The sequence below is a fragment of the Actinocorallia libanotica genome (assembly GCF_039525175.1).
Lineage (GTDB): Bacteria > Actinomycetota > Actinomycetes > Streptosporangiales > Streptosporangiaceae > Actinocorallia > Actinocorallia libanotica.
The window spans coordinates 55,489-111,807 of the sequence record NZ_BAAAHH010000016.1 but is presented as its reverse complement, the minus strand read 5'-3'; the positions used below and the strand labels follow the sequence as shown (position 1 = coordinate 111,807).

General features: G+C 72.3%; 53 protein-coding genes and 1 pseudogene (2 of these 54 cut by a window edge). 26 read left to right on the top strand and 28 right to left on the bottom strand.

Annotated elements, in window-relative coordinates; all coding sequences use genetic code 11:
- Together ispG and ABD140_RS20135 are read left to right on the top strand one after the other, a co-directional pair.
- Positions 1–262, top strand: the final stretch of a protein-coding gene (gene ispG, locus ABD140_RS20140; protein WP_344242431.1) for a flavodoxin-dependent (E)-4-hydroxy-3-methylbut-2-enyl-diphosphate synthase. 914 nt of this gene lie to the left of the window's left edge; 262 of the gene's 1,176 nt are visible here — the last part of the coding sequence; the start codon falls outside the window, past its left edge; it ends in the stop codon at positions 260–262.
- Positions 263–389: 127 nt separating this feature from the next.
- Complete coding sequence (locus ABD140_RS20135) at positions 390–1,232, top strand: GNAT family N-acetyltransferase (protein ID WP_344242492.1); 843 nt, start codon at positions 390–392, stop codon at positions 1,230–1,232.
- A 66-nt stretch (positions 1,233–1,298) separates the two neighbouring features.
- Here ABD140_RS20135 and ABD140_RS20130 read toward each other — a convergent pair whose 3' ends face one another.
- Together ABD140_RS20130 and ABD140_RS20125 are read right to left on the bottom strand one after the other, a co-directional pair.
- Positions 1,299–2,897 (bottom strand): alpha/beta hydrolase, encoded by a 1,599-nt coding sequence (locus tag ABD140_RS20130; RefSeq protein WP_344242430.1) that lies wholly within the window; start codon positions 2,895–2,897, stop codon positions 1,299–1,301.
- 115 nt (positions 2,898–3,012) lie between these two features.
- Positions 3,013–4,389, bottom strand: coding sequence for a PucR family transcriptional regulator (locus ABD140_RS20125; protein WP_344242429.1), 1,377 nt, complete (start codon positions 4,387–4,389; stop codon positions 3,013–3,015).
- Between the two features lie 80 nt (positions 4,390–4,469).
- On the opposite strand from ABD140_RS20125, the gene gabT reads away from it, so the two are divergent.
- Entirely contained in the window at positions 4,470–5,801 is a 1,332-nt protein-coding gene (gene gabT, locus ABD140_RS20120; protein ID WP_344242428.1) for a 4-aminobutyrate--2-oxoglutarate transaminase, read from the top strand.
- A gap of 465 nt (positions 5,802–6,266) precedes the next feature.
- On the opposite strand, the gene ABD140_RS20115 is transcribed toward gabT, so the two are convergent.
- On the bottom strand, positions 6,267–7,421 hold the full coding sequence (locus ABD140_RS20115; protein ID WP_344242427.1) for an extracellular solute-binding protein: 1,155 nt from the start codon (positions 7,419–7,421) through the stop codon (positions 6,267–6,269).
- Positions 7,422–7,620: 199 nt separating this feature from the next.
- Positions 7,621–7,908, bottom strand: coding sequence for a hypothetical protein (locus tag ABD140_RS20110; protein WP_344242426.1), 288 nt, complete (start codon positions 7,906–7,908; stop codon positions 7,621–7,623).
- Positions 7,909–8,201: 293 nt separating this feature from the next.
- Between ABD140_RS20110 and ABD140_RS20105 the strand changes: the two genes are divergently transcribed.
- The gene (locus ABD140_RS20105) at positions 8,202–9,539 is read left to right on the top strand and encodes a CoA transferase (protein WP_344242425.1); all 1,338 of its coding nucleotides are present in this window, start codon (positions 8,202–8,204) and stop codon (positions 9,537–9,539) included.
- Positions 9,540–9,632: 93 nt separating this feature from the next.
- Here ABD140_RS20105 and ABD140_RS20100 read toward each other — a convergent pair whose 3' ends face one another.
- Entirely contained in the window at positions 9,633–11,237 is a 1,605-nt protein-coding gene (locus ABD140_RS20100; RefSeq protein ID WP_344242424.1) for a PucR family transcriptional regulator, read from the bottom strand.
- Between the two features lie 87 nt (positions 11,238–11,324).
- On the opposite strand from ABD140_RS20100, the gene ABD140_RS20095 reads away from it, so the two are divergent.
- The 3 genes from ABD140_RS20095 (at position 11,325) to ABD140_RS20085 (ending at position 14,397) form a co-directional block, all read left to right on the top strand.
- A complete protein-coding gene (locus tag ABD140_RS20095; RefSeq protein WP_344242423.1) occupies positions 11,325–11,558 on the top strand; it encodes a 4a-hydroxytetrahydrobiopterin dehydratase in 234 nt (77 codons plus the stop codon).
- 68 nt (positions 11,559–11,626) lie between these two features.
- A complete protein-coding gene (locus tag ABD140_RS20090; protein WP_344242422.1) occupies positions 11,627–12,913 on the top strand; it encodes an aspartate aminotransferase family protein in 1,287 nt (428 codons plus the stop codon).
- Positions 12,910–14,397 carry a CoA-acylating methylmalonate-semialdehyde dehydrogenase gene (locus ABD140_RS20085; protein ID WP_344242421.1) on the top strand — a complete coding sequence of 496 codons (1,488 nt, stop codon included), beginning with the start codon at positions 12,910–12,912 and terminating at the stop codon, positions 14,395–14,397. Before ABD140_RS20090 ends, ABD140_RS20085 begins: the two co-directional genes overlap by 4 nt.
- Positions 14,398–14,402: 5 nt before the next feature.
- Here ABD140_RS20085 and ABD140_RS20080 read toward each other — a convergent pair whose 3' ends face one another.
- Complete coding sequence (locus ABD140_RS20080) at positions 14,403–14,819, bottom strand: ATP-binding protein (protein WP_344242491.1); 417 nt, start codon at positions 14,817–14,819, stop codon at positions 14,403–14,405.
- Between the two features lie 198 nt (positions 14,820–15,017).
- Between ABD140_RS20080 and ABD140_RS20075 the strand changes: the two genes are divergently transcribed.
- From ABD140_RS20075 to dnaK, 6 genes and pseudogenes are all read left to right on the top strand, one after another.
- Positions 15,018–15,860, top strand: a complete 843-nt coding sequence (locus tag ABD140_RS20075; protein WP_344242420.1) for a helix-turn-helix domain-containing protein — start codon at positions 15,018–15,020, stop codon at positions 15,858–15,860.
- A gap of 16 nt (positions 15,861–15,876) precedes the next feature.
- Positions 15,877–16,074 (top strand): DUF397 domain-containing protein, encoded by a 198-nt coding sequence (locus tag ABD140_RS20070; protein WP_344242419.1) that lies wholly within the window; start codon positions 15,877–15,879, stop codon positions 16,072–16,074.
- Positions 16,075–16,109: 35 nt separating this feature from the next.
- Positions 16,110–16,511: an NUDIX hydrolase gene (locus ABD140_RS20065; RefSeq protein ID WP_344242418.1), complete on the top strand. Its 402-nt coding sequence runs from the start codon at positions 16,110–16,112 to the stop codon at positions 16,509–16,511.
- Positions 16,512–16,595: 84 nt separating this feature from the next.
- Positions 16,596–17,087: a hypothetical protein gene (locus tag ABD140_RS20060; RefSeq protein ID WP_344242417.1), complete on the top strand. Its 492-nt coding sequence runs from the start codon at positions 16,596–16,598 to the stop codon at positions 17,085–17,087.
- A 129-nt stretch (positions 17,088–17,216) separates the two neighbouring features.
- Positions 17,217–19,160 (top strand): serine/threonine-protein kinase, encoded by a 1,944-nt coding sequence (locus ABD140_RS20055; RefSeq protein ID WP_344242416.1) that lies wholly within the window; start codon positions 17,217–17,219, stop codon positions 19,158–19,160.
- A 20-nt stretch (positions 19,161–19,180) separates the two neighbouring features.
- Positions 19,181–20,683: pseudogene (dnaK, locus tag ABD140_RS20050) on the top strand (molecular chaperone DnaK); the annotation flags it as partial.
- A gap of 43 nt (positions 20,684–20,726) precedes the next feature.
- Here dnaK and ABD140_RS20045 read toward each other — a convergent pair.
- The 6 genes from ABD140_RS20045 to ABD140_RS20020 form a co-directional block, all read right to left on the bottom strand.
- Complete coding sequence (locus tag ABD140_RS20045; RefSeq protein ID WP_344242415.1) at positions 20,727–21,659, bottom strand: aminoglycoside phosphotransferase family protein; 933 nt, start codon at positions 21,657–21,659, stop codon at positions 20,727–20,729.
- A gap of 90 nt (positions 21,660–21,749) precedes the next feature.
- A complete protein-coding gene (locus tag ABD140_RS20040) occupies positions 21,750–22,058 on the bottom strand; it encodes a helix-turn-helix domain-containing protein (RefSeq protein ID WP_344242414.1) in 309 nt (102 codons plus the stop codon).
- 44 nt (positions 22,059–22,102) lie between these two features.
- Positions 22,103–22,909, bottom strand: coding sequence for an MBL fold metallo-hydrolase (locus ABD140_RS20035; RefSeq protein WP_344242413.1), 807 nt, complete (start codon positions 22,907–22,909; stop codon positions 22,103–22,105).
- A 518-nt stretch (positions 22,910–23,427) separates the two neighbouring features.
- Complete coding sequence (locus tag ABD140_RS20030) at positions 23,428–24,087, bottom strand: maltokinase N-terminal cap-like domain-containing protein (RefSeq protein WP_344242412.1); 660 nt, start codon at positions 24,085–24,087, stop codon at positions 23,428–23,430.
- Between the two features lie 731 nt (positions 24,088–24,818).
- Positions 24,819–25,715, bottom strand: a complete 897-nt coding sequence (locus tag ABD140_RS20025) for a M23 family metallopeptidase (protein ID WP_344242411.1) — start codon at positions 25,713–25,715, stop codon at positions 24,819–24,821.
- A complete protein-coding gene (locus ABD140_RS20020; protein WP_344242410.1) occupies positions 25,712–26,263 on the bottom strand; it encodes an ArsR family transcriptional regulator in 552 nt (183 codons plus the stop codon). The genes ABD140_RS20025 and ABD140_RS20020 overlap by 4 nt, the downstream gene beginning before the upstream one ends.
- A gap of 157 nt (positions 26,264–26,420) precedes the next feature.
- Between ABD140_RS20020 and ABD140_RS20015 the strand changes: the two genes are divergently transcribed.
- Entirely contained in the window at positions 26,421–26,975 is a 555-nt protein-coding gene (locus ABD140_RS20015; protein ID WP_344242409.1) for a hypothetical protein, read from the top strand.
- Between the two features lie 102 nt (positions 26,976–27,077).
- Positions 27,078–27,236 (top strand): hypothetical protein, encoded by a 159-nt coding sequence (locus ABD140_RS20010; RefSeq protein WP_344242408.1) that lies wholly within the window; start codon positions 27,078–27,080, stop codon positions 27,234–27,236.
- Between the two features lie 201 nt (positions 27,237–27,437).
- On the opposite strand, the gene ABD140_RS20005 is transcribed toward ABD140_RS20010, so the two are convergent.
- Positions 27,438–27,851 carry an SRPBCC family protein gene (locus ABD140_RS20005; RefSeq protein ID WP_344242407.1) on the bottom strand — a complete coding sequence of 138 codons (414 nt, stop codon included), beginning with the start codon at positions 27,849–27,851 and terminating at the stop codon, positions 27,438–27,440.
- 205 nt (positions 27,852–28,056) lie between these two features.
- Complete coding sequence (locus ABD140_RS20000) at positions 28,057–29,532, bottom strand: MFS transporter (protein ID WP_344242406.1); 1,476 nt, start codon at positions 29,530–29,532, stop codon at positions 28,057–28,059.
- Positions 29,533–29,594: 62 nt separating this feature from the next.
- Here ABD140_RS20000 and ABD140_RS19995 point away from each other — a divergent pair, with 62 nt between their 5' ends.
- Together ABD140_RS19995 and ABD140_RS19990 are read left to right on the top strand one after the other, a co-directional pair.
- Positions 29,595–30,587 carry a helix-turn-helix transcriptional regulator gene (locus ABD140_RS19995; protein ID WP_344242405.1) on the top strand — a complete coding sequence of 331 codons (993 nt, stop codon included), beginning with the start codon at positions 29,595–29,597 and terminating at the stop codon, positions 30,585–30,587.
- Positions 30,588–30,691: 104 nt separating this feature from the next.
- Positions 30,692–31,648 carry a helix-turn-helix transcriptional regulator gene (locus ABD140_RS19990; protein WP_344242404.1) on the top strand — a complete coding sequence of 319 codons (957 nt, stop codon included), beginning with the start codon at positions 30,692–30,694 and terminating at the stop codon, positions 31,646–31,648.
- Here the strand turns inward: ABD140_RS19990 and ABD140_RS19985 are convergent.
- Positions 31,639–32,544 carry an SDR family oxidoreductase gene (locus ABD140_RS19985; protein ID WP_344242403.1) on the bottom strand — a complete coding sequence of 302 codons (906 nt, stop codon included), beginning with the start codon at positions 32,542–32,544 and terminating at the stop codon, positions 31,639–31,641. The two genes, ABD140_RS19990 and ABD140_RS19985, sit on opposite strands and share 10 nt — an antisense overlap.
- Positions 32,545–32,596: 52 nt before the next feature.
- Complete coding sequence (locus ABD140_RS19980; RefSeq protein WP_344242402.1) at positions 32,597–32,920, bottom strand: putative quinol monooxygenase; 324 nt, start codon at positions 32,918–32,920, stop codon at positions 32,597–32,599.
- A 154-nt stretch (positions 32,921–33,074) separates the two neighbouring features.
- On the opposite strand from ABD140_RS19980, the gene ABD140_RS19975 reads away from it, so the two are divergent.
- The gene (locus ABD140_RS19975; RefSeq protein ID WP_344242401.1) at positions 33,075–33,530 is read left to right on the top strand and encodes a hypothetical protein; all 456 of its coding nucleotides are present in this window, start codon (positions 33,075–33,077) and stop codon (positions 33,528–33,530) included.
- On the opposite strand, the gene ABD140_RS19970 is transcribed toward ABD140_RS19975, so the two are convergent.
- From ABD140_RS19970 to ABD140_RS19950, 5 genes are read right to left on the bottom strand one after another with little or no spacing between them, the layout of a single operon-like run.
- Positions 33,460–34,884: an ABC transporter ATP-binding protein gene (locus ABD140_RS19970; protein ID WP_344242400.1), complete on the bottom strand. Its 1,425-nt coding sequence runs from the start codon at positions 34,882–34,884 to the stop codon at positions 33,460–33,462. The two genes, ABD140_RS19975 and ABD140_RS19970, sit on opposite strands and share 71 nt — an antisense overlap.
- Positions 34,881–35,633: an ABC transporter permease gene (locus ABD140_RS19965; RefSeq protein ID WP_344242399.1), complete on the bottom strand. Its 753-nt coding sequence runs from the start codon at positions 35,631–35,633 to the stop codon at positions 34,881–34,883. Before ABD140_RS19965 ends, ABD140_RS19970 begins: the two co-directional genes overlap by 4 nt.
- Entirely contained in the window at positions 35,630–36,544 is a 915-nt protein-coding gene (locus tag ABD140_RS19960) for an ABC transporter permease (RefSeq protein WP_344242398.1), read from the bottom strand. Before ABD140_RS19960 ends, ABD140_RS19965 begins: the two co-directional genes overlap by 4 nt.
- Positions 36,541–38,073, bottom strand: a complete 1,533-nt coding sequence (locus ABD140_RS19955; RefSeq protein WP_344242397.1) for an ABC transporter substrate-binding protein — start codon at positions 38,071–38,073, stop codon at positions 36,541–36,543. Before ABD140_RS19955 ends, ABD140_RS19960 begins: the two co-directional genes overlap by 4 nt.
- Positions 38,074–39,264, bottom strand: a complete 1,191-nt coding sequence (locus tag ABD140_RS19950) for an MFS transporter (RefSeq protein ID WP_344242396.1) — start codon at positions 39,262–39,264, stop codon at positions 38,074–38,076.
- Positions 39,265–39,432: 168 nt separating this feature from the next.
- Here ABD140_RS19950 and ABD140_RS19945 point away from each other — a divergent pair, with 168 nt between their 5' ends.
- Positions 39,433–40,734 (top strand): cryptochrome/photolyase family protein, encoded by a 1,302-nt coding sequence (locus tag ABD140_RS19945; protein WP_344242395.1) that lies wholly within the window; start codon positions 39,433–39,435, stop codon positions 40,732–40,734.
- Positions 40,735–40,770: 36 nt separating this feature from the next.
- Here the strand turns inward: ABD140_RS19945 and ABD140_RS19940 are convergent, their stop codons facing one another.
- Positions 40,771–41,979 (bottom strand): alpha/beta hydrolase family protein, encoded by a 1,209-nt coding sequence (locus ABD140_RS19940; RefSeq protein WP_344242394.1) that lies wholly within the window; start codon positions 41,977–41,979, stop codon positions 40,771–40,773.
- An 89-nt stretch (positions 41,980–42,068) separates the two neighbouring features.
- Between ABD140_RS19940 and ABD140_RS19935 the strand changes: the two genes are divergently transcribed.
- From ABD140_RS19935 to ABD140_RS19905, 7 genes are all read left to right on the top strand, one after another.
- Entirely contained in the window at positions 42,069–43,205 is a 1,137-nt protein-coding gene (locus ABD140_RS19935; protein WP_344242393.1) for a GDSL-type esterase/lipase family protein, read from the top strand.
- Between the two features lie 105 nt (positions 43,206–43,310).
- Positions 43,311–44,252 (top strand): alpha/beta hydrolase, encoded by a 942-nt coding sequence (locus ABD140_RS19930; protein ID WP_344242392.1) that lies wholly within the window; start codon positions 43,311–43,313, stop codon positions 44,250–44,252.
- Between the two features lie 309 nt (positions 44,253–44,561).
- Positions 44,562–46,538 carry a serine/threonine-protein kinase gene (locus ABD140_RS19925; RefSeq protein WP_425544138.1) on the top strand — a complete coding sequence of 659 codons (1,977 nt, stop codon included), beginning with the start codon at positions 44,562–44,564 and terminating at the stop codon, positions 46,536–46,538.
- A 30-nt stretch (positions 46,539–46,568) separates the two neighbouring features.
- On the top strand, positions 46,569–47,495 hold the full coding sequence (locus tag ABD140_RS19920) for a protein phosphatase 2C domain-containing protein (protein WP_344242390.1): 927 nt from the start codon (positions 46,569–46,571) through the stop codon (positions 47,493–47,495).
- Positions 47,492–48,706: an FHA domain-containing protein gene (locus tag ABD140_RS19915; protein ID WP_344242389.1), complete on the top strand. Its 1,215-nt coding sequence runs from the start codon at positions 47,492–47,494 to the stop codon at positions 48,704–48,706. Before ABD140_RS19920 ends, ABD140_RS19915 begins: the two co-directional genes overlap by 4 nt.
- Positions 48,703–50,076, top strand: a complete 1,374-nt coding sequence (locus ABD140_RS19910; protein ID WP_344242388.1) for a hypothetical protein — start codon at positions 48,703–48,705, stop codon at positions 50,074–50,076. The genes ABD140_RS19915 and ABD140_RS19910 overlap by 4 nt, the downstream gene beginning before the upstream one ends.
- Positions 50,073–50,900 (top strand): glutamate ABC transporter substrate-binding protein, encoded by an 828-nt coding sequence (locus ABD140_RS19905; RefSeq protein WP_344242387.1) that lies wholly within the window; start codon positions 50,073–50,075, stop codon positions 50,898–50,900. Before ABD140_RS19910 ends, ABD140_RS19905 begins: the two co-directional genes overlap by 4 nt.
- A 5-nt stretch (positions 50,901–50,905) precedes the next feature.
- Here the strand turns inward: ABD140_RS19905 and ABD140_RS19900 are convergent, their stop codons facing one another.
- The 6 genes from ABD140_RS19900 to ABD140_RS19875 all read right to left on the bottom strand — a co-directional run.
- On the bottom strand, positions 50,906–51,493 hold the full coding sequence (locus ABD140_RS19900; protein ID WP_425544135.1) for a GTP-binding protein: 588 nt from the start codon (positions 51,491–51,493) through the stop codon (positions 50,906–50,908).
- Positions 51,474–51,863: a DUF742 domain-containing protein gene (locus ABD140_RS19895; protein WP_344242385.1), complete on the bottom strand. Its 390-nt coding sequence runs from the start codon at positions 51,861–51,863 to the stop codon at positions 51,474–51,476. Before ABD140_RS19895 ends, ABD140_RS19900 begins: the two co-directional genes overlap by 20 nt.
- Positions 51,860–52,267, bottom strand: coding sequence for a roadblock/LC7 domain-containing protein (locus tag ABD140_RS19890; RefSeq protein ID WP_344242384.1), 408 nt, complete (start codon positions 52,265–52,267; stop codon positions 51,860–51,862). The genes ABD140_RS19895 and ABD140_RS19890 overlap by 4 nt, the downstream gene beginning before the upstream one ends.
- A complete protein-coding gene (locus ABD140_RS19885) occupies positions 52,267–54,558 on the bottom strand; it encodes a sensor histidine kinase (RefSeq protein WP_344242383.1) in 2,292 nt (763 codons plus the stop codon). Before ABD140_RS19885 ends, ABD140_RS19890 begins: the two co-directional genes overlap by 1 nt.
- Before the next feature lie 212 nt (positions 54,559–54,770).
- A complete protein-coding gene (locus tag ABD140_RS19880) occupies positions 54,771–56,243 on the bottom strand; it encodes a prenyltransferase/squalene oxidase repeat-containing protein (protein ID WP_344242382.1) in 1,473 nt (490 codons plus the stop codon).
- A protein-coding gene (locus tag ABD140_RS19875) for a terpene synthase family protein (protein ID WP_344242381.1) crosses the window boundary here: on the bottom strand, positions 56,240–56,319 show its 3' end. It continues 763 nt past the right edge of the window; 80 of the gene's 843 nt are visible here — the last part of the coding sequence; the start codon falls outside the window, past its right edge; the stop codon is at positions 56,240–56,242. The genes ABD140_RS19880 and ABD140_RS19875 overlap by 4 nt, the downstream gene beginning before the upstream one ends.

Below are 56,319 nucleotides of genomic sequence, written 5' to 3'. Positions count from 1 at the left end.
CTTCCCCGTCCCGCTGCGCGTCGCGGTCATGGGCTGCGTCGTCAACGGCCCCGGCGAGGCCCGCGAGGCCGACCTCGGCGTGGCCTCCGGCAACGGCAAGGGCCAGATCTTCGTCAAGGGCGAGGTCATCAAGACCGTCCCCGAGGACCAGATCGTGGAGACCCTCATCGAGGAGGCCCTGCGCATCGCCGAGGAGATGGGCGTGGAGGTCGACCTCGACGACGACTCCGGCCCGGGCGTCCAGGTCGTCACGGCCTCCTGACCACGGCCACCCCTGGCACACCGGTTCCCTCGCCATGCGCAATAGGCTTGTCAGGGAGTGGGCGGCCCTGCCCCGCCCACGGGGCTCCGCCGGGCCGGCAGGCGAGGAGGGTGACGGATCCATGCGGATGCTGGGGTCGCTCCCGGTACGGGTCCTGGACGACCGGTACCGGGGTGAGGTCCTGGCCATCCTGGACGCCGCGCCGCTCAGCAACGTCTTCGTCAGCTCCCGCGTGCACCAGGCGGGGCTGGAGCCGGGCAGGCTCGGCGCGCAGATGTGGGGCTACTGGCGGGACGGCCGCCTGGAGTCGCTGTGCTACGCCGGCGCCAACCTCATCCCCGTCAACGCCGGGCCGGACGCCCTGCGCGCCTTCGCCGACCGCGCCCGCGTCCAGGGCCGCCGGTGCAGCTCCATCGTGGGCCCCGTGCACGCCGTCCGCGAGCTGTGGGGGATGCTGGAGCCCTACTGGGGCCCGGCCCGCGCGGTCCGCGCCCTGCAGCCGGTGATGGCCACGTCCCGGCCGAGCGAGTTCCCCGCCGACCCGTACGTGCGCCGCGTCCGCATGGCCGACTTCGACGTCGTCTACCCCGCCTGCGTGGCGATGTTCACCGAGGAGGTCGGTGTCTCCCCCAACGCCGGCGACGGCGGCGCGCTGTACCGGGCGCGGGTCGCCGAGCTGATCCGGGCGGGCCGCGCCTTCGCCCGCATCGAGGGCGGCCGGGTGCTCTTCAAGGCCGAGATCGGCGCGGTCACCCCGCACGCCTGCCAGATCCAGGGTGTCTGGGTGCACCCGGAGTCGCGCGGCCGCGGCCTGTCGGAGTTCGGCATGGCCTCCGTCGTCCAGGCCTCCCTGCGCGACGTGGCGCCCGCCGTCTCCCTCTACGTCAACGACTTCAACCTCCGCGCCCGCGCCGCCTACCGCCGCGTCGGCTTCACCGAGATCGACCAGTTCATGAGCGTCCTCTTCTAGCCCCGGCACGGCCGCGGCCCCGCGACGGGAGGTCGCGGGGCCGGGCTTCAGCGGGGCGGGGCGGGGTCAGCGGCCGAGGACGACCTCGTCGGCCGGGGTGGTGCGGGTACGGGCGTCGGCCGCGGGGGGCGTCGGCTCGGGGAGGGCGTCGACGTGGGTGATCTTCCTGGCGGGGAGGCGGCCGGTCAGGAGGTAGTTCTCGAAGTAGGCGTCGATGCGGGCGTTGCCGCGCTGGACGACGCCGTGGGTGAGGCCGCCGTCCTCGATCACGAGGTGGCCGCCGAGCCGCTTGCGCAGCTCCAGGCCGCCCGCGAGCGGGGTGGGCGCGTCATGGGTGGCCTGGAAGAGCAGGACCTTGGGCAGGCCGGAGCGCTTGCGGACGTCCACCGGCTTGCCGGCCTTGGCGGGCCAGTACAGGCAGGGGGCGTTGTACCAGGTGTTGTTCCAGGTGATGAAGGGGTACTTGGCGGAGGTGCGCTCGGCGTCCCGCTGCCAGGTCTTCCACCTGCGCGGCCACTGGACGTCGGTGCACTGCACGGCGTTGTAGACGGCGTAGCCACCGCTGGCCTCGTCGGCGGCGCCGAGGTTGACGTAGGCGTCGGCGATGCCGGTGTCGGATCCGGCCTTGCGCTCGGCCAGGGCGGTGGCGAGCAGCCCCCAGATCGAGCCGCTGGCGCGGTAGCCGGCGACGAGGAAGCTGTCCTCCAGCTCGGAGGGCCCGACCTTGGTCAGCTCGGCGGGCTTGGCGGGGTCGAGGGCGACGGAGACGGGCTTGGCGGCCAGCTCGGCGCGCGTCTTGTAGTAGAAGGCGCGCACCTCCTTGCGGGTCGCGCCGACCTTGTAGACGTCGTTGTGCTTGGCGACCCAGCCGAAGAAGATGTTCAGGGACCGGTCGAACGCCTTGTCCTGCTCGAGATTGGCGTCGTACCAGACCCGGCTGGGCGCGACGTTGGAGTCGAGCACCATGCGCCCGACCTTGCGCGGGAACAGCGTGGCGTAGACGCCGCCGAGGTAGGTGCCGTAGGACGCGCCGTAGAAGTCGAGCCTCCCGTCGTTCAGGCGCTGGCGGATGATCTCCATGTCGCGCGCGGAGTCGGTCGTCCTCATGTTCTTCAGGAGGCGGCCGTACTTCCTGCCGCAGGCCTTGGCGTAGGCCTTGGCCTCCTTCAGCAGGCGGGCGGTGTCCCTGCGGTTCGCCGGCCGCGGGTCGGGGCGGACGGGCTCGAACCGGTCGGCGACGCAGCTCATCGCGCCGCTGCCGCCGGTGCCGCGCGGGTCGAAGCCCACGATGTCGTAGGCGGCGCGGAGCTTGGCGGACGCCCGTCCCGCGACCGGGACGGCGTAGTCGGTGCCGGTTCCGCCGGGGCCGCCGGGGTTGACGACCAGGGTCCCGGTCTTCTTCGCCCCGGTGTGCTTGATCCGCGAGAGCGCCAGGGTGATCTTCTCGCCCCGGGGCCGGTCGTGGTCGAGCGGAACCTTGATCTTCGCGCACTGCAGGGTCGCGCCCTTGAGGGTCTCGTACAGCGCGGCGTAGTCGACCAGGTCCTTCCCGCACGAGCCCCACCTGATCGGGCGGTGCTGGGGCGCGGCGGACGCCTGGGCGGGCAGGACGAGGCCGGCGAGGACGAGCCCCGCGGCGGTGGACGCCCCGATCAGCTTCTTCATCGACTCCCCTAGTCAGCTAGCAGGTCAGGAAAAGCGGACAAGGGGCGATTCTCATGTCAAGTCAGCGTAAAACAGAAGATCTCTAACCGTACCTACGCAGAACCGTGATGGATCTTTAAAAAACGCCACGCCGTGTGAGCGTCAGAGCGATCCACAACTCCGCACGGCTACCGGCGTCCTCCAGATCGCGGTCGAGCAGCTGGGAGATCTTGCGCATCCGGTGGCGCAGGGTGTGCCGGTGCACCCCCAGCGCGCGGGCGGCCGGATCGCCCTGGCCGCCCGCCTCCAGATAGGCCAGCAGCGAGGCGCGGAGCACCTCGTCCAGCGGGGCGAGCAGCCGCTCGGCCATCTCCGCGGCGTCCGGCCCGTCCAGCAGCCCGAGCAGCCCCCGTACGGGCAGCTCGGCGTACCGGCGGACCCCCGAGACCGGCCGCGCCCGCTCGGCCTCGGCCAGCGAGCGCGGGACGTCGGCGAACCGCGCCGGATCCCCCACCCCCACCGGCCCGTACGGCTCCACCAGCGCGATGACCTGGTCGACCAGCGGCTCGGAGACGATCAGCGCGCAGCCGTCCGGGTGCGGCACCGCCAGGCAGCGCTCCCACAGCGGATCGTTCTCCAGCCCCTCGGTCGCCCGCTCCCCGCACAGCAGGACCCGCAGCGGGTCCGGCGGTTCGACGACCTCCCGGCCCAGCAGCATCGCGCCCAGCGCCGCCCGCAGCCGCGTGTCCCCGCGCGGCGTCTCGGATCCGAGGGTGAGCAGGGAGACCGCGGCGCCCACGACCGTGTGCGCGAAGGGCGTCAGCGGCCGTCCCGTCCCCACGGCCAGATAGCCGCGGGGCCGGCCCAGGCCGATCTGCTGGACCACGATCGGGCCGGGCAGCGCCAGGCTCGCCGCGCCGCCCCGCAGCCGCGGCAGTTCGGCGACGACCTCCGCCAGCCGCTCCTCCTCGGCGGACGGGGGCACCGCGTGCCGCGGCTCCCCGTCGGGACCGAGCAGCAGCGCCCAGCCCCGCAGCTCCCTGGCCAGCCGGGACACCAGCGCCTCGGAACCGCGCAGCGCGGCCCGGACCAGCTCCTGCTGCGCCTGGAAGGCACGGGTGACGTCCTCGTACCGGGCGGCGGCCAGCTTCCGGGAGACGGCCTCCCCGATCGCCACGAACGGGGTGGGCCGCGGCACCTCCAGCAGCGGCAGCCCCCGGCCCTCGGCGGCCGCGACCAGCTCCGGCGGCACCTCGGCGTGGCCGAGCCCGACCCCGAACCCCAGTCCCGCCACCCCGCACGCCGCCAGCCGCTCGACGTAGGGCGCGCACTCCCCGGGCACCGCCAGCCGCATCCCGGTCGTCAGCACCAGCTCGCCGCCCTCCAGGAAGGGCGTGGGGTCGGGCAGTTCGCTCACCGCCACCCAGCGGACCGGGACGTCCAGGGCCGCGCCGGTCAGCGGCCGCAGGCCGAGCCGGGGCAGGGCCACCACCGAGGCGAGGGTCGGCAACATGACACTGTGTCCTATCGAAGGCCGCGAACCGTCCAGGATGTCAGCGTCTCAGGCGGGGCCGTCCGGCCTATCGTCGGGGTATGAGCAGCTCGAACGGCGGCCCGTCCCTGCCGCAGGAACGCAAGATCGTCACCGAGATCCCCGGGCCGCGCTCCCGGGAGCTCCAGGAGCGCCGCAAGGCGGCGGTGGCCCCCGGCGTGGGCTCCACGCTGCCGGTCTACACCGTCGCGGCCGGGGGCGGGGTCATCGTCGACGTCGACGGCAACAGCCTCATCGACTTCGGCTCGGGCATCGCGGTCACCAACGTCGGCAACGCCCATCCGGAGGTCGTGCGCCGGGTGAGCGAGCAGGTGGCGGCCTTCACCCACACCTGCTTCATGGTCACGCCCTACGAGGCGTACGTGGCGGTGTGCGAGAGGCTGAACGCCCTGACGCCCGGCGACCACGAGAAGCGCACGATCCTGGTGAACTCCGGCGCGGAGGCCGTGGAGAACGCCGTGAAGATCGCGCGGTACGCCACCCGCCGCCCCGCCGTCGTGGTCTTCGACCACGGCTACCACGGGCGCACGCTGCTCACGATGACGCTGACCAGCAAGAACATGCCCTACAAGGAGGGTTTCGGCCCGTACGCCCCCGAGGTGTACCGGATGCCGATGGCCTACCCGTTCCGCTCCGAGCTGGACGGCCCGGCCACGGCCGCGGAGGCGATCGACCGGATCACCACCCAGATCGGCGTGCACAACGTGGCGGCGGTCGTGGTCGAGCCGATCCTGGGCGAGGGCGGCTTCATCGAGCCGTCGCCGGGCTTCCTGCCCGCGATCGACGCGTTCGCCAAGGAGAACGGCATCGTGTTCGTCGCCGACGAGATCCAGACGGGCTTCGGGCGCACGGGGCGGATGTTCGCCAGCGAGCACGAGGGCGTCGTGCCCGACCTCATCACCACCGCCAAGGGCGTCGCGGGCGGCCTGCCGCTGGCCGCCGTCACCGGCCGCGCCGAGCTGATGGACGCGGTGCACGGCGGCGGGCTCGGCGGCACCTACGGCGGCAACCCGCTCGCCTGCGAGGCGGCGCTGGCGGTCTTCGACGTGCTGGAGTCCGAGGACCTCCCCGGGCGGGCCCGGCGGATCGGCGAGGTCATGCTGCCCCGGCTGCGGGCGATGGCCGGGCGCCTCCCGCAGATCGGCGACGTGCGGGGACGTGGCGCGATGACCGCGGTCGAGCTGGTCGTGCCGGGGACGAAGACGCCCGATCCGGGCGCCGCGGCGGCGGTGGCGCGGGCCTGCCATGAGCGGGGGCTGCTGGTGCTCACCGCGGGCACCTACGGCAACGTCCTCCGCTTCCTCCCGCCTCTGGTGATTCCGGAGCACCTGTTGCTGGAGGGGCTGGATCTACTGGAAGAGGCGTTTCAGTAGCTAAGGGCGACTCGACGACTTTGCCAGGGTTTGGTGGCGACGTTTCCCGCTACTCAGACAACAGGGCATAGAAAGGAAGAGAACCGAGGAACGGTCCACCGAACAGCAGGGAGGTGAGCAATGAGCCGAAAGATCCCACTGGTCCCCGGCGCCGGCGCTCGCGCCCGCCTGTCGGGCGGCTCAGGGGTGTTCGCGTACGCCATGATCGGCGTACCCGCCCTGCCGTTCTCCCTTCGGGGACCGTTCACGGTTCCAGGTGGTGAGTAGAACCTCACTGGATACAGCGGGGCCCCGGGCTTTCGGGGGGTTGGCCCGGGGACCCCGCTCCCATGAAAGGACGCCGCGAGGGGCGCATGCCCGCACCGCGCGTCCGCGGGGCGGGCCTGACTGGGGGCGGTCGGGCCCGCCTTCGTCATGTCCGGGACGTGCCCGGCCGTCTCCGGGACGGGTCCGAGCCCGCGGCGGTCAGCCGAGCGAGGACCATGCCCGCGTCCAGTCCGACCAGCCGGCGCACTCGGGCTCCTTCTCGCAGTCGGCGTCCGGGGTCCTGGCGAACACCAGCCGGTCGATGTAGGCGCGGTCCCCCACGTGGTGGGCGGCGCAGAAGCCCGCCCGCAGCAGTCCGCAGGCGCGGCCGTCGGCCGGGGCGACGCCGCGCCACTCGGCCGTCTGCTTCTGCACCTCGGGGGTGCTCACCCAGTTCATCCACCGGTACATGCAGTTGGGGTTGCGGGCGCGGGAGCTGATCGCCCAGGCGGTGTACCAGCCGGTGACGCCCTCCTTCGGGGAGGCCACGGCGATGGGCCTGCCGCCGCGCGCCAGCACGTCCAGCTCGTACGTGCCGCCCATGCCGACCACGGCGTCCCCGACGGAGAACGCCTCGACCGCCTGGGTGGGGTCCTCCGTCACCCGCAGCACGTTCGGGCGCTGCTCCTGCAGCAGCTCGGTGACGGCCTCCAGCTGCTCGGCGGACAGCTCGTAGGGGTCGCGGATCTTCAGCGAGCGCTTGCGGTGCTTGAGGTAGAGCGCGGCGGACGCGATGGTGTGCGGGCTGTCCCGCCAGACGATGCGCTTGTGGTACGGCTTGCTCTCCCGCGGATCGAACACCGCGCCCCAGGAGGCGGGCTGCGCCTTGCCCGTCTCGAACAGCAGCAGATCCGCGCCCCAGGTCGCGGGCATCCCGTAGGAGGTGTCCTCGCGCTCCACCAGGCGGCGCAACCGCACGTCGAGGGACTTGTAGGAGTCGAGCAGCCTGGTGTTCACCGGGGCGAGCCGCCCGCCGTCCACCAGCCTGCCGAACGCCTCGGACGGCACCAGCGCCCCGTCGTAGAAGCCGCCCGCCATCCGGTCGTGGATCTCCTGGGCGGTGCCCGCGGTGCGGACCGTCACCTGGCAGCCGGTGCTCTCCTCGAACGGGGTCACCCAGTCCACGCCACGGTCCTCGAAGCCCTCCTCGGCGTAGCCCGGCAGGGTCAGCAGCTGCAGCGACCCCTCGGCCGCGCCGGCGGACCGCAGCGGCTCGGCCCTGCCCTCGGCCTTCTCCTCCGTGCTGCACGCCGACAGGACCAGACCCGTGCACAGGGCCGTACAGACCGCCAGTACCGCCCGAAGTCGCTTCATGAACGGGCAGCTTACTGACCTCGCGCGCCGACCGCCGTGGCCGTGCGCGGGGGCGGGGACGAGGGGAGGCCCCGGAAAGCGGCGGGGGTTGCCGGGCGGGCATTCTCACGGAGGAACGTGATGGAGGGTGAATGTCTCGCCTGTGCGCTTTCCGGGGCCTCGGGCCGCGGGCGGATGGGCCGGGCCGGGGAACAGCGGGTCACCTTGCAGGGTCACCCGGCCGTACCGCCAGCGGCACCCGCCGCACCGGTGGAGCGCCGAGCCGGAGGATGCTCGACGGGTCCCGGTACGCCGGGGGTCCGGACTGGATCTCCTCGATGTGTGCGATGAGCCTGGGCAGGTCGGCCGCCTCGACGAAGTCGCCGATGTCGCGCTCCCTGGGGGGAAGCGCCCACCAGCTGCCGGTCAGCCGGCCGTACCAGATGGTCCATTGGGGGTAGCGCCGGACGAGGAAGGAGACCTCGGTGGAGTGGTCCTCCGGCGTCATGTCGCTTCCCCCTTCGGTCATTCCCGAGTGTGTCCAGTGAAACAATTCGGGTCAAGGCCTGTAGAAATATTCCCAATTGCCCACATCTCCATGAAAACAGATGACGGAAGAAATGTCGGATACAAAACCCTTCCCCCGGGACCGTTCTCCACCGGGATTCGTCAGCGCCGCCGCGTCCCGGCCGTCCATGCGGCGCCACCACCCCGTCCCGGCCGTCCGGCGCCCCCGCGTCGTCCCTGCTCCGTGGCGCACGTCATATCGACGCGGCCGCGGGGTTGCGGTTGAGTGAAACCGTGGTGAAGCAGAGTCTCCTGTCCCTGCACGAAGCGGCGGGAATTCCTCCGGTCCCGGTAGAGATCCACGGAAAATCCGGCCTTCTTTCCTCGATCTACCGCGTCGACGTCCTCGCCGCCGCGAGCATCGGCGCGGCGAGCGGCGCCGCCGCGGCGTACTGGGAGCTGCGGGGCGGCCCGAAGGCCTCCGTCGAACTCGACCTCGGCCACGCCGAGTCGGCCTTCCTCTCCGAACGCTTCTTCAAGATCGCCGGCAACGAGCTGGAGCTGTGGGCCGACCTCTCCGGCGACTACCGCACCCGCGACGGCTGGGTCCGGCTGCACTGCAACTTCCCGGCCCACCGCGCCGCGGCGGTCCGCGCGCTCGGCGGGGCGCCCGACCGCGACGCGGTGACGGCGGCCTGCCTGGAGCGCGCCTCCCTGGAGGTCGAGGACGCGGTGCTCGCCGAGGGCGGGGCCGCCGCGGCGCTGCGCTCCCGGGACGAGTGGGCCGCCTTCCCGCACGGTCCGCTGGTCGGGCTGGAGAGCCTCGCCGACGGGCCCGCGGTCTCCAGCGGCGGCGCCGCCTCCCGGCCGCTGGAGGGTGTCCGGGTCCTGGACCTCACGCGCGTCATCGCCGGCCCCCTGGCCACCCGCACCCTGGCCGCGTACGGCGCCGACGTGCTGCGCGTCGGCGCGGCGCACGTGCCGGAGGTGCCCGGCCTGGTGCTGGACATGAGCTTCGGGAAACGCTCCTGCCACCTGGACCTGCGCACTGAGGCCGGACGCGCCGACCTGCGCGCCCTCGTCGCCACCGCCGACGTCCTGGTGCAGGGGTACCGGCCGGGGGCGCTGGCCGCGCTCGGGTTCGGGCCGGAGCGGCTGCACGAGCTCAACCCGTCGCTGGTGAGCGTGGACGTCTCGGCGTACGAGCCGGGCAGCCCCTGGTACGCGCGGCGCGGCTTCGACAGCCTGGTGCAGCTGGCCACGGGCCTGGCGCACGAGGCGATGCTGGACGCGGGCACCGGCCGCCCGGTCCCGCTGCCCGCCCAGGCGCTCGACCACGCCACCGGCTACCTCGCCGCGTTCGCCGCGGTCGCCGGGCTCATCCGCCGGGCCACCGACGGCGGCTCCTGGCACGCCCGGCTGTCCCTGGCGGGCACGGCCCGCTGGCTGGACTCCCTGGGTCGGCGGCGGCCCCCCGCCCCCACCACGCCGCCGGACGACCGGATCGCCGCCGTCGACAGCCCGCACGGGGTGCTCACCTTCATGCTGCCGCCGGGCCGGGTCTCCGGCTGGGAACCCCGCTGGGATTCACCGCCGCCGCTCGACGGCTCTTCGCCTCCCGGCTGGCTGTGAGACTTTTCCGCCAGGGTAATCACCGGCGGAAAAGGCAGTCCGGGGCACCACTATTTGACATTCCCGGTAAATGAAACCATTCAAAACGCGTTTTCAGCGGTGTTCGCGGCGTACCGAGCGCAGCGCGAGAAGGGCGACGTGCAGCGAGGTGCACGTCTCCGCGTCGTTCAGGTCCACGCTCAGGACGCGCTCGATCCGGTGCAGCCGGTCGTACAGGGCGGGGCGGGAGAGGTGGGCGTGCTGGGCGGCCGCCGCCTTGTTGCGGCCCCGGTCCAGGTAGACCGACAGCACGCCGGTGAGGTCCTCGCCGCGCTGGGCGTCGTGCGCCAGGAGCGGGCCGAGCTCGCGCTCCACGAACGTCTGGAGGCGGGCGTCGTCGCGCAGCAGGTGCAGCAGGCCGCGCAGCCGCAGATCGGGCAGGCGGTAGAAGAGCCGGTCGTCCCGGCCGTGCGCGGCCACGTCGGCGACCTGCTCGGCCTCCAGGAAGGAGCGGCGCACGTCCCGCAGGGAGTCCACGACGGAGCCCGCGGCCATCACGGGGCCCGGTGCGCCCGCCGAGACGCGCAGGCGGCGGGCCATGGCGGTGAGCGCGCGTTCGACGTCCGCGCGTTGCGGCAGGGCGGCCAGCACCCCCACCCGCGCCTGGGGGGTGCCCTCGTCCAGCAGGCCGACCAGCGCCGAGATGTCGGCTTCGCGGGCCGCGGCGGCGACGGCCTCGGCCAGCTCCACGGACGGCTCCTCCGTGCCGGGCGCGCGCACCACCACGCCGAGCAGCCTGCGCCCGGACAGCCGCACGCCCAGCGCGCGGGCGCGCGCCGCGGCCTCCTGCGGGTCGGAGTGGGCGCGGGCGAGGATGCCGCTGATCAGCGTCCCGTGCGCCTGGCGCTCCAGCGACGCCTCGTGCCGGTCCAGCAGGCGGCCCAGCGCCAGCGTCGTGGCCGCCCGTTCGATGAGGACGACCTCGTGCGGGGTCGGCGCGACGTCCAGCGGGATGATCAGGCGGCCCCAGTCCTCGCCGCGGGCGCCGACCGTCGTCACCAGCCAGCCGGACGTCTCGTCGTAGCCGGTGCGCCCGTCCGGGCGCACCGCGCGCGAGCGGCTCTCCCAGGAGCCGAGCAGCCGGGCGGGCTCGCTGCCCGCCGGGTCGGCGGCCAGCACCTGGTGGGCGAGGTTCTCCAGGACGGCGGGACGGCCGGTGAGGCGGGCGACCTGGCGCACCACCTCGGCGGGTGGCGCGCCCTCCACGCTGAGCTGGGTGAAGATCTCGTGCAGCCGTTCGGAGGCGCGCAGCTCGGCGAGCTGGGCGTCCAGGATGCGGGCGTGCACGGCCTCCGTCACGTCCACGAAGGGGATCTCGCGGCGCAGCACGACCAGCGGGAGGCCGAGCCCCTCCGCGGCGCGGACCAGCGTGCCGGGGAGCTCGCGGGCGTAGCGGCGGCCCAGCTCGACCATGAGGCCGCTGACGCCCACCCCCGCCAGGGCGGCGGCGTACGCGCGCAGTTCGGCGGCCTCCTCGGGGAAGGCGATCCCGGTGGTCAGCACCAGCTCGCCGCCGCGCAGCAGCGAGGCGATGTCGGCGATCTCCGCCACGTGCACCCAGCGGACCGGGGAGTCCAGCCGGTCCGCGCCGGCCACCACGCGGGGCAGACCCCGACGTACCGGCTCCAAGTCCAGCACTTCGCCCAGAGTAGGCAGCACGGACGCCATGCTATGACACTGTGTTCCAGGCCGCCGGCACCCTTCTGACAGGTTGTCGGAGCGGTCCGCGGGGGTAGGTCGTCCGGCATGGGACAGCAATGGGAGAACACCGGCCACGCCCTCGTCCGGGAGTTCGTCTTCGCGGACTTCGCCGGGGCCATGGCCTTCGTCAACCGCGTCGCGCAGGTCGCCGAGGAGCTGAACCACCACCCCGACATCACGATCCGCTGGAACAAGGTGACCCTGACCCTGTCCACGCACGCCTCCGGCGGGCTCACCGGCAGGGACTTCCAGCTGGCCGAGGCGCTGGACGCTCTGTAAGAAGGAGCGCGGCTTCTCCGACACTCTGCCCCTGTCCTTCCGCCGCCCGTCCGGAAAGTGTGGGTTGCATGTCGGAACTTCTCGCCCGCCACCGTGCCGTCATGCCGCAGTGGATGGCGCTCTACTACGCACAGCCCATCGAGATCACCGGAGGCAAGGACAACCGGGTCGTCGACGGCGCGGGGAACTCCTACCTCGACTTCTTCGCCGGCATCCTCACCAATATGATCGGCTACGACGTCGCCGAGGTGCGCGAGGCCGTCGAACGGCAGCTCGCCACCGGCGTCGTGCACACCTCGACCGTCTACCTGCTGCGCGGCCAGGTCGAGCTCGCCGAGAAGGTCGCCCGGCTGTCGGGCATCCCGGACGCCAAGGTCTTCTTCACCAACTCCGGCACCGAGGCCAACGAGGCGGCGCTGCTGCTGGCCACGTACGAGCGGCGCAGCAACCAGGTGCTGGCGATGCGCCAGAGCTATCACGGCAAGTCGTTCGGCGCGACGGCCGTCACCTCCAACCGGGCGTGGAAGAACAACGGGCTGTCCCCGTTCCACACCGTCTTCCTGCACGGCGCCGACAAGCACCTCCCCCAGTTCGCGGGCCTGTCGGACGCCGACTACATCAAGGTCTGCGTCGAGGACCTGCGCCACACCCTCGCCACCGCCACCGGAGGCGACGTCGCCGCGCTCATCGCCGAGCCGATCCAGGGCGTCGGCGGCTTCACCATGGCCCCCGACGGGCTGTTCGCCGCGTACAAAGAGGTGCTCGACGAGTACGGGATCCTCTTCATCTCCGACGAGGTCCAGACGGGCTGGGGACGCACCGGGCAGAGCTTCTTCGGCATCCAGAACCACGGCGTGACGCCCGACGCGATGACCTTCGCCAAGGGCCTCGGCAACGGATTCGCCATCGGGGGCGTCGTCGCGCGCGGCGACCTCATGGACGCCCCGCACGCCGTCGGGCTGTCGACCTTCGGCGGCAACCCCATCGCCATGGCCGCCGCCAACGCGACGCTGGACTACGTGCTCTCGCACGACCTCCAGGCCAACGCCGCCGAGCGGGGCGCGTTCATTCTCGCCGGGCTGCACGAGGCCGCCTCCCGCTTCCCGTTCGTCGGGGACGTGCGGGGGAAGGGGCTGATGTTCGCGCTGGAGCTCGTCGACCCCTCGACGGGGGCTCCCTCTCCCGAACTGGCCTCCCGCATGATGGAGGAGACCAGGAGCCGGGGGCTGCTCGCCGGGAAGGGCGGGCTGTACGGCAACGTCATGCGCATGGCTCCGCCGCTCACCCTCACCTCCGAAGAGGCCGCCGAAGGCCTGCAGATCCTCATCGACTCCCTGGAAGCGATCTCCTCATGACGCACGTGACGCATTGGATCAACGGCAAGCCCTGGACGGGAGCGGCCTCCCGGCGGGGGGACGTCTACAACCCGGCGACCGGTGCCGTCTCGGGGACCGTCGATTTCGCCTCCTCCACGGAGGTCGATGAGGCCGTCGCGGCGGCCAAGGCGGCGTTCCCGGAGTGGCGGGACACCTCGCTTTCGCGGCGGGCTCAGGTGCTGTTCAAGTTCCGGGAGCTGCTCGTCCGGGACGCTTCGGAGATCGCTCGGCTGATCTCGGCGGAGCACGGGAAGGTCGTCTCCGACGCTGCCGGAGAAGTCGCGCGGGGGCTGGAGGTCGTGGAGTTCGCCTGCGGGATCCCGCATCTGCTCAAGGGCGGATTCTCGGAGAACGTCTCCACGAAGGTGGACGCCTACTCGATCCTTCAGCCGCTGGGTGTCGTCGCGGGGATCACGCCGTTCAACTTCCCGGCGATGGTGCCGATGTGGATGTTCCCCGTGGCCATCGCCTGCGGGAACACGTTCGTGCTCAAGCCCTCGGAGAAGGACCCTTCGGCCTCGTTGAAGATCGCTGAGCTGTGGGCCGAGGCGGGACTGCCGGACGGGGTGTTCAACGTCGTGCACGGCGACAAGGTCGCGGTGGACGCGCTGCTGGAGCACCGGGACGTGAAGGCGGTGTCGTTCGTCGGGTCCACGCCGATCGCGCAGTACATCTACGAGACGGCGGCACGCAACGGCAAGCGCGTGCAGGCGCTCGGCGGGGCGAAGAACCACATGGTGGTGCTGCCGGACGCGGACCTGGATCTGGCCGCGGACGCCGCCGTCAACGCCGGATTCGGGTCGGCGGGCGAGCGGTGCATGGCGATCTCGGTGCTGGTGGCGGTCGAGCCCGTCGCGGACGCGCTCCTGGAGAAGATCCAGGAGCGGATGGCACGGCTCGTGACGGGGCCCGGCGACGATCCCGCGTCGGAGATGGGGCCTTTGGTGACCCGCGCGCACCGGGACAAGGTCGCCTCGTACCTGACGTCATCGGTGGAGCAGGGCGCGACCCTCGTCGTGGACGGGCGGGAAGGACTGCCGTCCGGTGACGGCTTCTGGCTGCGGCCCACCCTCATCGACAACGTCACGGCCGACATGGACTGCTACCGGGACGAGATCTTCGGTCCTGTGCTGTCGGTCGTGCGCGCCGGCTCGTTCGACGAGGCGATGGCGCTGCTCAACGCCAACCCGTACGGGAACGGCACCGCCATCTTCACCAACGACGGGGGTGCCGCCCGCCGCTTCCAGAACGAGGTGGAGGTCGGCATGGTCGGCGTCAACGTGCCGATCCCGGTGCCGATGGCCTACTACAGCTTCGGCGGCTGGAAGGCCAGCCTCTTCGGCGACAGCCACGCCCACGGCACCGAGGGCGTGCACTTCTACACCCGCACCAAGGCCGTGACGTCCCGCTGGCTCGACCCGTCCCACGGCGGCGTCAACCTGGGCTTCCCGACGAACGGCTGACCCGTTCATCCCCCGGCCTCCTCCGCCGCGGAGGAGGCCGTTCTCCTCTCCAGTTCGACCCACACCGTCGTACCGGTCGTCCTGCACACCGCTCCCCACCGCCGTGAAAGACCGTCGACGAGCAGCAGCCCCCGCCCGCTCTCGTCGGTCCCCTCCGCCTCCTTGACCCGCAGCCCCCGCCCTGGCCCCGAGTCGCCCACCTCGATCCGCACGACGTCCTCGCCCACCGAGACCGCCAGGCCGAACCCGCCCCCGTCTCCATGCGCGACGGCATTGGCCGCCAGCTCGGTGACGACGAGCGACGCCTCCCAGTCCTCGATCCCCTCCTGTTCGAGCAGCCCCCGCGCATACCGCCGCGCCGCCGTCACCGCCCACTCCTCCCCCTCGAACTCCACGATCCCCAGCACGACCAACGCCCCCATCACGCCTCCCGGCTCCTCGCTTCGGCTCCGCTCCCCCGGAGCGGCTCCCGTCAGAATGTCGACGGGAAGGTGTCATCGCTCTCCTCTCCAGGACCGCCGCCGGATATCCCTTCTGGAAATTTCCGCTCTCGCTGATTTCCACCGCCGCCCCGAACGGGCGACAGCACAATGGAGCCACGCGATCACAGGGAGCACGCGATGGCAGAAACCCCGCAGAACGAACGGGCCCGGCGTCTGGGCGTGGAACTCCGCGCCATCCGCAGGGAGCAGGACCTCACGATCGCCACCGCCGCCAAGAAGGTGAAACGCTCCCTCGCCTCCCTGAGCCGCATCGAGAACGGTCAGGTCCACCTCCCGGAACGGGACCTGATGGCACTTCTCGCGCTCTACGGGGTGACGGACTCCATTCGCTGCTCCCAACTCTTCGGACTCTGCAGGGAAGCCGAATCCGGCTGGTGGGAAAAGTACAGAGATGGGCAGAGCTCCTTCGAGACCATCAGCTTCGAGGCCAACGCCAGCAAGATCTACACCTACGAGCAGATGGTCGTTCCCGGCCTGTTCCAGACCCGCGACTACATCGCAGCCCTGTTCAGAACGCTGAGGCCCCCACTCGGCACAACGGCCTTCCACCGAGCCGTGAAGATCCGGATGAACCGGCAACTGGTGCTCTGCCCTCCGAACCCCACCCCGATCCACGCCCTCATGTCCGAGGCCGCCCTCCACAACAGAGTGGGAGACGACGAGACCATGCGCGCCCAACTCACCCGACTGCTCGCCATCTGCGATCTGGAGCACGTCAAACTCCAGGTACTCCCCTTCAGCAGAGGCGCTCAGGCGGCAACGGCCAGCTCCTTCCTCATGTTCGACCTCCCCCAGATGGGCGACGTCCGCCTCGTCTATGTGGACCTCATTCGGGCCCACTGCCTCCACGACGAATCCGACGTCAACGCATATAGCCTGGCATTTGAGCACCTAGCTTTGGCGGCGCTTCCGGAAGCCGATTCACGAGACCTCATCCAGACGACGGCATCCAGCCACTAAGCCGAGGAGACCCGGAATGCCTTTCCCCACCCCACCGACCCTCGTTTGGCGCAAGAGCTCCCGCTCCGGCTCAGACCCCACCAGCAACTGCGTCGAACTGGCCGCCGCCCCTCACACTGTCGCCGTCCGCGACTCCAAGCACCCCGACGGCCCCGTCCTCCGCCTGGCCCCCGCCGGATTCCGCTGCCTCCTCCGAGGCCTCCGGAGCGCCTGAGCACGACGACCCGGGCGGTCCCCTAGGCTGCGGGCATGGACGACGTCGTCGACAAGATCGCTTGGATCCACCTGGAGCAGGGCAGGATCCTCGGCGCCCGCTCCCGCGGCAAGGACGCCTACTACCTCCCCGGCGGCAAGCGCGAACCCGGCGAGAGCGACCTCGACACCCTCGTCCGGGAGATCGACGAGGAGCTCTCCCTCACCCTCGACCCCGCCACCGCCGCCCACCTGGGCACCTTCGAGGCCCAGGCCCACGGCCGCCCCGACGGCGTCACCGTCCGCATGACCTGCTACACCGCCGACCACCAGGGCACTCCCACTCCCCGCAACGAGATCGAGGAGGTCGTCTGGCTCACCTACGCCGACCGCCCCCGCGTCTCCCCCGTCAACCAGCTCATCTTCGACCACCTCCACCGAACCGGCCTGCTCCACTGACCCGGCCGAATCGGAGCGCCCTGCCACCGGCGAAGCCGTAGACAAACCTCGAATAACGCGACTTTCCCGCCATAAGATCGCGGGATGATGCTGCGGATCGCGGGTGCCGTGCTGGCCGTCGGGTTGTGCGTCACCGGATGCGGAGCCACCCCCATGGACGGCGGGTCAGTGCGACGGCTGACGGATCAGGGTGTCGATCCCGACCTCATCTACCGCCTCGACCTGCCCGGTTTCACCGCCATGGAGCACTCGGCCGAACCCACCGGCGACGGCGGCTTCCGCATGACGTACGTGTCGGATTCCGACCCGGCCGTCCGTGCGGAGTTCCGCGCCCACCCGACCGAGTTCACCGAAGAGCTGTGCACCTCGACCCCGATCCCCCACTCCGACGGCACCCTCCCCACCGAGTGCCCCTCCGACAAGGGCTGGCACCGGTCGAGCGGCGGGTTCCACGAGTACATCCTCATGGTGAGGCACGGCCATATCAGGCTGAGCGCCCCGCTCGGCGTCCTCGAAAGCATGCCCTCCTACCTCGGAGACCTCGACCACCGCTGGGGCCCCGCGTCACAGCCCTGACCGCCCCGCGTTCCGTCCTTTCGGGCGCCGGGCGCGAAGGTGCCGGTCGTCCGCCTTCGACGCGGGCGCGGTGACGTCGGCGGCGTACCATTCGAGTGGCGTGCCGCCTGTCCATGGAATGAGGCGCCGGTGTTGCACAGCGGTCTGGTGATCGGAGGCCGGTACCAGCTGCGGGAGATCCTCGGCAGAGGCGCGATGGGGCAGGTCTGGCGCGGTCTCGACCGCCGGCTCGGCCGCGAGGTCGCGGTGAAGTTCCTGATCCACCTGCAGGCCTCGCCGGACCTGGTCGAACGCTTCGAGAACGAGGCGCGTATCGGCGCGTCCTTCCAGCACCCGGGGATGACGGTCGTCCACGACCTCGGCGCGGAGCGGGGGATCCTCTTTCTGGTCATGGAGCTCCTGCCCGGTACCGACCTGGCCGAGGTGGTCTCGCGGAACCGGCAGGGCCTTCCGCTGCCGCGGGTGTGCGATCTGATCGGACAGCTCGCGGCCGTGCTGGAGGTCGCCCACCGGGCGGGGGTCGTCCACCGCGACATCAAACCCGCCAATCTGGTCGTGCTGCCCGACGGGCGGCTCAAGCTCTGCGACTTCGGTATCGCCAGGCTGGTCGACGGGAACAGCGGAACCGGCCGGATCGGGACTCCCGCCTACATGGCGCCGGAGCAGTTCCAGGGCCTCGTCGATCCCGGGACGGATCTGTACGCGGTCGGCTGTCTGGCCTATGAGCTGCTGACCGGTCGGACGCCGTTCCGCGGATCGCTCCCGGAACTGATGCGGCAGCACCTCGATGTGCCGCCCCGGCCGCCGGAGGAACTGCGTCACGACATTCCGCCTGAGATGAGCCGCCTGGTCATGAGCCTTCTGGCGAAGTCGTCTGCGGATCGTCCGAAGGCTCCGGAACTGCTGCGGCGTATCGACGAACTCGCCTCCGGTTCCTCCTCCACCCGTGTGGAGGAGCCGGTGTGGGATCCGGGGGTCCGGCAGCGGCTCGCCGTCAGGCTGTGGGGTGAGAAGTCCTATGTCCGGGCGTTGGAAGTCGCCCAGGAGAATGTCGCGGGGCTCTCCTTGCTCCACGGCGGGGACCACGAGCGGACTCTGCGCGCCCTCCTGTTCGTCTCCCGCATTCTGCGGTCCATGGAGCGTCCCCGAGACGCGGCAGAGGTCCTGGTCCGCGTCGCGGAATCACGAGAACGCGCTCTGGGCCCGGAGCATCCCGATGTCCTGGACGTCCGGCACGACCTCGCCGAGATGTGGACGCTCGCACGGCACTACCGGCGGGCGGCCGCCGAGGCCGAGAAAGTCGCGGACGTCCGTGCTCGCCTACTGGGCCCCTCCTCCCTTCCCGCGCTGCGAAGCCGCTGCCTCGCTGCTGTCGCCCTGGCCCGTTCGGGTGACGACCGGGCTCTGGAGGAACTGCCGGATGTGGGAGAGGCGCTGAAGGACGTCGTAGGCACGGATCACCAGCTGTTCCGCTCCTCCCTTGAGGCGATGGAGGAACTGGTGGGTGCGCGGTGTGACCACTACGCGGTCGCGTTCGAGGCGTCAGGCGAAATTCCGCTCCTGATCGGTCTGCTGGATCTCGCGGCGCTTTGCGAGACTTTCCCCGGTCCCGGCTCGGAGACGACCTGGCACGCCCGCTACCGGCTGGCCAGGTGCCTGGAACGGGCCGGGCGGAGCGCGGAAGCTCTCACCAAGGCGGAGGAGGCCGTCGACGGCCTCATCGCCTTGGACCGTGCGGACACCCCCACCGCTCTGGACGCCTTGGAGATGGCCGGACGGCTCCTCTGGGAGTCGAAGCGGCGCGCCGAGGCCGTGAACATCGCGCGTTTCGTGGCCCATGGCCGTACCCGTGCCCTGGGCGGGAGCCACCGCTCCACCATGAACGCGCACCGCCGTCTGGCCGAGGTCCTCCTGGCCACGCATCACCTGGACGAAGCACGCGAGGTCGCCGCGCGGCTGGTGGCCGACAGGACCTCCGTTCCCGGCGGAGGCTCTTGTGAAGCCGAGGCCGACCGGGCGCTCCTGGCGGATATCGAAGCACGTCTGGCCCGCCACCGCGGGCAGGCCACCTGAGCAGGACCGGGAGGAGGCGCATGGCACGCGCGATCGGTATCGATCTGGGGACGACCAAGGCGATGGCCGCGGTGCTGGAGGACGGCGAGCCCACCGTCGTCGCCGACGCCGAAGGCGTGTCGACCACACCGTCCATCGTCGCGTTCGAGGAGAACGGCCGACCGGTGGTCGGCGGGGTGGCTTTCGACCGGGCGAAGACGACCGCTCAACCCGTGATTCCCGCGGTCCTGTGGCGTATGGGCGTCGCTGGCCGGCCGATCCACGTCGGCGCGAAGACCTATGCGCCGCAGCAGATCAGTGCGTTCGTGCTGCAGAAGCTCAAGCGCGATGCCGAGGCCCACCTGGGCGAGCCGGTCACCGACGTGGTGATCGCCGCCCCCGCCCGCTTCAACGACCATCAGCGGCAGGCTGTCGAAGAGGCCGCCCGGATCGCCGGAATGAACGTCCTTCGCATCATCAGCGCGTCCTCGGCAGCCGGTCTGGCCCACCACCTGGCGACCCGGGACGAGGCCACCGTCCTCGTCTTCGACCTCGGCGGCGGCACACTCGACATCTCTGTTCTTGAGATGTGCGACGGCGTGGTCGAGGTGAAGGCCGTGGCGGGCGGCACCCTCCTGGGCGGAGACGACTGGGATGACAGAATCGTCGACCGACTCATCGCCGGATTCCGCAACAAGCACGGCATCGACCCGACCACGGACGACATGGCGCTACGACGCCTCCGCGAGGCCGCCGAACGAGCGAAGATCGAACTGTCCGGCTCCACCGAGACGAAGATCGTGCTCCGCTACCTTCACGGAGGTCCCGCGGGGCTCTTCCATCTGGAGGAGACGTTGACCCGCGCACGGTTCCAGGAGCTGACGGCCGACCTGCTCGAACGCTGCAAGGAGCCGTTCCGGCAGGTCCTCGAAGACGCCTGGATCAGCGTCGGCGACATCGACCGCGTGATCCTGGCCGGCGGCTCGACCCGCATGCCCGCGATCGTCGCGCTCGTCAGGGAGCTGTCGGGCAAAGAGCCCGAACGGATTCCCGAGGAGAGCATCGCCGTCGGCGCCGCGTTGCAGGCCGGCGTGCTCAAGGGCGAGGTCAAGGACGTCCTGCCGCTCGACGTGACACCGCTGTCCCTGGGCATCGAGACCGAGGGTGGCGCCTTCACCAAGGTCGTCGAGCGCAACACCATGATCCCGACCAGGCACTCGGAGACCTTCTCCACGCACGAGGACGGCCAGAGCACCTTCGACGTATGCGTCTACCAGGGAGAGCGCGAGATCGCGGCGTACAACGAGAAGCTGGGCGCCTTCCAGCTGACCGGCCTGCCCCCGGCGCCGCGCGGCGTCCCGCAGATCGAGGTCACCTTCGACATCGACGCCAACGGAATCGTGAACGTCTCGGCGAAGGACCTCGGCACCGGCAAGGAGCAGTCGATGGTCATCTCCGGCGGCTCCGCGCTGCCCAAGGACGACATCGAGCGCATGACGCGCGAGGCCGAGCAGTACGCCGAGGAGGACCGCCGGAACAAGGAGTAGGCCGAGAGAGCACCGGCGGGTGGCCCGGCGGGATCGTGGCCTAGGGGTGTTCGGTGAGCAGCTCCGCCAGGTGGTCGGCGAAAGCGACGAGCCCGTCCAGCCGAGGGCCGCTTCGAGCCCTGCGGAAGCCGTGGCGGCGGCCCCAGAAGGCGGCTTGGACGGCGTGGAACCGGGACCAGCGTTGGACGCGGTCGCGGTCGACTTCTGCGGCTTCGGCGAAGACGTCCAGGATGCGGTGGACGGCTTTGCGCAGGTCGTCTGCTTTCAGGAGGGACAGGGCGCGGGACTTGAGCAGGGTTCCGCCGTCGTAGGCGGGGTCTCCCGCGTAGCCCTTGGGGTCGACGGCCAGCCAAGGTTCGCGGGTGGCGCGCAGGATGTTCCCGGCGTGGAGGTCGCCGTGAATGAGGGTGTCCTGCTGGACGCCGCCCAGCTCGCGGGCGGTCGCCGCGGCGGCGTCCACCACGTGGGGCGGCAGGGCGTGCGGCAGCTCCTCGGCGTCCTCGCGTAGCCGCTTCTCCCAAGCCTCGGCCCGGTCCTTCAGGCGGGGCAGGGCCGGTGGGGCGGGGACGGCCAGGCGGCGGCTGATCCGGCCCGCGATCGCCGCGATCTCGTCTTCGTCCTCGAGTTCGGCCAGAGTGGACGTCCGGGCCCGTTCGAGCAGCATCGCGAACCGTGCGTCGTCTCGTTCGTGCAGCAGGACCGCGCCACGGCCGACCCACGCCGCGAAGGCGTCCGGCTCGTGAACGTTGCCGGGATGCGGAAACGACACCTTCAGCACGGCGGCGTCGCCGGACCGCCGCCGAACCGGGACGATCAACCCCACGCCCCCGTGCATCGCCTTTCCGTCCGGCGTGCACTCCCAGCGGCCCAGCAGGTCTTCCACGATCCCGGGCAGTTCGCCGAGCCACACCGCTCCGGGCTCGCCCTCACGCGCGACGGTGCCCTGCGCGAACACCTCCGGTATCTCGATCATCCAGGCACCTTACGTACCGCCCTCCACCGAACCGCGCCTTCGGCCCGGGCGTCGCCGTGGTCCTCGACGAGCGAACATCGTCTCTCACCGTCAAGCGGTCAGCAGATCCACCCGGTCGCCGCCCTTGAACCCGGCACCGAGATCGATCCCGGCCCCCATGGCCTCCGGACAAGCCGCAAAAATCGACATCTTGATGTCGTTCAGCGCGGCCGTTTCGATCGCGGACGCCCGGTGCTGGCTGACGCCCATACGCCCGGCCACCTGCTCCTGCGTGTATCCCAGACGCTTGCGCAGTTCACCGAGCCGCAATCCCGCTCTCAGCCGAGCCGACCGCCGCTTGGCCCCGGCCGGCTCGAAGGGGCCGAGGAACTCCGCCAGAGGATCGGGCTCCCTCGTCATGACGTCGTCCTCTCCTCGATCCACACGTCGGACTGCTCGATCGCTCAAGCCCCTTCCACGGCTTCATCCGCCGGACGGGGCTCACCCACGGTGAAGGCGGTGCCGGGGGCGGCGTAGCCGAGGGGGCCGTCGAAGCGGGTCGCGGCGCGCGACAACGCCTGCCGAGGGGTGAGGAAAGGGCCTACATGGGTGACGATCAGGTGTCTCGCCCTGGCGGCGCGGGCGGTGTCACCGGCGTCTTCAGGGGTGTGGTGGACCTGCTCCTCCGTGGTGGGAGGACGATCGCTCTCGGCCTCGCACAGGAGGGCGTCGCAGTCCTCGGCCAGGCTCGTCAGGGCGGGGCAGGGTGCGGTGTCACCGGAGTAGACCAGGGAGCGGCCCGCGGATTCGACGCGCAGGGCGAAGGCGGGCATGCCGTGCCGCACCGATCGGCTGGTCAGGGTGAGGGCACCGACCTGTGCCTCGTGGCCGTCGTGGAGCTCCTCGACGGCGAAGGCCGACTCGACGGGGCTGCGGGCCGCGGTGTTGGTGAGGAAGTGGGCGAGCCGGTCGGCGATGCCCGGCGGACCGTACAGAGGGATCGGCGCGGCGAGGCTGATGTCGGCGTAGAGGGCGCCGTAGTAGGCGGTCAGGAGGTCGGCACTGTGGTCGGCGTGCAGGTGCGAGATCCATATCGCGTCCAGCCCGTCCAACTCGACGTACCGACGCAGCTGGGCCAGCGTGCCGCTGCCCGCGTCCACCCACACCCGGACGCCTCCGCCGGACACCAGGTAACCGGAGCACGGATTGTCGGCACTCGCATAGGGCGTCGCGGAGCCCAACACCGTGAGACGGAGGAGATCATCGCTCATCCGTGCACCCTAGAAGACTCCCTCCGCCACGTCACCGCACCCGTGACAGATCAACCTCAACCCCACCGACGGAAAGCCCGCCATCCTTCCAGGTGTCGCCATGCTCCTACGCGGGAGCACCTCCGTACGGTCGTACGTGGACTCAACCGGACCAATGGGAAGGCCGCCGCTCTTCCAAGCGTCGCCGTGCCCCTACGCGGAAGTACCTTCACACGGTCGTACACGAACTCAACTGGACCAGTGGAAGGCCGCCGTCGTTCCAGGCGCCGCCGCGCCCCTACGCGAGAGCACCTCCGCACGGTCGTACACGAACTCAACCGGACCGATGGGAAGGCCGCTGCCCTTCCAGGCGCCGCCGTGCCCCTACGTGGGAGCACCTTCGTACGGTCTCGTACGCGGACTCGATCGGACCGGTGAAAGGCCGCCGTCGTTCCAGGTGTCGCCGTGCCCCTGTGCGGAAGCACTTTCGCACGGTCGTACGCGGATTCGACTGGACCGGTGGGAAGGCCACCGTCGTTCTAGTCGCGGGGAACGGAGTTCAGGACGGCGAACAGTCCTCGTGTGCGGGTGCCGTCCGGCAGGCGCCAGGAGCCGGCGACGTGGCCGGTCCCTTCGGGGAGGGCCGGCGTGTTGTCGGGGGCGGAGTGCAGGATCCGGTGCAGGCGGAGGGCCGCGCCGTGCGGTGCGGGCAGCTCGGTGCACTCGTGGTCGTCGGTGGCGGCACCGGTGAAGGCCGTGGAGGTGAGGCCGTCACCGGTGTAGGAGCGGGTGACTTCTCGGTCGGGGATGTCGCTGATGTTCTGGTCCTGGGCCTGGATTCGGCCCTCGATCAGGGCCGCCAGCTGGGCGACCAGCACCGGGTCGTGGCAGCCGTCGTAGGCCCAGCGCCGTCCCAGCACCCCGTGTTCCATGGTGCCGACGAGGGCGTGCTCCGCCCCGTCGAGCGGCGCGCCGCGATAGGTGAGCGGCACCAGGTAGGTCGTGGGATCGGCACCGGAGGCGTCGGTGACCACCATGAACTCGATCCCGACCTCGCCCTGCGGGTCGTCCAGCCGGAAACCGCCGGCCTTGACCAGCTCCGGTTCCCCCGCGCCGCGGTACCACGGCCGGGAGGGCAGCCAGGAGCTGAGCAGTTCCAGCTTGCTCGGCTTGAGGGTGGTGTCGTGGATGACGGCCATGCCGGGGATTCTCTTCCATTGAGCGGACGCGACCTTCGCATCTTCTCACCGCGGGCAGAGCCGCCTTCGGACGAGGGCTGCGAGACGAGCCCGCCAATGATGGGGCCCGCGCCGGCCGAGAGTCCGCACAGGGATCACGCCCAGCGGGTCCCCTGCGGCACGAGGCCGCTGCAGTCCCCAGGTGGCGTTCCCCTCAGCGTCCGTGCGCCGGTACCGGCGGGATCCGCGCGCCAGTACCAGCAGGTCCGCACGCCGTTCCCGCCGACCGGCGAGCCGACCTGAGGCGCCTCCAGGCCGAGGGACCTGAGACCCACTCATCGCCGGGCCAGCCTACGGACCTGTCCTCTCACACCTCACGACGGCCGTAAGACGACATGCCGGGCAGGCCGAGGGACCTGGGACCCATCTCATCACCGGGCCGACCTACGGACGTACCCGCCCACTCGTCACGACGGCCGTAGGGCGACATGCCGGGCAGGCCTAGGGACCTGAGGCCCACTCGTCACCGGGCCAGCCTGCGGACGTGTTCTCCCACACCTCACGACGGCCGTAAGGCGACATGCCGGGCGGGCCGAGGGACCTGTGACCCGCTCGCCGCCGCGACCCGGCGTGGAGGTCGTGGAGGGGTGAGGAATGTGCGGCCGCCGACGCGCGGGAAACAGGATCTCCTCAAGGGGGCCGCGGGCGGGCGCGGCGGTGGATCGCGATCGACGCCGCGGCGAGACCTGTCTTCAAGGGCTCATCGAGCTGTCCGCGGCGATCTGGACGGCCGGTCGGGCCTGGAAGACCTGGGCGTTGGCGGGGAGGTCCGGTTCGCCTTCGCCCGGTTTCGGGAGGCCGTAGTGGGGGGCCACGGCGTCGCCGCGCACCGCGACGCCCTCCCAGCGGAAGGGGATGCCGGCGGCTTCCTGCGGGCCGGGGCGGTCCATGAGCTGGAAGTGCAGGTGCGGTTCGGAGGTGTTGCCGGTGTTGCCGACCTCGCCGAGTATCCGTCCGGCCTCGACCCGGTCGCCCGGCCTTACGCGCAGAGAGCCGCGTCGCAGGTGGGCGTAGGCCGCGTACACGCCGCCGCCGTGGTCGATGATCACGCGGTTGCCGAAGATGAGGCGCCAGCCGCCCGCCTGGCGGACGATGCCTTCGAGCAGCATGTACACAAAGCCGGTCCAGGTGTTGCGGGCCAGGTGGTCGCGTTGGCCGTCGGCCGCGGCCACCACCGTGCCGTCGGCGACGGCGTGGACGGGGGCTCCGAAGGCGGGGAAGGTGTCGGGGGCGGCGGGAAGGCCCCAGCCGAAGCGGGGTTTCGGGTGCTCGCCGGTCGCCGGGAGGACGTTCCGCGGGATGAGGACGTCGATGGCGTAGGTCTGGCCGTAGCCGCGGGTGCCGTGGGCGGGGACCTTCGATCCGGGGCTGTTGAGGGCCAGCCACGTTCCGGACACGGGCGCGGCCACGGTCACGGGGGCGCGGGCGCGGTCCCAGGGCGGGCGCACGTAGGCGAGGGCGAGGAAGACCAGGAAGATCCAGTACCACCAACCGGGGATGTCCAGGAGCAGGAGCGCCGTGACGCCCGCGAGGAATGCCTTGAGGAGGACGTCGCTCCGGCGGGCCACCGATCGGCGTATGCCGTTCATCTCCGTCCTCCCGTGATCGTCGTCAGGAGCGGGACCACGCGTTCGGCGGGGACCTCGTGGTGGCCGCCGTCGCGGACGCGCAGCCAGCCCGCCGACACCAGCTGGCGCAGATGGTGGTAGATCTGCCCGGACGTTCCCATCCCCTCCAGCCCGGCCAGCTCACGGGCGGTGCCGCGGCCGCGCAGCACCTCGCGCAGCAGGCGCAGCCGCACGGGATGGCCGAGGGCCGCGAACACGTCCGCCAGGGGCTCCCACTCGTCGTCGAGGAGGTCGTCGGTGCCCGCCCCGAGCTGCCAGCCGGCCGTGCGCCCGTCGGGCAGCACCACATCACCGACGATCATCACCGCGCCCGGAGCGGGCACCCGTTCGCGCAACCCCTCCAGAGCCCAGAAGACATCCGCGGGCACGGCCGGCTCCGCCGCCCGCCCTCCCTCCGCCACCCGACCGCGCCGCCCCTGCGCGGCGAGCAGCCCGGCGAGCGCCTCCTCCACCGCACTCAGCCGCTCCTCCACCGTCTGCTCAGATTCAGAACCCTTCCCATCACCCATGGAACGAGATTACGTAATTTCGATATCATTGACAACCGCACCACACGAGGGATGCCCCATGCGCTCGCGACCGCGCGTTCCCGCACCTGGCGCACCGGCTCCTGACGCGGCGGACGAACTTGTAAGGTCGCCGGAGGATCACGGCGAGGAGGTCGGCATGGGTGGCAGAGCGACCGGTGCCGCACTCGCCCTGGCGATGACCGTTCTGACCTGTGGATGTGCGGGATTCCCGCTGGAGACGCATTCGCCGCCTTCCGCCTCCTCGGCACCGTCGACGACTCCGGTCCGGCAGCCGTCGGAGGCCGAGGTCCAGAATTTCGAGCAGGATCTCGAAGAGGGCGAACCCGGCCAGGCGCTGACCCTCCTCGTCAGCGAGACGACCGAGAAAAGGGTGCTGGACGCCTACCGGAGGAGCCCCGGCGCCGACACCTCCCCCGGCCTGCGGCTCGGCGGCATGTTCTACGGCAAGGTCTTCGGGGAGAACGCCGCCGCCGACCGCTACTACCTACTCGCGGGCATCTCTGGAGAGAACGGACGCCTCGCCGTGCAGGGAAGCCATCTGTGGACCAGGACCGGCGGGAACGCCTGGAAGTACGCAGGTGTGCAGCGGCGAGACCGGCTCTGCATCCCGCGGACCGTCTACGACGTCTGGGACCTCAAGACCACCATGCCGCACGGCAGCGCTCGCGACCCGCACTGTCCGGACTCGTGAACACGACCGCCCCACCGGCCCGTGATGCTCCGCGCCCACCGAAGTGCGGCTGACCGGCGCCCCGATGACCCGACCTTCGACGCAACGGAGAACCGGAACGCCATGACCGCCCGGAGCACTCTCTCCGAGACCGCCGACGGCATCGCCGCCGTTCGTGACGTCGAACTCGCCGCCTTCCCCACCGCCGAGGCCCTGATGCCGGACGACTCCTGCCCTGTCCCCGGCGGCGTCATCGCCTACCCCTCGGCGTTCGGCGTCTGACCTCTCCCCCGAACCGGCGGCACGACGCCCTCGCACCAGTGCCGCAGCCCGCGCCGGACGGCGCGGGCTGCGGCACTGGTGAATCGGGTATCGGCACAGACGAACGGGGCCGGGAGCCCGAGCGGTTCGGGCCGCGATGCAGGCGGACCCGGATCGGGCGTCGACTCAGAGGCGGCCGGGAGCGGTCCCGGGGCGGGGGCGTCAGCGGGTGAGGAAGGCGGCGAGGCCGTCGAGGAGCATGTTGCTGCCCTGCTCGGCCTGGTCGCGCTCTTCGGCGGTGTCGAAGGTCTGGGAGAGGGTGACCTTCGTGCTCCCGCCGTCGGCGGCCAGGTCCAGGCGCATGAGGACGGGCTCGTCGCGGCCGGGCACGTCCATGCCCATCACCAGGTGCTCGTTCTCCGCGACCTCGGTGTAGGAGCCGGTCAGGGGGACGCGGGCGCCGCCGGGGATGACCATCACCGAGCTCCAGGAGCCGCCGGGGCGGACGTCCATGACGACCTCCTCGGCGCCGGCCCACTTGCCGTAGTCCTCCGCGACGGTCCAGGCACCCCAGACCTCGCCGGCGGGGGCGTTCAGGGTGCGGGTGATCGCGTACTCGAAACCGGTGGCGGCCATGGTGACTCTCCTTGAAGAAGGCCCCTGGGGGGCGGATCGACTACGTTCAAGTTATAGTCAAAATTCATGACAGTCAAGGATCATGACTAAATTTCCCCACTGCGGCCGGTGCGAGAAGGGACAGCGGGCCCTCCTATTCGAGGACCCGCTCGGCGCCCTCGATCCGTGGACCGCCGTCCGGACGGCGGCTGGGGCTGGTTGCGGGTCACGCGTCGGGTGTGGCCGCGGTGCGAGGAAGCAGCAGCATCAGGGCGGCGGCCAGGAGATAGAGCACGATCCCGGCCGGCAGTACGGACGCGAAGGCGTCGCCGAAGCCCCGCGGCCCGGCCGCTTCGGCGGTGTGGTCGTCCAGGGAGGCGAAGAAGAGGGTCCCCAAGGCCGCGACGCCGGCGGCGCCGCCGATCTGGTTCACCGTCGAGAGCACGCCGCCGGCCGCGCCGGCGTCCTTGCCCGGGACGCCGGCGAGGACGACGTTGACCAGGATCGGCGCCGCCAGGCCCAGCCCGAGGCCGCCGACGAACAGTGCCAGGGCGAGCATCCAGTACCCGGGGTTCTGACCGTCGCGGACGATGAACCACAGCAGTGCCTGCGAGGCGGCCGAGGTCAGCGATCCGCTGACCAGCAGCGCCCGGCCCGCTCTGGCGGCCATGGCGACGCCGAGGCCGGAGGTGGCGATGGACCCGATCGCGTAGGGGAGGATCACCAGGCCGGTCTGCCAGGCGGTGCGTCCGGTACCCGCCTGCAGGTAGATCGACAGCGTCAGGAAGAACGCGCCGATGGCGCCGAAGAAGAACACCGAGGACAGCAGTCCCGCGCCGAAGCCGCGCACCCGCAGCAGCGCCGGGTCGAGCACGGGCCGCCCGCCTCGCCCCACCACCGAGCGCTCGTAGGCCAGGAACCCGCACAGCACCGGCGCTCCGGCCGCCATGAGCGCGAAGCCCCACCACGGCCAGCCCCAGTCGCGGCCCTGGACCAGGGGCAGCAGCACCAGGATCACGCCCAGCGTCAGCAGCGCCGCCCCCGCGATGTCCGGCGCCGTCCGGTGCCGGCTCGTGGACTCCGGAAGGAAGCGGGATCCGAGCACGAGCGCCGCGGCCGCGATCGGCACGTTCACCCAGAAGACGGCCCGCCAGCCCAGCCCGAACAGGTCGGCGTCGACCAGGAGCCCGCCCAGCAGGGGCCCGGCCACCGCGGCCAGGCCCTGGACGGCCCCGTACGCGCCGAACGCCTTGGCCGTCCCCGCGGGGTCGAACGAGGAGCGGATGATCCCGAACACCTGCGGGACCATCAGGCCGCCGGCCAGGCCCTGCAGGACGCGCATGCCGATCAGCGTCGAGGGGCCCGTCGCCAGGGCGCACGCCGCGGACGCGACGGCGAAGGCGGCCAGGCCGGCCAGGAAGATCCGGCGGCGGCCGTGGTCGTCGCCGATCCTCCCGCCGATGACCAGTCCCGAACCCAGCGCGAGGACGTACCCGGCCAGCATCCACTGCAGCTGCGCCTCGCTCGCGTGGAGCTCGGCCGCGATCGCCGGTGCGGCGACCGTGACGATCGTGGCGTCCAGCAGGTCCATGAACGAGGCGAACAGCACCACGAGCAGGACGATCCCGGCGGCTCCGCCGGTCAGCGGACCTGGTCGGGGAGCCCCGTGGGAGGCGGTGTGGGAAGCGGTGTCTGCACTCATGCGCCACACCGTGGCAGCGGTAGCGGACACCGGATGGCCGCCATCCGGCCGATGATGGATCCATGGCCACCACGTCCTCGCGCCTGCTCCGGTTGCTCTCCCTGCTCGGGGCCCGCCCGAACCGGTCGGGTCGCGACCTGGCCGACAGGCTCGGTGTCAGCACCCGCACCCTGCGCCGTGACGTGGAGAGCCTGCGCGAGCTGGGCTACCCGGTCCAGGCCCTCAAGGGCCCCGACGGCGGCTACCGGCTCGGCTCCGGCGGCCGCCTCCCCCCGCTGCTGATCGACGACGAGCAGGCCGTCGCCATCGCCGTCGCCCTCCAGACCGCGCCGACCAGCGTGGCCGGCATCGACGACGCCGTCGCCCGCGCCCTGACCGGCATCAAGCAGGTCATGCCCGCCCGCCTTCGCGCCGAGGTCGACGCGATGCGCCTGACCGCCATCCGCAACCCCTGGGAGTTCTCCGCGTCGCCCATCGCCCCGAGCACCCTCAAGGCCGTCGGCTACGCCGTCCGCAACGGGCACCTGCTGCGCTTCGACTACCTCACCCCCGACGGCCGCCGCCCCCACCCGAACGACCCCGACTTCACACCGCCGCTACGGGTCGAGCCCCACCACCTCGTCATGTGGGCCGGGCGCTGGTACCTCGTCGCCTACGCCCCGGCCGCCGAAGCCTGGGGCGTCTACCGGGTGGACCGCATCCACGCCCACGCTCCCACCGGGACCCTGTTCCGGCGCCGCGAGCTCCGCGAACCCGACGTGGCCCGGTACGTGATGACCAGCCATGACAGAGGGGACACCCCGGCCCCGTGGCCGTGCCTCGGCACCGTCCTGATGGAGCTGCCCCCCGACGTCGTCGCCCGATGGGCGCCCGGCGGTTCCGTCATCGAGTACGTCACCCCCACGCAGACGCGCATCACCCTCGGCGCATGGTCCTGGGCCGGGGTCGCCGGCCTGCTCGCCACCTTCGACGCCGACATCACCGTCATCGAGCCGGACGAGCTGAAAGACGCCTGCCGCACCCTCGCCCGGCGCTACCGGCACGCCGGCGAGTAGACGCGAGGCAGCCCCACGGCTCCACGACCACGACCCACCGCGGCGTTCCGGGGCTTGAGCACTGACCCGAAGGCGGTGTCCCCGGAAGCGTTTAGGTTGGAGAGGTGCGTGCCGCCCGTCTGATCTCTCTGGTGTTGCTGCTGCAGTCGCGCGGGTCGATGACGGCCGCCGAGCTCGCCGGGGAACTGGAGGTCTCCGAGCGGACGGTGTACCGGGACATGCTGGCACTGGCCGAGGCGGGGATCCCGGTGTACGCGGAGCAGGGCCGGCACGGCGGGTACCGGCTCGTCGGCGGGTTCCGTACGCGGTTGACGGGGATGACGCGGGACGAGGCCGAGGCGCTGTTCCTGGCGGGGCTGGACGGTCCCGCCGATCAGATGGGGCTCGCCGATGTGGTGGCCTCGACGCGGCTGAAGTTGCTCGCGGCGCTGCCCGAGCCGCTTCGGCAGGCGCCGGAGCGGACCGGACGGAGGTTCCATCTGGACGTCCCCGGCTGGTGGACCGACGCCGAGGCGCCGCCGCTGCTGGTGGAGCTGGCCCGTGCCGTCCGGACGGACCGGGAGATCGAGATCGGATACCGGGAACGCACGCGGAGGGTGCGGCCGTACGGGCTCGTCCTCAAGGGCGGCATCTGGTACCTGGTGGCGGCCGTGCGGGAGCAGTTCCGGACCTACCGGGTGGACCGCATCGTCTCCTTGCGGGAGACGGGAGAGGCGTTCGTCCGGGACGAGGCGTTCGACCTGGCACGGCAGTGGGCGGAGTCGTCGGCGGGTTTCGTCGCCTCCATGTTCCGCGGCGAGGTCACCGTCCGGCTCAGCCCGGACGGGATGCGGGCGCTGCGCCGCGTCACCGAGCCGCCCGCCCTGGAGCGGGCCCGCGCGGCGGCCGGGGAGCCCGACGGGCAGGGGTGGGTCGTCACCGTCCTGCCCGTCGAGAACCTGGACGTGGCCTTCGACCAGCTGCTCCGCCTCGGGCCGGAGGCGGAGGTGCTGGAGCCGCCGGAGCTGCGCGCCCGCCTGCGGAAAGCGGCCGAACGGCTGGTGGCGCTGTATCAGCGGTAGCCGGTGACGTCCGCGGGCCTGCCCGCGTCCTGGACCTCCACGATGTACCGCCACGCGTCCGGACGGCTGCCGTCCACGTCGGTGAAGCCGTACACCTGCGCGAGCCCGCCGCTGGACAGCGACTGCCCGTTCCACCTCGCCCGTTCCGGGTCGGTCGCCAGCGCCGCCACCGCACGCCCCACGAACAGCGGGGTCTCGGAGATGGCGAAGTGCGGCTCCTTCTCCAGCGCGTCGCGCCAGTTCTCCTCGGTGACGCCGAAGTGCTCCAGCATGAGCTCCGACCGCAGCCAGCCGGGCGTCAGCGACACCGCGGTCGCCCCGAACGGCGCCAGCTCCCGGGCCTGGGCGTACCCGAGCCGGTTCACCGACACCTTCGCCAGGTCGTAGAACAGGGAGATGCGGTAGTGGTCGGCGTTGTACTCGGCCGTCCCGTCGGTCATCTCCACCACCAGCCCGCCGGGCCTGCGGACGAGCAGCGGCAGCGCGTAGTGGCTGGTGATGATGTGGGTGTCGACCGCCAGCCGCAGGATGCGCATCCCGTCGTCCAGGGAGTGCTCCCACACCTTGGCGTTCCAGTCGGTCAGCAGCTCACCTCCCCAGATGTCGTTCACCAGGACGTCGAGCCGACCCTGCTCGGCGTCGATCCGCTCGACCAGCGCCCGCACCTGCTCGCGTTCCAGGTGGTCCACCACGACCGGGATCCCGCGTCCGCCCGCGGCGGTGACGAGCTCCGCCGTCTCCTCGACCGTCTCCGGCCGGTCCATCTCCGACCGCCTGCCGCCGCCGCTCCGCCCCGTCACGTAGACGGTCGCGCCGGCCTCTCCCAGCGCGACGGCCACGCCGCGCCCCGCGCCGCGGGTGGCTCCCGCCACCAGCGCGATGATCTGTTCGCTCATGACTCCACCCTCCCCGCGAAACCTGCCAGGGAGTGTCAGCCTTCGGCGACGGTCAGTCGAGGCCGAGCTCGCCCATCCTGCTCCACCCGTCCGCGCCCTCGATCGTGGTGCTGACGATCTGGGGCGCCCGCCGGACGAGGGGGCGCATCGTCTCCATGGCCGCGCGGAAGTGGTCGGAGTTCACGTGGGCCGCGCCCGCGTCGTCCTGGAACGCCTCGACCAGCACATAGGTGTCCGGGTCCTCGACGCTGCGCGACCACTCGAACCACAGGTTGCCGGGCTCGGCGCGGGTGGCGCGGGTGAACTCCTCGACATGGGACGGCCACGCGTCGGCGTGTTCGGGCTTCACGGGGAACTTCACGACGATAAAGATCATGCGCTCAGCTTACGGCGGGAACCCGCAGGTGGCGGCCCCCCTGTGGACGAGCGGCCGGGCGCACCCCCGGCCGCCTCCTTCCCGCGACCTCCCGGAGATCTGAGCCTGATATGACAGGTTCTGCACTAAATGTCTTTTTCAATGAGGAGAGAGCGTGCGGCGGTTCGCGGCCGATGTCGACTGGTGGGTGCTCCCGCCGCTGGCCCTGGTGTGGCTGCCGGTGGTGACGGACTCCCCGTGGAGCTGGCACTCGGTCGTGTGGCCGCTGGCCTCCTTCGCGGTGATCCTGTTCTTCCGCTGGTCGCGGTCCCGGCCCGCCGCCCGCAACGCCTCCTCCTGGGCGGTGGCGGCGCTGCTCACCACCGAGGCCGTCCAGGCCGCGGCCGGGATCGTCGCGGGCCTGCTGTCGGCGGTCGGCGGCCTCCCCTCCCGGTTCGACCTGCCCTGGGGCCTGGTGTGGGCGACCGGCGGGGTCCGCGGCGAGGACGTCGGCTACCGGGTCGGGAACGGCTTCACCCTCACCCCGTTCCTGATCGCCCTCACCGTGGGGATCCTGCGGTTCTCGTTCGCGTCCCGGCGCCGGGCGGCCTCCCCCGGGAGCGCTCACTGAGCAGGACGCCGTCCTCCAGGACGCGGACGCGGGTCGCGGCGCGGGCGACCACGGCGGGATCGTGGGTGATCAGGACCAGGGCCTGGGGCCCCGCGGTGAGCAGGTCAAGGATCTCCGCCCGGGTCAGCGGGTCCAGGGCCGAGGTGACCTCGTCGCAGATGAGGACGTCGGGACGGGCCAGCAGTGCGCGGGCGAGGGCGGCACGCTGCAGCTCCCCGCCGGAGAGGGTGCGGGCGGGGCGGCGGGCCGTCGCGGCGTCCAGGCCCATCGAGGCCAGCAGCTCCGACGCCTCGGCCGCGGCCGCTGCCGACGCCAGTCCCCGCAGCCGAACGGCGGTGCGGGCGACCTGGTCGAGAGCGGAACGGCCGGAGACGAAGGTCGCGCGGGGATCCTGGAAGGCGTACTGGATGCGCGCCAGCTCACGCCGGCTCCTGCGCGCCGGCAGGACGCGCCCCTCCAGAGTGAGCACGCCGCCGCTTGGCACGTGCAGCCCGGCCAGGCAGCGGGCGAGTGTCGTCTTGCCGCTGCCCGAGCGTCCCACGACGGCCAGGCGGTCGCCCCCGCGCAGTTCGAGGTCCACGCCGCGCAGCACGGGACGGCCGTGGCCGGCGGTGAGTCCGCGGGCCTCCAGGAGAACGCCCCCCGGCGGACCCGGCGAAGCGGCCCGCACCGGACGGGCGGCCGCGACGAGCGCGCGGGCGTAGGGGCTGCGCGGCGCGGTCAGCACGTCGGGACCGGCCTCCACGACGCGGCCGGAGCGCAGCACGACGACGTGGTCGGCGAGCCGGCGGACCAGGTCCAGGTCGTGGGAGAGCAGCACCTTGGTGACGGGGAGCGCCGCGAGGGCGGCGGCGAGCTCGTCGCGGGTGCGGGGGTCCTGGCCGGTGGTCGGCTCGTCGGCGACCAGGACCGAGGGCGCCGCCAGGAGGATCTGCGCCAGGGCCAGCCGCTGCTGCTGCCCGCCGGAGAGCTGGTGGGGGAAGCGCCGCAGGAACTCCCCGTCTTCCGGCAGGCTGGCGCCGCCCAGCGCCGCGCGCACGTTCGTCCCGTGCAGCCGTGCCAGCTCCCGCAGCACGGAGCCGATCCGCCGGACGGGGTTGAGCACCGACGACGGGTGCTGCGGCAGGTAGGCGACGGCCCCGCGCGGCGGCGGCCGGCGCCCCGCCATGCGCACCTCGCCGGACAGGCGCGCTCCGTGCGGGAGTTCCCCGAGCAGGGCCAGCCCGGTGGTCGTCTTGCCGCTGCCGGACTCCCCCACCAGCGCCACGGTCTCCCCCGCGGCCGCCGTGAAGCCCACCCCGTCCACCAGGGCGCGCGTCCCGAGCGTGATCCGCAGCTCCGTCACTTCGATCATGGTCTCCTCAGCGCCCGGTCGAAGGCGAGGTTCAGCCCCACCGACAGCATGATGATCATCAGGGCGGGGGCGAGCACCGCCCACGGGTTGAGCAGCAGGCCCGCGCGGTTGCGCTCGATCATCACCGCCCAGTCCGCGGCGTCCGGGGAGACGCCGACGCCCAGGAAGCTCGCGGCGGCCGCCAGGTAGAGGGTGCCGGTCAGGCGGGTTCCGGCGTCGGCGGCGAGCGTGCGTGCCACCGAGCCGCCCACGTAGCGGACGGTCGTGCGCCACCAGCTCTCCCCCTGCAGCCGCAGCGCCTCCACGACGGGCCCGTGCGCGGCCTCCAGCGCGGCGGCGCGCACCAGCCGCGCGATGTCGGGCAGGTGGACGAGCATGACGATCCACACCAGTCCCCCGCCGGGGAACAGCGTCGCGAGCAGGAGCAGCAGGAACAGTGACGGCACGGCCGGGAGCAGGTCGAGCGGGCGCATCAGCAGCTCGTCGGCGAGGCGCCGCCGCGCCGTCGCCGCCGTCAGCCCCCACAGGACGCCGATCAGGTATGCGCCCGCCGTCGCCAGCACCATGACGGCCACCAGTTCCCGCCCGCCGAGGAGCACCTGCTGCCAGACGTCGCGGCCCGCAAAGTCCGTGCCCAGCCAGCCCGTCTCCGGGTCGTAGGAGACGCCGTGCAGCACGTCTCCGGACGACGCCAGCCACGGTCCGCACAGCGCCACGAGCAGCGGGACGGCGTACAGCGCTCTTCTCATGCGCGTGGAGCCAATCGGAACGCGACCAGATCGGCCGCCAGGTTGACCAGCACCGTCGTCGCCGCGAACAGCACGGCGAGCCCTTGCAGGACGGGCAGGTCGCGGTCGGCCACCGCGTCGACGAGCAGCGTCCCCAGGCCGGGGATCACGAAGACCGCCTCGGCGATGACGACGCCGCCCAGCAGCCAGTCGACGGTGCGGGCGAGCTGCTGGACGGCCGGTGTGACGGCGTTGGGCAGCACGTGGACGTACCGCACCCGCCGTTCGGGCACGCCCAGCCGCACGGCCTGCGCCGCGTACCCCGAGGCGAGCGCGCCGATCATCCCGGCCCGCACCAGCCGGCTCAGCGAGCACAGCGGCCGCGCCGCCAGCACCGCCACCGGCAGCACCAGCGCCGCCGGGGTAAGGCCGCCCAGCGCCGTCACCGGCAGCAGCCCGCCGAACACCACGATCAGGACGACGGCCAGCGCGAACTCCGGCACCGCGTAGAGCGCCACTCCCACAGCCGTCAGCGCCCGGTCGAAACGACCGCCTTCGCGCAGCGCCGCCGCCACGCCCGCCCACACCGACAGCGGCACCAGCACCGCCAGGGTCGCCGAGGCGAGCACGGCCGTCGGCCCCAGCGCGTCGAGGACGAGGCCGAGCACCGGACGACCCGACACCAGCGACTCCCCGAAGTCGCCGCGCGGCAGCCCGCCCGCCCATGCGGCGAAGCGGGTGAGCAGCGGCCGGTCGAGGCCGAGGGACTCCCGGATCCGTGCGATCCGCTCCGGATCGGGGTCGTCCCCGGCGAGCACCACGGCCGCGTCCCCCGGCAGCACTTCGGCGAGCAGGAAGACCGCCGAGGCGACGGCCGCCACCTGCACCGGCGCGAGCAGCAGCCGCCGCCGGACGTACCCGGCCGGTCTCACGCCAGCTTGACCTTGTCGAACCGCGCCCAGTCCATGGTGTTGGCGGGCGCCGCCGACACGCCTTGGACCCGCGGGGACGTGGCGACGATCCAGTCCGCGAATCCCCACACCAGCAGCCCGCCCTCGGCGTGCAGCGTCCGCTGCATCTCCAGGTACGCGCCTTCCCGGTCGGCGGCCCGGGGCGCCGAGACCGCCTTCTCGTACAGCGCGTCGAACTCCGGCCGCCGCCATCCGGTCGCGTTGGTGGTGGAGGAGGTGAGGAGCCGCTGCGCGATGTGCGTCTCGATCGGCATCGCCCCCGACCGGAAGCTCGCCAGCGTGCCCTTGGTGAGGATGTCGGACCAGTAGGTGTCCTTGTCGCCCGTCCTGATCTCGGCCTTCAGCCCGGCCGCGCGCAGCTGCCCGGCGAAGACCGTCGCGGCCTCGACGAATCCCGCCGCCACCGGGGCCGTGGTCAGCTCGACGGCCAGCCCCTCGGCCCCCGCCTTCCTGATCAGCGCCCTGGCGCGGTCCAGGTCGTGCCCGCGCTGGGGGATCTCGGCGGCGTAGTGCTCGTATCCCCGGCCGAACAGGTCGTTGCCGACCTGGCCCGCGCCGGGCAGGACGGTGTCGACGAGTCCCTGCCGGTCGGTGAGCAGGAACATCGCCTCCCGCAGGTCCCGGTCGTCGAACGGCGGCCGGTCCACCTTCATGGCGAAGGCCTGCATCGCGCTGTTCGGCGACTTCACGAACGTCGCACGGGAGGCGTACTGGCGGGCCGTGACGGGCGACAGGTCGTGGGCGTACTCGACCTGCCCGCCCAGGAGCGCGTTCATCCGGGCGGTCTCCTCGTTGGCGATGAGGAACTCCAGCTCGTCGATGAACGGCGCCCCGTCCCAGTACTCGGCGTTCCGCCTGAGCAGCACCGACCGCCCCGGCTTCCAGGAGGTGAACGAGAACGGCCCCGATCCGACGGGCTCGGCGAAGTCGGTGTGCCCTTCGGGGATGACGTAGGTGCCGAACGCCGCCAGCACGTTCGGGAACTCTGCGAACGGCCGCTTCAAGGCGAACTCGACGGTCCGCTCGTCGACGGCCCTGCTGTTGGGAAGGTCGATCAGGGCGAGGCTGGACCTGGCGCGGAACGTCTTAGCGGGGTCGAGGATCCGCGCGTAGCTGGCCAGCACGTCGGCGGCGCGCACGGCCCTCCCGTCGTGGAACACCGCCTCCCGCAGGTGGATCCGCCACGTCCGGAGGTCGGACGACGGCTCCCACCGCTCGGCCAGCCGCGGCTGCGGCGAGACGTCCGAGCCGAGGTCGGCGAGCTTGTCGAACATCGCCTTGGCGCGCGCCGCCTCGTTGAACAGGTTCGCCAGGTGGGGGTCGAGCGTCTCGGTCGCCCCGCCTCCCGCGAAGGCGGCCCGCAGCCGTCCGCCCGACGACGCGGACGAGGGGGACGACGTGCCGCAGCCGGTCAGCAGCGCGGCTCCGGCGGCCAGGCCGAGGCCGAGCAGGCCGCGGCGGCTCAGGGGGTGGTCCAGGGGGTGGCTCATCTAGCCTTCCTTGGGTTCGAGGGATGCGCGCGGCGCGGGGGCGCCGCCGCCGAGCAGGGCGGTCGCGGCGGCGCAGGCCAGGCCGATCGCGGCGCACAGCACCGCCCCGCCCGCGCCGGCCCAGCCGATGAGGGCGGTGCTGACCGCGGCCACCACGCCGGAGACCAGGTAGAACATGCCGAAGTAGGTGCCGGAGCGCCGTTCCCCGCCGAAGACGCCGATCAGCTCGTACACGAACGGCTGGGCGATCATCACGCCGAGCTCCAGGCACACCACCGCGGCCAGCACGGCGGGCAGGCCCGGCAGCAGCGCCGGGGCGAGGAAGCCCGTCCCCATGACGGCCAGCCCCAGCGCGATGGACCGGTACCGGCTCGCCGAACGGGCGAAGTACCGGGTGAGGCGCACCTGCAGCAGCAGCGTGGTCACCGTGCCGACGAGGAACAGCAGCGCCGTGGAGCCGGCGGTTCCCGTCGCCTCCCGCGCCGCCAGCGGCAGCACGAGGTAGAGCTGGTTCTGCAGCGCGAACATGCCGCTGAGCGCCAGGGTGAAGGCCAGGAACCGGCGGTCGGCCAGGCAGGCCCGCCAGTCGCCCAGCACCGTGGTGGCGGCGGGCGCCGCCGCGCGGGCGGGCAGCACGAGCGCCTGCACGACGGTGAGCACCGCGAAGACCGCCGCCGCCGCCACCGCCGCCGCCCGGAAGTCCACCGCCAGCAGCAGCGCCCCCAGCAGCGGCCCGCACAGCGCTCCGGCCTGCGCGAACACGTTGAACAGCGCGAACGCCTCGGCCCTGTCGGGCGCCTCGACCGCGATGTAGGCGCGCACCGCCGGGTTGAACAGCGCGCCCGCCACCCCGCTGAGCACCGCCGCGCCCAGCAGCACCGGCAGCGTGTCGCCGAAGGCGAACAGGCCGAACCCCGCGGCCCGCAGCCCGCACCCCGCGATGATCACGTTGCGCGCGCCGAGCCGGTCGGCCGCCGAGCCTCCGATGAGGAACAGCCCCTGCTGGCTGAGGTTGCGCGCGCCCAGGACGACGCCGGTGAGCGCCGCCGACAGCCCGAGGTCGCCGGTCATGTGCACGGCCAGGTAGGGGACCAGCAGGTAGAAGCCGGTGTTGACGCCGAACTGGTTGACCAGCAGCACCCGCACGGCCGGGGGCTGCCCCCGCACGCCCGCCGTCCACGACCGTTCCACCGTCTCCCCCTCGCTCTCACCGCACTGCCGTGGAACGATAATCATTATCATTACTGGAGCGCAACCCGGCGTCTCCGGTTCTGCCCGCGCTCTGGTCAAGGAACGGCCCGGAAGCGCGCCGCAGGTGACGCCGGACGGCTACCTTCGGACCGGAAGGGAGAGGACCCGATGAACGCAGGAGCCGGCACCGCGATCGTGCTGTTCACCCGGGACCTGCGCGTCCACGACAACCCCGCCCTGCACGCCGCCTGCGCGGAAGCCGAGCGCGTCGTGCCGCTGTTCGTTCACGACGAGGCGATCCTGGCCGGACCGATGGCGGTGCCCAACCGGCTGCGCTTCCTCGCCGACAGCCTGGCCGACCTGCGCCGCGGCCTGCGCGCCGCGGGAGGCGACCTCCTCATCCGCCGCGGCGACCCCGCCGCCGCCGTCGCCGAGCTGGCCGGCCGCACCGGAGCCCGCGCCCTCCACCTGGCCGAGGACCACTCCGCCCACGCCCTCCGCCGCCTGGAGGCCCTCCGCCGCCTGTCCCTGCGCGTCACCACCGCGCCCGGCCTCACCGTCGTCCCGCCCGGCCACCTCACCCCCGCCAAACGCGACCACTACCAGGTCTTCACCCCCTACTGGCGGGCCTGGCGCGCCGCTTCCCCGCGCCCCGTCCTGCCCCCGCCCGCGCGGATCACGCTCCCCGACGGGCTCGACCCCGGCCCCCTCCCCGACCCCGTCACGGACGCCTCCCCCGGCCTGATGCCCGGCGGAGAGGAGCACGGGCGCCGCCGCCTGCGGGAATGGGTCTCCCATGGCCTGCACGACTACGCACGCGAACGCGACGTCCTCGCCCATGACGGCACCTCGCGGCTCAGCGCCCACCTGCGCTTCGGCACGCTCTCGCCCCGGGAGGTCCTCCGGTTCACCGCCGCCGACGAGGCGTTCGCCCGCCAGCTGGCCTGGCGCGACTTCCACTACCAGGTCGCCGCCGCCTTCCCCGACCTCGCCTGGCGCGACTACCGGCCCCGCCCCCGCACCGTCCGCGACGACCCCCGCGCCCTGGAGGCCTGGGAGAACGCCGCCACCGGCCTGCCCATCGTCGACGCGGCCCTGCGCCAGCTGCACCACGAGGGCTTCATGCACAACCGCGCCCGCATGATCACCGCGTCGTTCCTCACCCAGGCCCTGCACCTCGACTGGCGGCACGGCTACCGGCACTTCCGCCGCTGGCTGGCCGACGGCGACATCCCCAACAACGCCGCGAACTGGCAGCGGCTGGCCGGCACGGGCAACGACCCGCGCCCCCGCCCCCTCAGCCCGCTGCGCCAGGCCGCCCGGTTCGACCCCGACGGCGCCTACGTGCGGCGGTGGCTGCCCGAGCTCCAGGCCCTGGAGGGCGCCGCGGTCCACCGGCCGTGGCAGGCTCCGCCGGAGCTGCGCCGCACGCTGGACTACCCGCCGCCCCTGCTGGACCTCGGCCCCTGAGCGCCCGGCGCGCCGGAGGCGCCACGGGACGGGACGTCAGTAGAGAGGGGGTTCCGCGGGATGGCGGAGCGTCTCGGAGAGCCAGTCGAAGGCCTGCTGGGTGAAGCGGGAGCGGTTCCACAGCTCGCAGTGGCCCGCGGCGCCCTCGGCGCGGGTGAAGGCCTTGAGGGTCTTGGGGCAGCGGAGGCGGGCGAAGAAGGTGCCGGCGCGGACCGAGAGGCGGTCGGCCTCGGTGGCGGCGACGAAGGTGGGGCAGGCGATGTCCTCGACGACCTCGGAGATGTTGTAGCGGGCCAGGTCCAGCAGGTACTCGGCGGGCGTGGCCGCGCCGTGCACCCACTGGCCGCGCTGGACCAGCTCCCAGTGGTGGATCCGGTCGGCCAGCGCCTCCGCCAGGTAGGGCTCCAGGACGTCCGGGTCGAGGTCGGGCAGCGCCTCCTTGAGCTCGTCGGGGATGGACATCGCCTCGCGCAGCAGTTCGAGCTGGTCCCACTGGCCGGGGTCGACGACCAGCGCCTTCACCCGCGGGTCGCCCGCGGCGCCGCGGGCGGCGAGGTAGCCGCCCAGGCTCCAGCCCATGACCGCCACCCGGTCGCGGTCGACCTCCCGGTAGGTCAGGAGCCGCTGGACGATCGGCCCCAGCACGTGCTCCCAGTCGGGCCGCAGGGTCAGCCCCTGCTCGATGAGGGCGCCCCCCTGGCCCGGCCCGTCCATCAGGAGGCAGTGGTATCCGCGTTTCAACGCCGGTACGGCGTGGGACCAGTACATTTCGTGGAGATTGGAGTCATATCCGTTGACCGCGACCACGGTGGGCCGCGCCTCGTCCCTGGCCGCCAGGCAGAGGTAGCCGTGCAGCTCGACGCCCTCGTAGTCGACCTCCATGGGGCGCAGCCGCCGCAGCACGGCCATGCGCTCGAAGGCCTCGCACTCCTTGCGGAAGGTCTCGGCCAGGCGGGGGTCCACCGGGTGGCCGAAGATCGGGAAGTTGGCGACCCGGTAGTAGGTGGACGCCCGGTGGAAGGCCTCGGCGGCGCTGACGGGGTGCCCCTTCTCGTCGCTGCGCCTGCCCCATTCGGCGACCATGTCGGCGGTGGCCGTCCACTCCCGGTGCCAGCTGTCGGCGTCGCCCTCGGTGATCCGGGAGGCCGTGAGGGCGCACTCGCCGTACTCGGCGCCGCCACCCGTCATGGTCATCAGCGCGCGGTCGGCGAACATCTGGAACAGCCGGTCCTCGAACAGGCGCATATTCCATGCGTACCCGGCTCAAACACCCCCAAGCAAATGCCGTACCGCCGCACGGCGGGCGGAGCACCGACGAAGGGAGCACGAACGGGATGGATGCGCAATGGGTGGCCGTGCACCGGGCGGCGATGGTCAGCCCCTACGGCGACCTGAGCTTCGCCAAGCCGCGCGGCGGGTTCACCGGGCGCACCGTGCGCCAGATCGTCCACCTGCACCGGGGCGGCGCCCGGCTGCGGGTGTGGCTGAGCAACCAGTTCGGCGACGGCCCGCTGCGCGTCGGCGAGGCCCTGGTCGGCCGCCACCTGGGCGGCGGCCGTGTCGCCGCGGGGCAGGCCAGGCTGACGTTCGGCGGCGCGGAGAGCGTGGAGATCGTGCCGGGCACCGAGGTGGTCAGCGACCTCACCGCGTTCGACGTCCCCGCCGACGCCGAGATCGCGATCAGCCTTTACGTAGTAGAGGACAGCGGGCCCGCCACCCACCACCCCGAGGGGCTGCAGACCGGCTACGTCACCTCCGGGAACACCGCGGCCGACCCGGAGCCCGAACCCTCCGCGCCGATCACCTCCCTCTACTGGATCAAGGGCGTGGACCTGCGGTTGGAACGCTCCCCCGGCGAACCGCTCGTCGCGGCGTTCGGCGACTCCCTCACCGACGGCTCGGGCACCACGCCGGACGCCCACCAGCGCTACCCCGACCACCTGGCGCGCCGCCTCGGCCTGCCCGTCCTCAATCTCGGCATCGGCGGCAACCGCCTGCTGCGCAACGGGTTCGGGCCCGCCGGGCTGCTGCGCTTCCAGCCGGACGTGCTGTCCATACCGGGGCTCACCCATGTGATCATCGCGCTGGGGATCAACGACCTGGGCCTGCCGGCGGCCGACCGGCCGCAGAACGCCGACGAGCTGATCTCGGGCCTGACCACGCTGGCCCGCCTGGCGCGGGAGGCGGGCGTGACGCCGATCGGCGCGACCCTGCCGCCGTACGCGGGGACGACGTTCCCCGGCTACCACTGCGAGAAGGGCGACCTCATCCGCGCCGAGGTCAACGACTGGGTCCGCGCCACCGCCGAGTACCACGCCTGCCTGGACATCGACGCCGCCGTGCGCGACCCGGACCGCCCCTCGCACTTCCACCCGGCCCTGCACTGCGGCGACGGCCTGCACCCCAACGACGCCGGCGCCCGCGCCATGGCCCACGCCATCGACCTGGAGGCGTTCGTGCTCCGCGACTGACAACCCCGTGCCGGAATTTCCGCAAATTTCGCATTCCATAGGGATGATCAGGGAATTAGGGTCCTGCCTTCCCGCCAGGAGATTCTGCGAAGGAGTGTGGTTCCGGTGTGGCAGCGGCGTGACTTCCTGCGGACCGCCACGGTCCAGGCCGCCCTCGGCGGCGGCCTGCTCGTGGCGGCGCCCGCCGAGGCGGCGGCGGCACGGGTCGTCTCCGAGCGGCGGCTGGGCCCCCGGGTCCGCGACCTGACGATCGCCTCGCCCGCGATGCGGCGGAACATGAGGGCGCGCCTCATCCTGCCCCGGGGCTGGAACCGCCGGGAGAAGTGGCCGCTCCTGTGGCTCCTGCACGGCGGCAACGACGACTACCGGGCCTGGACGCGCGAGTCCGAGATCATGCGGCTGAGCGCCGCGCGCCGGATGATGGTCGTCATGCCCGAGGGCGGATCCGGCGGCGGCTACACCGACTGGATGTCGGGCCCGCAGTGGGAGACCTTCCACCTGGAGGAGCTGCGCGGCATCCTGATGCGGCGGTACGGCGCGGCGCGGCGGCAGGCGGTCGCCGGGCTGTCGGCCGGTGGCTACGGCGCGCTGATCTACTCCGCCCGGCACCCCGGCATGTTCGCGTTCACCGGCAGCTTCAGCGGCTACGGCGCCACCCTGGTGCCCGGCGCCCCGGAGGTGCTGCTGACCGGTGTCCCCGGCTCGGGCGCCGAGAAGTTCCTCATGTGGGGGCAGCCGCAGCTCAACCGCGACGTCTGGGAGGCGCACGACCCCCTCAGCCAGGCGCACCGGCTCCGCGGCACGAGGCTCTACATCTCCTGCGCCCGCAACGGCGTGAAGGGCCCGCTGGACTCCGAGACCACCCACGCCGCCGACCCCGCCGAGGCGTTCTGCCTCTACACGACGCGGCCGCTGCTGGCCAGGCTGCGCCGGTTGAAGATCCCCGTCACCGCCGACATCTACCCCAGGGGCACCCACACCTGGCCCTACTTCCGGCGTGGCCTGCGGCGCTCCTGGCCCCTGATCACCCGGGCGCTGCGCGCCTGAGCAGGCGTTCCCCGGCGACGAAGGGCACCCCGGGGGTGGCCCTGGCACCAAACTGGCTGATACCTATATGCCCCAGGGCGAATTAGTGGGAGCCAGGACAAGGTGGGGCAACTTAACTGCACGAGGCACGGTTGCACCGGTACCGTGGCCGACGGCTACTGCCTGGAGTGCGGGCTGGCCCCGGCCGAGCCCGACGGCCTCACCCACCCCGACGCCGGCCTCCCCCGCACCGGCTCCCAGCGCCCCACCGCCTGGAGCACCACCGCCCGCAGCACCGGCGTCTCCACCGGCGGCAGGTCGCGGCGCGGCATGCTCGGCGCGGGCCTGGTCGAGGTGCCGCCCGTCCCCTACAAGGACCCCGCGCAGGCCGTGCTGGCCGACCCCGTCGTCGCCGAGCGCAAGCGGTACTGCCGCTGCGGCGAGGCGGTCGGGCGCGGCCGCGACGGCGGCCCCGGCCGACCCGAGGGCTTCTGCCCCCGCTGCGGCTCCCCCTACTCCTTCCTGCCCAAGCTGCGCCCCGGCGACCTCGTCGGCGGCCAGTACGAGGTGCTCGGCTGCCTGACCCACGGCGGCCTCGGCTGGATCCACCTGGCCCGCGACCGCAACGTCAGCGACCGCTGGGTGGTGCTCAAGGGCCTGCTGGACAGCGAGGACCCCGAGGCCGGCGCGGTCGCCGCCGCCGAGAAGGCGTTCCTGGCCGAGGTCGAGCACCCCAACATCGTGCGGATCTACAACTTCGTCCAGCACCCCGACCCGCGCACCCTGCGCAACCACGGCTACATCGTCATGGAGTACGTCGGCGGCCACCCGCTCAAGGACGTCCTGGCCGAGCACCGGCGCGAGCACGGCGAGGACGCCGCCCTGCCGCTCGGCCAGGCCATCGCCTACGCCCTGGAGGTGCTGCGGGCGCTGGGCTACCTGCACTCCCTGGGCCTGCTGTACTGCGACTTCAAGCCCGACAACGCCATCCAGTCCGAGGAGCAGCTCAAGCTCATCGACCTCGGCGGGGTGCGGCGCATGGACGACACCGAGTCCGCGATCTACGGGACGGTCGGCTACCAGGCGCCCGAGATCGGCGGGATGGGCCCGTCCGTCGCCTCCGACCTCTACACCGTCGGCCGCACCCTGGCCGTGCTGAGCTTCCCCTTCCACGGCCACACCGGCAAGTACGTGGCGAGCCTGCCGCCCCGCGATCAGGTGCCGGTGCTGCGCGAGCACGAGTCCTACGACAGGTTCCTGCGCCGCGCCACCGCCCGCGACCCCTACACCCGCTTCCACGACGCCCAGGAGATGGCCGAGCAGCTCACCGGCGTGCTGCGCGAGGTGCTCTCGGCGCAGGACGGCAAGCCGCGCCCCGCCCCCTCCGCGCTGTTCGGACCCGGCCGCCGCGTCCCCACCGAGCGGCTCACCCCGCGCGACGCCCTGCTGGCGCTGCCCATCCCCCAGCCCCGCCCCTCGGACGAGTCCGCCGGGTTCCTGGCGTCGCTGACCGTCGGCGACCCGCGCGCCCTGCTCACCGCGCTGGTCTCCGCCCCCGCCGACTCCCCCGACGTGCGGCTGCACCGGGCGCTGGCCCACCTGGAGCTCGGCGACCACATGGCGGCGCGCCGCGTCCTGGCGGGGCTGCGCGAGGACTGGCGGGCCGAGTGGTACCTGGCGGTGTCCGCGCTGGGGTCCGGGGAGCTGCGCGAGGCACGCCACCGGTTCGACGGCCTCTACGACCTCGCCCCCGGCGAGGCGGCGCCCAAGCTCGCCCTCGGCTTCTGCCACGAGCTGCTCGGCGACCTGCCCCGCGCCGAGCACCACTACCAGACCGTGTGGCGCACCGACCAGACGTACGTGAGCGCCGCCTTCGGCCTGTCCCGGGTGCGGCTGGCGGCCGGGGACCGGGCCGGCGCCATCGCCGCGCTCGACTCCGTCCCGCCGTCCTCCAGCCACTTTCCCGGCGCCCGCGTCGCCGCCGTCCACGCGATCGCCGTCGGTCGGGAACCTGGGGATCTGTCCGAACGTGAACTGATGGACGCCAGCCGACGTCTCAGCCGACTGGGTCTCGACGCCGAACGCCACGCCCGGCTGGCCGTCGAGGTCCTGCGCTCGGCACTGGACTGGGTGCTGGCCGGCCACACGTCCAGCGCCCGCGTCCTGGGCGTCCCGCTCGACGAGGAGGAGCTCCGCCGCGGCCTCGAACGCGCCTACCGCACCCTGGCCCGCCTCGCCGACGGCCCCGGCGAGCGCCACGCCCTGGTCACCCGTGCCAACGCCATCCGCCCCCGAACCCTCTTCTGACGTTCCCACCCCCGACGCGAACGGACTCCGATGCCCTGCCCCTCCTGCTCCGCCCCGGTCTTCGCCGGCGACCTGTTCTGCGAGGCCTGCGGCCACCGGCTGAGCCCTGCGGGGCGGCCGGCGGCCGAGGCAGCCCACCACCGGGAGATCGACCTGGGCGACGCCGCCGCCGCGGTGAGCGACCGGGGGCTGCGGCACAGCACCAACCAGGACGGCATGGCGCTGGCCCCGGTCCCCGGCGGCCTGGCCGCGGTGCTCTCCGACGGGGTGTCGGCCTCCCCCCGCCCCGAGGAGGCGTCCGGCACCGCGGTGGAGACCGGCATGGCCGTCCTGGCCCGGGAGCTGGAGACCGGCGCCGATCCGCGCGACGCCACCCGCACCGCCGCCCTCGCCGCGGCCAAGGCCGTGGCGGGCCTGACGGCCGACCCCTCCTCGGCGCCCGCCTGCACCTACATCTCGGCGGTCACCGGCGAGCTGGACGGCCGGCCCGTCATCACCATCGGCTGGATCGGGGACAGCCGCGCCTACTGGATCGGCGCCACCGGGGACGAGCTGCTCACCGAGGACGACTCCTGGGCCGAGCACGTCATCGCGCACGGCATGATGAGCCAGGAGGAGGCGTACGCCGACCGCCGGGCGCACATGCTGGTCGGCTGGATGGGCGCCGACGCCCGCGAGATCGACGTGCACGTGCGGGTGTACGCGCCCGAGGTCCCCGGCGTGCTGGTGGTGTGCACCGACGGGCTGTGGAACTACATGGCCTCCCCGCTGGCGCTGGCCGCCGCGCTGGCCGACCCCCTGGCCGACCCGGTCTCCGGGCCGCTCACCGGGCGGCGCGGGCGGCGCACCCCGCTGTCGGTCGCCCGCGAACTGGTGCGCACCGCGCTGTCGGGCGGCGGGCACGACAACATCACCGTGGCGATCATCCCGGTCGAAGGGGACGGACTCGAACTATGACCCTCAGGACGCCCTTCACCGTGTCCGTGGACCAGAACCGCTACCTGCCCGACGGCGGGACGGAGCTCCACGCGATCATCGCCGTCTGCGGGACGGGCGACCCCGACGAGCCCGCCGAGGACGTGCGGCTGCGGGTCGCGGTGCCGCGCGGTGTCGTCCTGCACTCCCTCAAGCAGGTCCTGCCCGTCGAGGAGGACCTGTGCGCGCACCCCGCCGAAGGCGTCCCGCGCTCCTTCGACCACTCCACCGGCCGGTGGGGCCGCCACGAGACCCGCGAGTACCACCTGCGCCTGCGGGTGCCCGTCCAGGACGTCGGCCAGCGGATGCGCGCGGCACGGCTCGCGGTCCTGCGCGGCGGGGAGGCCCTCGGGGCCGCCGACGTGTTCGCCGAGTGGACCGACGACCGCACCCGGTGCACCCGGATCGACGCCCGCGTCGCCCACTACACCGGGCAGACCGAACTGGCCGCCCGCATCCAGGCGGGCCTGGCCGCCCAGCGGTCCGGGGACGCCGGGACCGCCGCCGCCGAGCTGGGCGGCGCCGTCCGGCTCGCCCGCGCCCAGGGCAACGTCCATCTGGCCGCGATGCTCAGCCGGGTCATCGAGGGCGACGAGACCACCTGCACCTTCCGGCTGCGCCGCGGCGCGGCCACCGCCCCTCCTCCCGCGTCCGCCTCCGCGTGCTCCGCGGCCTGCCCCGAGTGCGCGGAGCCGGCCTCCGGCCGCTTCTGCGAGGCCTGCGGCCACGACCTCGCCACCGGCGTGCCCGGCCCGAAGCCCGCCCCGCGGGGCCCCGCCCGCGCCCGCTGGTACGTGGTGATCAGCACCGATCCCGAGTACCACCGGCGGGTCCTGGCCGAGAGCGGCACCGACGCCGGCCGGCTGCCCGCCCCCTCGGACGGGCCCGGGCTCAGCAGCCCCCTCAGCGGCGGCCGGGTGCTGCTGGGGCGGCGCAGCACCCTGCGCGGCACCGTCCCCGACATCGACCTGTCCGGGTCCACCCGCGACCCCGCGGTCTCACGCACCCACGCCGTCCTGCTCGCCCGGGACGGCCGCTGGTGCCTGGTCGACCCCGGCTCGGCCAACGGCACCCGGCTCAACGCCGGCAGCGCCCCGGTCGCCGTCGGCGCCGAGATCCCCCTCCACGAGGGCGACCGCATCCACGTCGGCGCCTGGACCACCGTCGAGCTGCGAAGAGAGTCCCTGTCGTGACGAGGGCGGCCGGCGCCCTGGAGGCCCTGCGGCGCAAGGCCGGGCGCTCCGTGCTGCCCCGGACGGTCCCGGGCCTCCTGCGGGGATGGGCGGCGGCGGCGCTGGTGGCCGTCATCGCCCTGGTCACGGCGGTCTCCACCGGCCTGGAGGACGCCCGGCAGGGCGTGTGGCTGGTCGGTGAGGACGCCGGGCCGCAGGTCGTGTACACCGGCCACCTGTACTTCGCGCTCAGCGACATGGACACCCAGCTCGCCGGGGTGCTGCTCATCGGCTCCGAGCACGGCCTCGGCGCCGGGCGCGACCACGCCCTGCAGCGGTACCGGGAACGCCGCGGCGAGGCGCACCGGACGCTGCTGCAGGCCTACGAGATCGCCGGGACGGACGAGGCGAGCCGGCGCACCGTCCGGGACGTGCTGAACGGCCTGGGCAGGTACGAGCAGCTCGCCGCCCGCACCCTCCTCCTGGACGACCAGTCCGGGCATCCGGCGGGGCCTCCGGCGCAGAACGTGCTGGACGTCTACCGGCGGGCCACCGATCTCATGCGCCAGGACATCCTGCCCAAGGCCTACAACCTCACCCTGGAGAACGCCAGCGTCGTGCGCCGCGCCTACGTGGACGAGCGCTCACACGTCCTGCGCTCGCGCGTCGCCGTCGGCGCCACCTCGCTGGTGCTGCTGGCGGTGCTCGCCGGCCTGCAGTTCTACCTCGTCCGCCGGTTCCGGCGCCTGCTCAACCCGGCGCTGGCCGGGGCCACCGCGATCGCCCTGGTGCTGGGCGGCTGGGCGCTGCTCGTGCTGGGCAGCACCTCCGCGCACCTGCGCATGGCCAAGGAGGAGGGCTTCGACGCCACCCTCGCCTTCACCCGTGCCCGCGCGATCAGCAACACCGCCGCCGCCGACCAGACCCGCTTCCTGCTCGACCCCCAGCGCGCCGACACCTACGCCCAGGTCTACTTCGACACCTCCCAGAGCATCGCCTACCAGGAGTCGGGCAGCCTCGCCGACTACCACCGGCGGCTCGCCGCGGCCCCGCCCCGGCTGGGTTTCCTCGGCGGCATCCCCGAGCAGGCCGAGGTCCTGGTGCGCTACCGCGCCTTCCAGGAGCAGGACGAGCGGATGCGCGACCTGATGCGGCGGGGCGAGGAGCGGGAGGCCATCGCCCTGCGCACCGGCCTGATGACCGAGACCTTCACCGCCTACGACCAGGAGCTGAGCCGGCTCATCACCGCCCGCAAAACCGACTTCGGGCGGGAGATCGCCGCCGGCGCCGCCGTCCTCGACGGCTGGAACCGGGGCCTGCCCGCGGCGGGGATCGTTCTGGCCGCGCTCATCGTCCTGGGCGTGTGGCCCCGACTCGCGGAGTACCGTTGACCAGTCGCGCCCTCGAACGGCTCCTCGCCCCCCTCCTGGTCGCCGGGCTCCTGCTGGCCCTGGCCGTCGCGTGCGGGGTCGAGCGCACCCCGGGCGTGGAGGGCAGAAAAGTGCTCCGGGTCGGGGTGAAGTACGACCAGCCGGGCCTCGGGATGTACTCCCACGGCTCCTTCCTGGGCTTCGACGTCGACGTCGCCTCCTACGTCGCCAAGCGGCTGGGCGCCGAACGCGTGGAGTTCGTCGCGCTCACCTCGGAGCAGCGCGAGGACTTCTTGAGGGAGCGAAAGGTCGACCTGGTGGTGGCCAGCTACTCCATCACCCCGCAGCGCAAGACCGAGGTCGGCTTCGCCGGCCCCTATTACGTCGCCCACCAGGACATCATGGTCCGCGGAGGCGAGCGGAGCGTCCGCGGACCGAGGGATCTGGCGGGCCGCAGGCTGTGCAAGAGCGCGGGCTCCCACTCCTGGAAGCGGGTCGTGGAGGAGATGGGCATCCGTGCCGAGCTCGTCGAGGCGCAGACCTACAGCGAGTGCGTGGACCTCCTCGTCGACGGGAGGCTCGACGCCGTCACCACCGACGACCTGATCCTGGCGGGCTTCGCCCTGCGGCGGCCCGGCGCCTTCCGGATGGTCAACGCCAGGTTCACCGACGAGAAGTACGGCATCGGCCTGCACAAGGACGACATCGGCGGTTGCGAGGCGGTCAACCGCGCCCTCACCCGGATGTACCAGGACGGGACGGCGGCGGAGCTCCTCGCCCGGTGGTTCGGACCGACCGGGCTGAAGACCACCACCACCGTCCCGCAGTTCGAAGGGTGCGGCTGAGCGCCCTAACGGGCGGCCCGCAGCTTCATGGCGTGCTGCACCAGGGTGATGAGCACCTCCTTGGAGGACTCCTTCTCGCGGGCGTCGCACAGCAGCACCGGGATGCCCGGGCCGATCTGCAGCGCCTGCTTGACCTCGTCGGCCTCGTACCGCTGCGCCCCCTCGAAGCAGTTGACCGCGACGATGAACGGGGTGCCGCGGCGCTCGAAGTAGTCGATCGCCGGGAAGCAGTCGGCCAGGCGCCGGGTGTCGGCCAGCACGACCGCGCCCAGCGCGCCGAGCGCCACCTCGTCCCACATGAACCAGAAGCGCTCCTGGCCGGGGGTGCCGAAGAGGTAGAGGACGAACTCCTCGCCGAAGGTGATCCGGCCGAAGTCCATCGCCACCGTGGTGGTGCGCTTGGTCTCCACGCCCTCGAGGTCGTCGACGCCGACGCCGCGGTCGGTGAGCACCTCCTCGGTGCGCAGCGGCTCGGTCTCCGAGACCGCGCCCACCAGTGTCGTCTTGCCCGCGCCGAACCCGCCCGCCACGAGGATCTTGATCGCGGTGGGCATCCGGCGGCGCGTACCGGCGCTAGAGGGCGCGGAGGCCATCGATCACCGCCTGGTACATCCTGAGGTCCTGCATGTCGATCTCCGGTTGGGGTTCCTGGACGGTGACGAGGCCCTTGTCGAGCAGGTCGCCCAGCAGCACCCGCACCGTGCCGGTCGGCAGGTCCAGGTGCGCGGTGATCTCCGCCACCGACATCAGCGTCTGGCAGAGGCGGATGATCGACAGGTGCTCCGGGCCCAGGCCTATCGCCACGGACGGGGCCGGACCCGTCGCCTCCACCAGGGTGATCAGGTCGAATTCGCCGCGGACCGGCTGGAGCCGTCCGCTCGTCATCACGTACGGCCTGACCAACGGGCCGGCGCTCTCGTCAAGCCAGCGTTCGTGTTCGGGTTCCTGGGGCGGATAGTTCACGCCGACTCCGACACCCGGGCCGGGGTGGAGAGGTGGTGGCCCAGTTTGGTGACCATCATGGCCATCTCGTAGGCGATCAGCCCGACGTCGGCGTCCTCGCTGCTGAGCACCGCCAGGCAGGCGCCCTGCCCGGCGACGGTGACGAGCAGGAAGGCCGAGCGCATCTCGATGATGGTCTGGCGCACCGCGCCGCCGCCGAACCGCTCGCCCGCGCCCTTGGCCAGGCTCTGGATGCCCGCGGCGACGGCCGAGAGGTGCTCGGCGTCGTCCCTGCCGATGCCCTTGGACTGGGCCATCAGCAGGCCGTCCGCCGACAGCACGATCGCGTGCTCGGCCTCGTTGACCCGCTTGACCAGGTCGTCGAGCAGCCACGCCAGGTCGGCGGAGGCTCCTGTCTTGTGCATCACTCGGTCTCACTCTCGACGGAGGCCGCCCTGCCGCGCAGGGTGCCACTCTGGAACGCGCCCACGATCCTGCGGATCTCTTCGGGCGAACGGCCGGGGTCGTCCTCGACCGGTGTGTCCGTGTCGGCGGTCTCGTCCTTCAGCGCGGGGGCGAGGCTGGCCTGGGGAACCCGGACGGGCAGGCCCGAGGGGGTGAGCTCGGTCTCCGGCGGGGTCGGCGGGGCCGCGGAGGCCCCCTCGCGCACCGGCAGCGGCGGGGCGGCGGAGGCCGGTGCGGCCTGCGGTTCTTCGGGTGGTGACGGGACCAGGACGGGCGTGAAGCGCTCCCCGTCCCGGGGGTCCGTCGAGTCGGTGACTTCCGGCATGGCAGTCCCGACGACCGTCAGAGACTGCGACGGCGCGCCGGACTCTCCTTCCTCGAGCAGTTCCCGCGGGATGATGACCACCGCGGTCGTTCCCTTGTAGGGCGAACGCTTCAGCGTCACCTGCACGCCGTACCGCTCCGCGAGCTTGCCGACCACGTAGAGGCCGAGCTGCACCGAGCTGGAGAGGTTGAACTCCGGCGGGTCGGCGATCTTCCGGTTGATGGAGGCGAGGTTCTCGTCCGACATGCCCAGGCCGCGGTCCTCGATCTCCAGGGCGTAGCCGGAGGCCACCATGTGGCCGGAGATCTGCGCGTAGGTGTAGGGCGGCGAGAACGACACCGCGTTCTCGATCAGCTCCGCCAGGAGGTGGGCGATGTCGGCGACGGCGCGGCCGACGAGGTTGACCTCGTCGATCGGCATGACCGTCACCCGGGTGTAGTCCTCGACCTCGGCGACCGCCGAGCGGACCACGTCGACCATGGGGACCGGCCTGCGCCAGCCGCGGGCGGGCGTCGCGCCGGAGAGGATGATGAGGTTCTCGGCGTTGCGCCGCATCCGGGTGGCCAGGTGGTCGAGGCGGAAGAGGTCCTCCAGCTCCTCGGTGTCGATCTCCCGGCGCTCCATCTGGTCCAGCAGCGTCAGCTGCCGGTGCACCAGCGCCTGGGAGCGCCGCGCGAGGCTCAGCAGGATGTCGCGGATGCCGCGCCGCAGCTCGGCCTGCTCGACCGCGGTGCGGATGGCGGTCTCCTGCACGGCGTTGAACGCCTGGCCCACCTTGCCGATGTCGTCGTCACCGAACGCCAGCGGCGGCGCCTCGGCCGCCACGTCGACCTGCTCGCCGTGGCCGAGCCGCTCGACCACCCGGGGAAGCCGCACGTCCGACAGCTCGTGCGCGGCGTCCCGCAGCCGCTCCAGCTGCCGCACCAGGTGCCGCGCGGTGGTGACGGACAGGACCACGGACGCCACGACCGCCAGGAAGCCCAGACCGCCGGCGAGCAGGAGCCGGACGATGACGCCGACGGCGATGGGGGTGGCCCGGTCCACCAGCCGGTCGCCCGAGTCGTAGTTGATCTTCTCGAGATCGGCGGTGAGCGGGGTCAGCATGCCATCCCACTGGTTGACCACCATCTGCGGGACGTAGGTCTTCTGGCCTCCGCCCCGCTGGATGAGGTTGTTCTCCAGGACGGAGAGCTGCGCCAGGCCCCTGTGCTCCTTCAGCTGGGCGTAGGCCACCGGGTCGGCGTCCTCCATGGCGGTGATCGTGCGCTCCATGTGGGAGCGCTGGTAGCCGATGATCTGCAGGAGGTCGGCGTGGTCGGCGGCGTTGAGCCGCCTGCTCGCGATGATGCCCGAGACGTAGGCGTCCTCCTGGGAGAGGATCTCGCGGGCCCTGGAGAACTGGATCAGGGTGCGGGTGTCGTCGGCGAAGTCGTCGTCGTCGAGCGTGGCCATCGCGTCTTCGGCGAAGAAGATGGATTCCACGACGCCGGAGTAGGCCTTCAGCACGACCTTCCGGTTGGCGGTGCCGTCGACGGAGGCGCGCAGGGCGCTCATGCCGTCGAGCTCCTCGACGGTGGCGTCGATCCGCCTCTCCAGCTCCTCGTCGGCGGCAGCGCGCACGATGGTCTCGCTGGAGCGCTTCTTGAAGGTGCCGATCAGGGTGTCGGTCCTCTTCCGCTGCTCGCTCAGCTGCTCCGCCTGCCGGGGAGTGGGGCCGCCCATCTGCATCAGGGACAGCCGGCGCTCCTGCTGAAGGGAGGTGATCAGCGGCTCGGCGGGCTGCGCGATGCCGTAGTCCAGCCGGGTGACCCACAGGATGTTCACACCCTCGCGGAGGGTGACCCAGGCGGCGAAGACCCAGAGTGCGGTGAGCGACACCAGAAGCGCGGTGACCTTGGTCCGCACACGGGTATTGCGGAGGCGCATCTAACCGCTCCAACGCTATATAGAGATGCCTGCAATAAGGAGCTAACAGGCTATTAACCAAGCAAACCAGGATTTCCCATGCCCAGTTCTACGGCTGACCCGTTTGCAGGCAGAACCATAGCAACCAAGGCAGGTTCACTCAAAGCAAACGGGAAATCTCGGTCCACCCGCCGGGCATGGCGTTGAAATTTCCTCAAAGTACACGAAACCTCCTACCCGGTCAGCACTTCGGCACCGTCCGAAACCCCTGCCAGATGGGTCGCGGCCAGGACCGAAGCCCGGACAATGGCGGTCGGCGAGTAAAGGTCCTTGTCATGCCACAGCGCGGGGTGCCCATCCCCCCCGCACAGGAGATACCGGCCGCCGGAACGCAGGGCCGCACGACGCTCCCGGCCTGTCACACCGCCGGTCAGCGCGAGAATCTGCACCGCGTAGGAGGTCTCCTCCGCGGTCCCGCCCCATATCCCCCACGAGCCGTCCTCACGCTGCGTGTCCAGAACCCACCGGACCGCCCTGGTGACGGCCTCGGCGGCACCTTCCCCGCCGAATTCATGAAGTGACAGCGCGGCGCAGAAGGTGGAGTAGTAAGGGGAGGCATGCCAGCGGTCACTCCAGTGACCTTCACCACACTGCTGCTCTCGCAACCAATTCGCGACCTTCTCCACGGCCGAGAGGTAACGAGCCTCCGGGCGGAACCGGGAGTAGGTCCCGAACGCCTCCAGAACGTGCGCGTTGGTGGTGATGGAGCGTCCGTCCTCGCCGCCGGGCCAGGTGCGGAAGTGGGTGTCGGTCTCATAGCCCCACAGCGCGTCCGGGGCCGTCGGGCGGCCGAGCAGCGCCAGGGCCGACAGCGCGACGGAGGTGGTGTCGGCGTCGGGAGGCAGTCCGTCCGCGGTGGGGGCGCCGTCCGGGCCGAGGGTCTCCAGCAGCCCGCACACCAGCTCCGGATGCGGCGCGAAGTCCAGCCCCGCCCTGGCCAGCCAGCCCAGGACCCAGCCGCGCTCGAACGTGGTGATCGGCAGTCCCACCGGCACCGGACCGCCGTGCTGGCGTACCGCGGTCTCCAGGAACCGCCGGGCCGGGTCGAACCGGTCCGGCTCCCGCCTTCCCAGCCAGGCGGCGGTGGCCGCGGGCGAGGCGCCGACCGTCCCGGTCCGCTCCCGCCGCGCGTGGGGCAGCCCCGCGGCCTTGGGCCCGAGCACCTCCAGCGCGTGCCACAGCTTGTCCGGCACCGGACCGCCGCCGACGAAGGCCGCCTCGACCAGTTCGAGCCTGCCGTCGTCGAGTACTCCGGGCAGCGGCAGCGGGTCGCCGATCCGGGCGTTGACCGCCCTGACCAGCGAGGTCGCGATCATCTCGATCGCCGGCATGTCGGGCAGCGGGGGCGGCTGGCTCAGATGGCGACGCAGGAAGGCCAGGCCCCGTTCGCACGCCGCCGCCGCCCGCGGCCCCTCGCCCAGCAGCGCCTCGACCGCGCTGAGCGTGGGGACCAGTGCGTACCCGGGGTCCGGAACGCCCCACGAACCGTCGGCGCGCTGGGAGTCGAGGAGAAAGGAGACACGTGCCTCGTGGCCGGTGAGCCAGGGGGTGAACGAGACGACCCTGCCGGTCTCGTAGACCGACGGGGAGACCTGGCCCCAGGGCTGTGCGAGCAGCCCGTCCACGAGTTCCTGCGCCGTGATCAATGTGCTCCCCAGAAGTCCGTCACTCCGTAGAAGCCCGAGCAGAAGGCCATCTGCCTTTGCATGTACTGCGCGTACT

Coding starts and splice junctions, on each gene's coding strand:
- ABD140_RS20110 (WP_344242426.1), bottom strand. CDS start 7,908: ATGACGCCGGAGGACCACTCCACCGAGGTCTCCTTCCTCGTCCGGCGC.
- ABD140_RS20085 (WP_344242421.1), top strand. CDS start 12,910: ATGACGCACGTGACGCATTGGATCAACGGCAAGCCCTGGACGGGAGCG.
- ABD140_RS20080 (WP_344242491.1), bottom strand. CDS start 14,819: ATGGGGGCGTTGGTCGTGCTGGGGATCGTGGAGTTCGAGGGGGAGGAG.
- ABD140_RS20135 (WP_344242492.1), top strand. CDS start 390: ATGCTGGGGTCGCTCCCGGTACGGGTCCTGGACGACCGGTACCGGGGT.
- ABD140_RS19890 (WP_344242384.1), bottom strand. CDS start 52,267: ATGCACAAGACAGGAGCCTCCGCCGACCTGGCGTGGCTGCTCGACGAC.
- ABD140_RS19985 (WP_344242403.1), bottom strand. CDS start 32,544: ATGAGCGAACAGATCATCGCGCTGGTGGCGGGAGCCACCCGCGGCGCG.
- ABD140_RS19970 (WP_344242400.1), bottom strand. CDS start 34,884: ATGATCGAAGTGACGGAGCTGCGGATCACGCTCGGGACGCGCGCCCTG.
- ABD140_RS20045 (WP_344242415.1), bottom strand. CDS start 21,659: ATGATCGAGATACCGGAGGTGTTCGCGCAGGGCACCGTCGCGCGTGAG.
- ABD140_RS20035 (WP_344242413.1), bottom strand. CDS start 22,909: ATGAGCGATGATCTCCTCCGTCTCACGGTGTTGGGCTCCGCGACGCCC.
- ABD140_RS20015 (WP_344242409.1), top strand. CDS start 26,421: ATGGGTGGCAGAGCGACCGGTGCCGCACTCGCCCTGGCGATGACCGTT.
- ABD140_RS19935 (WP_344242393.1), top strand. CDS start 42,069: ATGGATGCGCAATGGGTGGCCGTGCACCGGGCGGCGATGGTCAGCCCC.
- ABD140_RS20075 (WP_344242420.1), top strand. CDS start 15,018: ATGGCAGAAACCCCGCAGAACGAACGGGCCCGGCGTCTGGGCGTGGAA.
- ABD140_RS20025 (WP_344242411.1), bottom strand. CDS start 25,715: ATGAACGGCATACGCCGATCGGTGGCCCGCCGGAGCGACGTCCTCCTC.
- ABD140_RS20125 (WP_344242429.1), bottom strand. CDS start 4,389: ATGTTGCCGACCCTCGCCTCGGTGGTGGCCCTGCCCCGGCTCGGCCTG.
- ABD140_RS20065 (WP_344242418.1), top strand. CDS start 16,110: ATGGACGACGTCGTCGACAAGATCGCTTGGATCCACCTGGAGCAGGGC.
- ABD140_RS19995 (WP_344242405.1), top strand. CDS start 29,595: ATGGCCACCACGTCCTCGCGCCTGCTCCGGTTGCTCTCCCTGCTCGGG.
- ABD140_RS20115 (WP_344242427.1), bottom strand. CDS start 7,421: ATGAAGCGACTTCGGGCGGTACTGGCGGTCTGTACGGCCCTGTGCACG.
- ABD140_RS19940 (WP_344242394.1), bottom strand. CDS start 41,979: ATGCGCCTGTTCGAGGACCGGCTGTTCCAGATGTTCGCCGACCGCGCG.
- ABD140_RS20060 (WP_344242417.1), top strand. CDS start 16,596: ATGATGCTGCGGATCGCGGGTGCCGTGCTGGCCGTCGGGTTGTGCGTC.
- ABD140_RS19965 (WP_344242399.1), bottom strand. CDS start 35,633: ATGAGAAGAGCGCTGTACGCCGTCCCGCTGCTCGTGGCGCTGTGCGGA.
- ABD140_RS19925 (WP_425544138.1), top strand. CDS start 44,562: ATGCTCGGCGCGGGCCTGGTCGAGGTGCCGCCCGTCCCCTACAAGGAC.
- ABD140_RS20020 (WP_344242410.1), bottom strand. CDS start 26,263: ATGGGTGATGGGAAGGGTTCTGAATCTGAGCAGACGGTGGAGGAGCGG.
- ABD140_RS19980 (WP_344242402.1), bottom strand. CDS start 32,920: ATGATCTTTATCGTCGTGAAGTTCCCCGTGAAGCCCGAACACGCCGAC.
- ABD140_RS20040 (WP_344242414.1), bottom strand. CDS start 22,058: ATGACGAGGGAGCCCGATCCTCTGGCGGAGTTCCTCGGCCCCTTCGAG.
- ABD140_RS20130 (WP_344242430.1), bottom strand. CDS start 2,897: ATGAAGAAGCTGATCGGGGCGTCCACCGCCGCGGGGCTCGTCCTCGCC.
- ABD140_RS19900 (WP_425544135.1), bottom strand. CDS start 51,493: ATGGCCTCCGCGCCCTCTAGCGCCGGTACGCGCCGCCGGATGCCCACC.
- ABD140_RS20005 (WP_344242407.1), bottom strand. CDS start 27,851: ATGGCCGCCACCGGTTTCGAGTACGCGATCACCCGCACCCTGAACGCC.
- ABD140_RS20000 (WP_344242406.1), bottom strand. CDS start 29,532: ATGAGTGCAGACACCGCTTCCCACACCGCCTCCCACGGGGCTCCCCGA.
- ABD140_RS19945 (WP_344242395.1), top strand. CDS start 39,433: ATGAACGCAGGAGCCGGCACCGCGATCGTGCTGTTCACCCGGGACCTG.
- gabT (WP_344242428.1), top strand. CDS start 4,470: ATGAGCAGCTCGAACGGCGGCCCGTCCCTGCCGCAGGAACGCAAGATC.
- ABD140_RS19955 (WP_344242397.1), bottom strand. CDS start 38,073: ATGAGCCACCCCCTGGACCACCCCCTGAGCCGCCGCGGCCTGCTCGGC.
- ABD140_RS19920 (WP_344242390.1), top strand. CDS start 46,569: ATGCCCTGCCCCTCCTGCTCCGCCCCGGTCTTCGCCGGCGACCTGTTC.
- ABD140_RS19915 (WP_344242389.1), top strand. CDS start 47,492: ATGACCCTCAGGACGCCCTTCACCGTGTCCGTGGACCAGAACCGCTAC.
- ABD140_RS20070 (WP_344242419.1), top strand. CDS start 15,877: ATGCCTTTCCCCACCCCACCGACCCTCGTTTGGCGCAAGAGCTCCCGC.
- ABD140_RS20010 (WP_344242408.1), top strand. CDS start 27,078: ATGACCGCCCGGAGCACTCTCTCCGAGACCGCCGACGGCATCGCCGCC.
- ABD140_RS19885 (WP_344242383.1), bottom strand. CDS start 54,558: ATGCGCCTCCGCAATACCCGTGTGCGGACCAAGGTCACCGCGCTTCTG.
- ABD140_RS20030 (WP_344242412.1), bottom strand. CDS start 24,087: ATGGCCGTCATCCACGACACCACCCTCAAGCCGAGCAAGCTGGAACTG.
- ABD140_RS20095 (WP_344242423.1), top strand. CDS start 11,325: ATGGGACAGCAATGGGAGAACACCGGCCACGCCCTCGTCCGGGAGTTC.
- ABD140_RS20090 (WP_344242422.1), top strand. CDS start 11,627: ATGTCGGAACTTCTCGCCCGCCACCGTGCCGTCATGCCGCAGTGGATG.